The sequence below is a fragment of the Amycolatopsis sp. NBC_01480 genome (assembly GCF_036227205.1).
In the GTDB taxonomy this organism is placed as follows: Bacteria; Actinomycetota; Actinomycetes; order Mycobacteriales; family Pseudonocardiaceae; genus Amycolatopsis.
In genome coordinates, this window is record NZ_CP109442.1 from 4,076,246 (window position 1) to 4,132,940 (window position 56,695).

The window sequence follows — 56,695 nt, forward strand, 5'->3', positions numbered from 1 at the left end:
CGAGCCCATCTGCGCTGCTTGGCTAAGCATCTGCACGTCTTGGTACATCCTGTCGTAACCTTCGAGAAAGAAGTTACAAGCCTTGACGTAAGCCTGGAGCCCGGCCTCGTTCACGGCGAATGAGCCCTTTTCCGCAAGACTCTTCAGCTCCGCGCCGCCAGTGTTCACCTTCTGTGCGGCCGCCGTGTCTGTCGGGCCTGCCAGCAGGCCTGACAGGAAGTCTTGCCCAGCGTCTCCAGACGCGGACGGCTTACCTGAACCGGCAGAACCCGCCGCGCCGAAGTGCGCCCCCGTCATGCCCCTCACCCCTGCTTCATGCCGTTGCTCAATCCTCCGGTCAGGCTACCGAGTGTTTCCGACCGATGACAGCAAGTCGGAGCATTTCACTGTTGCGGAAAGTAGCCGAACAACTACCCGCCCGCCGGATTCGCGCCGACGGGGAAAGTGGCAAGATCGGCGGCCCTCCACGCCATGGAAGGTGGTGCCGTGATGGCACTCGGTATCGACATCTACCGGTCGTTCCAGACGGTGACCAGCTGGCCGGCCGTCCAAGGGGCCGGGGTCGAGTTCGTTTACGTGAAGCTGTCCGATGGCGGGGGCATGCCGGTCGGGGGCGCCGGGGACAACGAGGTGAACGGCGCCAAGTCCGTCGGGATCCCGGTCGGTGGCTATCACTTCGTGCAGGCGAGCCCGGCGCCGGAGACGCAGGCGGACATCCTGCTCGGCGAGGTCGCGCGGCTCGGCGCCAACGGCTGCGTCCCGATGCTGGACCTCGAGGACAACCCGGCGTCCTCCAGCCTGCCGAACATCCCGGACGACCAGAAGGCCGCGTTCGGCACGGCGTTCTGCAATCGCGTCGCCGCGCAGGGATACCGGCCCGGCGTGTACCTGAACAACGCGCTGGCGAAGCTCATCCGCCCCGACACCTGGGCGGTGCCGGACCTGGTCATCTGGATCGCCCGTTACGGCGCGCGGCCCGACGCGGCGGCCGGCCGCTACGACATCCACCAGTACAGCTCGAGCGGCTCCATCTCCGGCATCAGCGCCCAGGGGGTCGACCTCGACTGGAGTTACACCGACGCCTACCTCACCAGCCATCTCACGGAGGAAGACATGCCCGACCGCGAACTGCTGCCCACGGACGGCGCGCGCACCCGCTCCGTCACGCTGATCGTGCCGAAGACCGCGGCCGAGCTGGTCATCACCGTCGGCTGGGTGCGGATGTACGTGTCGAAAGTGGCGCTCTTCGGCCCGACGCCCGACACCGGGACCAACACGCTCCAGGCCCTCGACCACAGCGCGGACCCGTTTCCCGTCGACGCCGGCCGGCCCTGGCAGATTCCCCTGCAGGACGCCCGCAATCAAGGCGATCTCGTGTCGGCGGAGATCACCTACTCGATGGCCCCGGCGCCGGACGACAAGCCGGAAGTGGTGGCGACCGCCGGCTTCCGCTGAGCCCGCGCGAAAATCGCGCCGGCCGAATACGTATCACCACCACCGTTCGCGGACTCCGTCCGGTGAAAGGTGGTGCAGCCATGAGGACTTCCCAGAACGGGTACAGCGCTCCGATCGACCCCGTCAGCCGCGAGCTGCCCGGCGGCACCGTGCCGCTCCGCGCCGGTGCGACCGGTGATCTGCTGGCGTGGGTCGGCGAGCAGTTCCACAGCCGCGTCGAGGCCCTGGAGTGGCCGGGGTGCTGGGGCTACGCGTTCCGGGACGTGGTCGGCGGCCAGGACCTGTCCAACCACGCCAGCGGCACCGCGATCGACCTGAACGCGCCTCGGCACCCGCTCGGCACCGCGCCGTCCGCGAACTACAGCGCGGCCCAGATCGACGAGATCCACGCCCTGCTCGCCGAAGCCGCGGGCTGCGTGCGCTGGGGCGGCGACTACGTCGGCCGCAAGGACGGCATGCACTTCGAGATCGTCGCGTCCGAGGCCAGGTGCGCAGCCGCGCTCGGCGGCCTCGGGGCGCGGTTCACCCCACCCGAACAGGAGGACGACATGCCCGGACCACAGGACCACGAGTACCCGCCGAGCGGCGACCGGCAGTTCCACCACCGCACCATCGAGACGCGCAAGACCTCGCAGATCGTCGGCGACGTCTGGTTCGCGCTCAGCGCCGGCTATCAGGACCTGGCCGACCTGCACCTGTACTTCAACCACGAGCAGGCGCCGATCTCGCTGGCGAACGTCCCCAAGGACACCCGCAAGTGGTGGCCGGTGCCGGACGGCTGCGAGTCGATCAGCTGGGACTACGTCTGCGCCGGCCCGTCGTCGTCGAGCCTCGTCTACGGGCCGCGCTGACCGGCTCGGGGTAGTGCATCGGGGGCTTCCCCGATGCCACCGGACGGCCCGCCGTGTGACCATGGACGGCGTGCAGGACTCCCTCGACAACAACACCGCCGAGCAGGTGACTCAGCCGGCCGCGACCGGGCCGGACGGAAGCGGGCCGGACGCGCCCGCGCCGTCCGCCTCGGTCACGGCCGTGCTGCCCGCGGGCCTGCCTGAGCCCGCGACGCCGCCGAAGATGTACCGGCGCCGGTCCGGGCGGGCGGTGGCCGGTGTCGCCGGCGGGCTCGCGGACCACCTTGGCGTGCCGGTGGTGTGGGTCCGCACCGTGTTCGCCCTGCTGGCGGCGCTGAACGGCGCCGGGATGCTCGCGTACGGCCTGCTGTGGGTCTTCGTGCGGCAGCGCGCCGAAGAGGGCGAAACCCCGAAGACCAACGCGAAGGACCGTCAGCAGGCGTACGGCCTGATCGCCCTCGGCATCGGCCTCGCCATCGCGTTCAGCACGCTCACCGGTGCCATCCGCGGCTGGGTCGCCGTGCCGTTGGCCCTGGCGATGCTCGGGGCGGCGGTGGTCTGGCGGGAGGCGGACGAGTCGCAGCGCCGCCGCTGGCGGGCCGGCGCGCGGGACGGCGTCACCGGTGCGCTGGTCGGCGGGGGCGGCCGCCGCTCGGCGATCATCCGCATCCTGGCCGGCGTCGCGCTGGTGGCCACCGGCATCGGCGTCGTCGTGTTCCAGAGCGGCAGCTTCGACCAGGTCCAGTTCGCGCTGCTCGCGGTGCTGGCGACGCTGTTCGGCGTCGCGGTGCTGACGGTCCCGTTCTGGCTGCGCCTGGTCCGCGACCTCGGCGACGAGCGCCGCGCGCGCATCCGCACCGACGAGCGCGCCGAGATCGCCGCTCATCTGCACGACTCCGTGCTGCAGACGCTCGCGTTGATCCAGAAGCATTCCGACCAGCCGCGTGAGGTCGCGCGGCTGGCCCGCGGCCAGGAGCGCGAGCTGCGCGGCTGGCTGTACGGGCCCAACGGCTACGGCAAGCCCAGCGAGAAGAAGCCCGAGGAGCAGGACGAGGGCGGCCGTCAGCTGTCCGAGGCGCTCGCCGCCGCCTGCGGGGAGGTCGAGGACCAGTTCGCGATCTCCGTCGGCCAGGTCGTGGTCGGCGAAGCGGAGCTGAACGAGCCGCTCACGGCGCTGGTCCAGGCCGCGCGCGAGGCGATCGTCAACGCGGCCAAGCACGCCGGCGTCGACGAGGTCAGCGTGTACGCCGAGGTGGAGCCGACGTCGGTCACCGTGTTCGTCCGCGACCGCGGCAAGGGCTTCGACCCGGACGTCGTCCCGGCCGACCGCCACGGGCTCGCCGACTCGATCCGCGGCCGCATGGAGCGCCACGGCGGCACCTGCAAACTGCGGACCGCGCCGGGCGAGGGCACCGAGGTCCAGCTGGCCATGCCGGTCAAAACCGGCAAGGTGCCGGCGTGAGCTCGCTATGCTCGCCGCAGGAGCAGTCGGAGCGAGGGAGTGGTGTCGTGACGGAGAGCCAGCGAGAGCCGGTCAAGGTCTTCCTCGTGGACGACCACGCGCTCTTCCGCGCCGGGGTCCGCACCGAGCTCGACTCCATCACCGACGAGGTGCGGGTGGTCGGCGAGGCGGGGTCCGTGGCGGACGCCGTCACCGGCATCGTCCGCACCAAGCCGCAGGTGGTGCTGCTCGACGTCCACATGCCCGACGGCGGTGGCGCCGAAGTCCTGCGCCGCGTGCGTCCCGAGCTGCCGGACGTGGTGTTCCTCGCGCTTTCGGTGTCCGACGCGGCCGAAGACGTGATCGCCGTGATCCGCTCCGGCGCGCGCGGCTACGTCACCAAGACCATCTCCTCCAAGGAGCTGGTGCGCGCGGTGGTTCGCGTGGCCGACGGCGACGCGGTGTTTTCCCCGCGCCTGGCCGGTTTCGTGCTCGACGCGTTCGCCGACCGCCCCGGCTCCGCGCCGATCAACGACCCGGAGCTGGACCTGCTCACCCCGCGTGAGCGAGACGTCCTGCGCCTGCTCGCGCGCGGTTACGCGTACAAGGAGATCGCGTCGGAGCTGTTCATTTCGGTGAAGACGGTGGAGACGCACGTGTCGAGCGTCCTGCGCAAGACGCAGCTTTCGAACCGCTACGAGCTGTCCCGCTGGGCTTCGGACCGCCGTCTCGTGTGAGGGTTGCCGCGGTGTAGCGGATGACGCTTTCCCTGCGCTGAATGTAGCGAAAGCGTCATCCGCTACACCAAGTCGGCCCGCTCCGGTGCCACCGTTTCGGCGAGGGCACCGGCCATGGGTGCGGTCTTGCGCTTCAACCGCGTCAACGCGACGCCCGCGAGCACCACCACCATGCCCGCGATCACCCGCAGGCTCAGCTGCTCGTGCAGGAACACCGCGCCCAGCAGCACCGAGACGACCGGCAGCAGGTAGCCGACCACGGACGCGGCCACGGCGCCCTCACTGGCCAGCAGTTGGTAGTTGAGCGCGAACGCGATCCCGGTGGAGCCGACGCCCAGCACCGTGATCGCGATCAGCGGCAGCGGGCTCAGGTGCACCGGCGTCAACCCGCCGAACGGCAGCACCAGCAGCAGGAAACCGGTCGCCAGCAGCATTTGCCCGCCGGACAGCGCGTACGGCGAGGTACCCGTGCCGGACAGGTAGCGGCCCTCGTAGACGAACGCGAAGCCGTAGCTCGCCGCCGCCGCGAGGCAGCCCAGCGCGCCCCAGCTCAGCAGGCCCGAAGCCTGCCACGGGGCGAAGATCAGCAGGATCCCGCCGAGCCCCAGCACCAGGCCTGCCACGCGGGTGCCCGTCATCCGGTTCGGCACGCCCAGGAACGGCGCCACCACCAGCACCCACAGCGGCGTCGTCGAGTTCAGCACGCCGGTGATGCCGGAGTCCACAGTGGTCTCGCCGATCGCGAAAAGCAGGAACGGCAACGCATTGTGGAAGAACGCGGCCACGAGAAGGTGTCCCCAGGTGCGCTTGCCCGAGGGCATCCGGTGCCGGTAGAGCCGGCACAACGCCAGCAGCACCACGGTGCCGAGCACCAGCCGCGCCAGCACGAGCTGCACCGGCGAAAGCGCCGCCAGCCCGAGCTTGATCCAGAAGAAGCTCGAACCCCACATCAGCGCCAGCGCGGCGATCCTGAGCAGGGTCTTCGTCTCGCCCACCCACGTCCTCCTTACGATCAAGCGCCAGCTTTGCCTCGCTCAGGCGTAAGGACAAGCGAAATTAACTGCAGGGACACTTAAGCTCAGCTGTAGAGTCGGGGCATGCTCGACGTGCGGCGGATGCAGGTGCTGCGGGCGGTGGTGACCAGCGGGTCGATCACCGCCGCGGCCAGGAACCTCGGGTACACCCCGTCGGCGATCAGCCAGCAGCTCTCGACACTGGAACGCGAGGCGGGCACCGAACTGCTGGAACGCGTCGGCCGCGGCGTCCGGCCCACCCCGGCCGGCACGCTGCTGTGCGAACACGCCGAGACGCTCAGCGCGGAGCTGGCGCGCGCCGAAACCGCGCTCACCGAGCTGAAGGAGGGGCGCACCGGAAAGCTGGCGATCCGGTACTTCGCCACGGCCGGCGCCTCGGTGGTGCCGCACGCCGTGGCCGCCGTCCGCCGTGAGCACCCCGGGGTGTGGATCGACCTCAAGCTGGTGGAGCCCGAGGACCCGCTGCCCGAGGTCGAGTCGGGTCGCGCCGACGTGGCCATCGTCGTGTTCCCGCGGTCGAACCCGCCCGCCAAGGGGATCGAGCTCCTGCACCTGCTCGACGACCCGTACCGCGCGGTGCTGCCGCGCGCCCATCCGCTCGCGCGCAAGCGGATGGTGGCGTTGGCCGACCTGGCCGACGAGCCGTGGGTGGGCGTCGACCCGATCCCCGGCATGTGCCGGGAGATCCTCGACAGTGCTTGCGCGTCGGCGGGTTTCTCCCCGAACGTCGTGGTCGAGTCCGAGGATTACCAGACCGCGCAAGGGTTCATCGCCGCCGGACTGGGCGTCGGGCTGGTGCCGGAACTGGGCCTCGGCACACCGCACCCGGGAGTGGTCGTGCGCCGGATCCGCAACCCCGAGCCGTGCCGGCTGATCTACGCCGCCGTCACCGCACGCGCGGCGGGCAGCCCGGCCGTGCGGACGCTGATCGCGGCCATGCGCGAGGCGGCCGGGAAGACGCGGTAAAGGCTCAGACGAACAGCAGCTGCGAGACGCCGATGCCGATCAGCACGGCGCACAGGATCGCGGCCACGGTCATGATCAGCTTCCGCCGGGCCGCCGCCTTCTCCGCGGCAGCCTCGGCCGTCGCCGCCTGCTGCGCGGGTGAGGGGACGAACCGGGCTGTCGGCGACTGCGGCGGCATGGGCGCCTGCTGCGGCGAGATCTGCTGGGTCGGTTGCTGGGCCATCGGCTGCGGCGGCGCGGGCGCGTAGGGCACCTGCTGGACCGGCACCTGCATCAACGGCACCGGCGGCTGATGCTGCTGCGTCGGCATTTCGGAGTACGGCTGCTGCTGCGGACCGGACGGCAGGCCCTGCTGGTGAAGACCCGGCTGCAGCAGACCCGGCGGCTGCGACGCGCCAGGCTGGGCCCACGACGCCGGCATCGCGGGCGCGGTCGGCGGCACGAACGCAGTCTGCTCACCGCCCTCCGTGATGGCGCTGAGCGCACTCACCGAGTCGGCCATCGTCGGCCGGGTCGCCGGGTCCGTCCGCAGCATCTTGCGCAGCGCGCCGGTGAGCACACCCGCGTTCTGCGCCGGCCGCTCGGACGAGTTGCCGTCGTCGCCGAACGGCGGCACCCCCTCGACGGCCGTGTACAGCGTGGCGCCCAGCGAGAACACGTCCGCGGCCGGCGACGGCGCACCGCCACGCGTCACCTCGGGCGCGCGGTAGGCGGCGTGCGGCCCGCCCCCGGTGATGCCGATGTCGGTGAGCTTCACCCCGCCGTCGTCGGCGAGCAGCACGGTGCCCGGCTCCAGCGTCCGGTGGATGATGCCGGCCGCGTGCATCGCCGCCATCGCGTCGCCCAGCAGGATGCCCAGCGACGCGGCCTGCTCGGGCGTCAGCCGGCCGTGCTCGGCCAGGAACGTCGACATCCCGCGCGACGGGATGTACTCCATCACCAGCCACACGTCCTGGCCGTCGGGCAGCACGTCGAACACGGTGATCGCGCACGGGTGCTCGACCCGCGCCGCGTCCTTGCCCTCCTGCATCGCCATCGCGCGCGCCTGCTCCGCCCGGTCGGGCGGCAGGCCCACGGGCAGGTACATGCGCTTCATCGCGACCGTGCGGAACAGCCGGGTGTCGAACGCGAGCCACACGATGCCCGCGCGACCACGGCCGATCGGCTGGTCCAGCCGGTACCGGCCGCCGACGATGCTGCCTTCAGAACTCAAATCTTTTCCTGGATCATGGGTTGTTCGACGTCGGGGGCGGGGCGCTGCTCGTCTTCGTAGCTGTCGGCCCTGAAGACGACGATTCAGCGGTCGAGGGATCCGACGTCTTCGGCGGCTTCGTGGGGCTGTCCTGGGTCGGGGTGTCCCGCGGCTGGGACCGCCGTGAGCTGGCCCGTCCGGAGGACGACGCCCCTGAATCAGACGTCTGGTCGGAGCTGGTGGTTGCCTCGCTCGTCGACGGGAACGCGTCCGAGGTCGGCACCACCGCGGGGGAGGACTGCGGCGGGGCCTGCTGGTGGGAGGCGTCCGGCGGGTTGTTGGGGGTCAGCAGCCAGACGCCGAGCGCGACCAGCGCCACCACCACGACCCCGCCGATGATGGCCGGCTTCTTCCAGGCGCCGGGGCGTTCCTCGTCCTCGTCGGCCGGGCTCGTGTGGGCGCGCGGGGGCGGGGGCTCGTCGTCGTAGTCGTCGTACGGCTCGTCGTCGTAACCGGGCGTGCCGGGGCCGACCGGGACGGCGCGGGTGGCGGCCAGCCCGTTGCGGCTCGGGTCGCCGTAGAGCGGCGGCTCCTCGTGGTACTGGTCGTACCCGTCGTAGTCGTTCTCCGGGTAGCCGGTGCCCGCGGGGTACTCGTCCTCGGGGTAGTACTGCTGCGCCGGGCCGGGCTCGCCGAGCAGGGTGCCGGAGTGCCCGGCGGGCATCTCCTCCTCGCCCAGCATCCGGGTGGCGCCCGCCCCGGCCGCCCCCGCGATCGCCGCGGCGCCCAGCGTGCCCGCCATCGGCGTCATCACGGTCTCGTCCGCGGACCCGCCGAGCGGGGTCTCGCCGCGCGCGACGGCGGACAGCAGCTCCTCGCACTCCTCGGCGGTCGGCCGGTGCTGGACGTCGGGGTGCAGCAGCACCGCGAGCACGCTGGCCAGCGGGCCCGACTGGCGCGGCGGGTTGATCTGCCCGGCCGCGACCGCGTGGAGCAGGCTCAGCGTGTTCTCCGACAGCCCGAACGGCGGCTGGCCCTCGCACGCGGCGTACAGCGTGGAGCCGAGCGAGAAGACGTCGGACTCGGGGCCGGGGTCGCCGCCGATGGCCACTTCGGGCGCGAGATACGCGGGGGTGCCGGCGATCATCCCGGTCTTGGTGACCGTGACGTCGTCCTTGGCGCGGGAGATGCCGAAGTCGGTGATCTTCACCGTGCCGTTGTCGCCGAGCAGGATGTTGCCCGGCTTGATGTCACGGTGCACGATCCCGACCGCGTGCGCCTCGCGCAGCGCCGCCGCGATCTGCGCGCCGATCGCCGCGACCTCCAGCGGCGGCAGCGTGCCGTGCTCCTGCAGCACCTCGGCCAGGCTGGTGGACTTGAGGTACTCCATGATCAGGCAGGGCTGGCCGTTGTCGTCGGTGACGACGTCGAACACCGAGATCGCGTTGGGGTGGTGCAGGCGCGCGGCGATCCGGCCCTCGCGCATGGTGCGCTGCCTGGCGTCCTCGGCTGCGTGCTCGTCGAGGCCCGGCTGCAGCAGCAGCTGCTTGATGGCGACCGTGCGGCCGAGGACGTCGTCGTGCGCCTGCCAGACCGCCCCCATCGCGCCCGAGCCGATCTTGCTCATGACGCGGTAGCGGCCGGCGACCAGACGACCCTCGTCGCTCACGCGACCTCCCTTTGGGGCTCCGACTTCCCGGGGTGGGACCTGCCCACCCCGAAGGTGCGACAAACCCGCCGCAGCACCGGAGCGTAGGCACCTGTCGTGGGCCGTGTGCCGGTTTTTCCGAGACCGGCCCGTGACAAGGCTAGGCGTTCACTCTGTGCACACACACGCGGCACGTTCTGGTCGTCTTCCCGGCACGTGTTATGCGCAGGTCACGCGAAGGCGACGGCCGACAGTACCCGGGCCTCGGAAATGACGTCGGGCCCGGTGACGTCGAACAGCTGCGTGACCCGCACCAAAGTGCCGTCGGCCTGGTGCAGCACGGCGACCGCGAGCACGGAGCCGTCGTCCTGGACGCGCACGTCCTGCACGTCGATGGCGCTCATCGCGCTCCACGCGCGGACCAGGCTGCCCGCCTCGCCGCCGGCGAGCGCGGGGGTGAGCAGGGAGAGCGCGGTGTTCGGGCTCTGCTCGATCGACGAGTAGAACTTCTTCACGGCCGCGAGCTTGGTCCCGGCGGTGGCCGGCTCGGCGCTGGCGGACTCGCCAGAGCTTGTCGAAGACGGGCTGCCCGACGAGGTGGACGAACTGGGCCCGGTGCTCTCGCGGGTGATGCTGCCGGTGTCCGGCGTGGTGACGGTGGTGTCGCCGCCCGCCGCGGCCTGGGTGCTCCCGCGGTGGCCGGGGGTGGTGCCGCCCGAGCTGTGGTGCTCCTGGCCCGGCACGGCCGCGCCTCCGAGCGCGGCGGCGCCGCTGAACCCGACGGGAATGGACTCCTCGGCCGTCACCGGCGCGTTGGGGCGCGGGCCGCCGCTGAGCAGCGACGCGGTGACCACAGCGCCCGCGACGAGCGCTCCGGCGCCGACGAGGCCGACCAGCTTCGCGCGGCGCGCGAACCGGCTCTCGAGCTCTTCGACCGGCTCCTCCGCGCGGCTGACCGCGACCGGGCGCCGGGACCGCGGCGGAAGGTACTTCTGCGGCTCGCGGACGACCTGCTCGAGGTAGTCACGATCCTCGTCGCCGACGCCGTCGAGCAGGTCGGGCGGGATCACGTCCTCGACGCGTACGGCGTCTGGTTCACGCCGAGTGCGCTGCCGATCAAGCACGAAGTTCCTCGCTCTGGGGTTCCGGGGGACGGTGATGCGGCCGTTCGGCCGTACGCCGTTGGTCCGGACCGCCGATTCTTGGTCGGCTACCGGACCCGTTGTCGTCAGGTAACCCTGCGACGGGCGGCACCCGCCAGGCTCAGTCGCCGGAATGCCGTCGCCATACGACGAGCGGCAGCTTATGTCACCCAGCCGGACGATGGATAACCGCTCACCGCACCGCACGTGCATCGGAACGGGAACCTTGCACTTGCCCGAAACGCCGCGTCTGACCTGGGCGATCACGCGATCTCAGGCGCCGTCGTCGGTGATCTTCCCGTCGTCCCCGAAAGTGAGCGTGCGCTGCTCGGTGGACTTGCTGCCGTCGGTGTGGGTCACCTCGACGGTGTTCACCGTGACGTCGCGGTCCGGGTCGATGGTCACCTTCTTGACCTCGAAGTACGCGACGTCGGAGTACCGCTGGCGCAGGCCGCTGGCGCCCTGGTCGTGCAGGTCGCCGGAGGTGACGGCCGCGGCCTGGCTCGGGTCGGTGGTCACGGTGTTGAAGAACTTCTCCGAGTTGTCGCCCATTTTCTTGGTGGCCGCCGGGGTCTTGTAGTAGACCTGCGGCTCGGTCTCGCGGGGAGCCGGCGTGACCGGCGGCTTCCGCGGCGGGTGCGAGGGCGAGCCGGTGGTGACCGGGCCGGACGAGGAGCCGCCGGTCACCGGGTCGGCCGAGGTCGTGTCGTCGCTCGTGGCGCCGCTGTTGCCGGCCGCCTCGGGTTGCGTGCGCGGGTCGTCCGCGGCGGTGTCCTGGCGGCTGCTGGTGGCGCTGTCGTGCGTCTCGCCGGCCTTGCCGCCGTGGTGGCCGCCGGTGGGGGAGTCGGGGATGAACAGCGGGTTGCCGCCGTTCTGCCGCCCGGGCCAGCCCCCGCCCAGCGCCTCCGTGGTCGTGGTGGTGGTCGGCCCGCCGACCAGGAACGTCCCGGCGAACAGCAGCCCCACGACCACCGCGCCCGATGCGCCGGTGGCGAACCAGGCCGCCTTGCGCCAGGACTTCGGCGGGGTCACCGACGCCGGCACCGAGCCGAGGTCGAACGTCCCCAGCCCGTCGACGGCCGGGGCGGCGTACACCCGGACCTCGTCTTCTTCGCGCTGACGTGGTCGCACGGCCGGGGTCCGCAGCGTGACGCGCTGCCGCCGCGGGGGTTCGGCGGGGCTCTCTGCGGCCTCATCGGCCTCGTCGTCGAAGGGCAGGAGTTCTTCGTCGTCCTCGGCCCACTGGGACTTCGGCTCGTCGGTCTGGCGCTGCAGCGAAGCAGCGGTGGCGGCGACGCGCTCCCGCCGGCTTCGCGGAGTGGGCTCACCCGGCAGCCGGCCGGACGCCGGCGCCGACCCGAAGTCGACCCGCTCCCGCCGTGCCGGGGCCACGGCGTCGTCCGGCTCCGCGAGTCGCTGCGGCTGGGGCAGTTCGAACGCCCCGGACCGCTGCGGCGGCCGGAACGCCGCGTCGGCGTCTTCCGCGACGGCCGTGCCGGACTGGTGCTGCTGGGGGAAACCCTGCGCGGCCGGGGGCCGGAAGGCCTCGTCATCGCGGCGATGCGGGTGCTGCGACGGGAAAGTGCTGTCCCCGCGCGGGTTCTGCGGCCGGAAGGCCTCGTCACCCTGCGGCAGCACACCGGTAGCGCGCGAGACCGGCGGACGGAACGCCGCATCGGCCTGGGGCAGCACACCGGCGTCGCGGCGTGCGGCCACCGGACGGAAGGCATCGGCGACGGCTGCCCGGGTGGGGTTCTGGGGCTGGGGCAGCGGGGCGGCCAGGAAGTCAGGCCGGGCCTGCGGGAGCGTTCCGCGCGCGGCGGGGAACGCCGCCTGCTGCTCGGCGCGAGGAGGGGGGAAGGCCGCCTGCTGCTCGGCGCGCGGAGGGGGGAAGGCCCCGACGGCCGGCGGGTCGATCTTGTCCGGTCCGGGGCGGTGCCGGTGGTTCCCGGCGGCGCGACGCGGCACGACGGGCGTCCAGGCGTCCGGCCCGTGCGGCCGGTGGCGGCCCGGCATCGTGACCTCGGCCGCCGCCAGGCTGTCCGGGTGGCTCGGCCCGCCCATCGTGTTTCCCGTCATGCCCGTCCGACCCTTCCCCGGTGTGGCCGTGACGGAGTCCGCGCCTCGGTTAAGCCGAACGGAGCAGGGGCGCCGACGGAGTCACTTGCTTCCACACTTGCGGACTCCCGAGCATCTGCACGCGCATCCGGCAGAGGGCGCACGGCGCCGCAGCTGCCGCGCGTCCAGGGGCCGGATCCCGACCCAGACGCAAGGGTCCTCACGGGCCCAACAGTAAAAGACCCCATGGGCGAAAGTCTCGGGGCAAAGTGCAACTTGCACAGGTTTCACCCTGTCGGGCGCGGCCAAATGGGCGTGGCTCACGCTACGCAGTGCTATCAGCGCAGGTCGCGCTGGTCACCCTCCGCTGCGGTACTTCGTCTGGGTCGACTGAAGGGACTTCATGGCCACCGCACCACTACCCGCGGCAATGATGATGGCGAGGATGTCGAGGGTGGTTCCCCCACTCGTGAGGAGCCAGGCCAGCAGTGATGCCGCAGTGGTACCACCGGCGACCGCCCAGCGACTCCGGACGTACTGCGCGACCGGCGCCCCGCCGGCCCGCTTACCCGCCGCATTGTTCAGCAGCGCCAAGTAACCCACGTGGCCCAGTGCTGCCAGCACGCTCGCGATGGCGATGATGACGGCGATGACGTTAATCATGGGGCCAGTCTGCCCGTTTTCCCGGCCGCGTGAATCGGGGAAGTCCCCGATGCCACCCGAAATTCACCGGCCCAGCCGCCCGCGGCCCAGGTTCAGCAGCGCCATCGCCAGCTGACGGCCTTCCGGGCCGAGCTCGCGGTAGCGGGCCAGCACGTCCATCTCGCGGTTGTAGACGATCCTCGTGCCGCCGGCGGCCATCCGGGCGGCGCCGACCGTCTTCGACACCTCGACGCGGCGTTTGACCAGCCGCAGGATCTCGGCGTCGAGCCAGTCGATCTCCTTGCGGAGCGAGGCGATGTCCTCGCCCGCCGTGGTGTTCTCGGCGGGCTGTCCGTCGGCGTTCTGCGTATGCGCGTTCATCGGGACCTCTCTGAAGTCCGGACTCCCAGCGGGCCCCTGGGACGGCGAAAGCCCCGGGTCCGTGGACTCCGGGGCTGCGGGTGATGGCGGGTGGGGCACTACGCGATCACGGGAGCCGGAGTCCGGGTCCCGTAAAAAAATCGCTCGCTGTAGTGCCGCACCCGATCAGTATGGCACAGGCGCGCCGCGTCCCCGCCGGCTCGCGCCCCGGAACGCACGCACGCGCGCGTGCACGAGAACGCTGATGAAGAGCCAGAACATCGGCATCGCCGGCCAGAAGAATTCGGCCCCGGACACCGCCCAGCGCACGATCAGCAGCACCGCGAGCGCCACCACGATCCCGAGGTGGATCCGCAACGCCGGGCTTCGCAGCGCTTCGCGGGCGAACGGCCTTCGCTCGGGCTGCGGCCGCGGGAGGTCGGTGGTGAGCTCGCCGAGCTCGTCGGTGAAACGGGTCGCGTAGACCGTGCTCAGCCGGTCTTCGACCTCCTCCAGGGTGAGGCGTCCTTCAGCGCCGGCAGCCTGGATCGTCGCGGCGACGCGCTCTCGGTCGTCGTCGGAAGCCCTGAGGCGGGCGGGAATCTTGTCGTCCATACCGTTCGATGCTCCGCCGCGCGCGGCCTCCGCGCGTCGGTCGCCAGGCGGCACCGCGGCGTACGTTCAGAAGCGCAGCCCGCGGCTGTGGCTGTTGAATACCTGTCGTACCCCAGGGGTAGCGTGGACAGACGATGGACACCCTCTTCGATCTCCCCGCCGAAAAGCCCTCCACCGCCCGGAACGGGGCGGGCGACCTGCTCGAGGACCTCAATCCCGCGCAGCGCGAGGCCGTCAGCCACGCGGGCGGCCCGCTGCTCGTCGTCGCCGGCGCGGGCTCGGGCAAGACCCGGGTGCTGACCCGCCGGATCGCGTACCTGCTGGGGCAGCGGGGCGTGCACCCCGGCGAGATCATGGCGATCACGTTCACCAACAAGGCCGCGGCCGAGATGCGCGAGCGCGTCGCGGCGCTCGTGGGCCGCCGGGCCAACGCGATGTGGGTGTCCACCTTCCACTCCATGTGCGTGCGGATCCTGCGCCGCGAGGCGAAGACGCTGGACATGTCGTCGAGCTTCTCCATCTACGACTCCGACGACACCAAGCGGCTGATCACGCTCGTCGCGCGGGACCTGGACATCGACCCGAAGAAGTACGCCGCGCGCACGCTCGCGGTGAACATCTCGAACCTGAAGAACGAGCTGGTCGGCCCGGAGGACGCGGCGGCGAACGCGGCGAACGACCTCGAGCGCCGCGTGGCCGAGGTGTACGGCGAGTACCAGCGCCGGCTCGACCAGGCCAACGCGTTCGACTTCGACGACCTGATCATGCGCACGGTGTCGCTGCTGCAGGCGTTCCCGGACGTGGCCGAGTACTACCGGCGCCGGTTCCGCCACGTACTCGTCGACGAGTACCAGGACACGAACCACGCGCAGTACACCCTGGTGCGAGTGCTGGCGGGCACCGAGGCGAGCGACTCCGGCATCCCGCCGGCCGAGCTGTGCGTGGTCGGCGACGCGGACCAGTCCATCTACGCGTTCCGCGGCGCCACGATCCGCAACATCGAGGAGTTCGAGCGCGACTTCCCCAACGCGCACACCATCCTGCTGGAGCAGAACTACCGGTCCACGCAGACGATCCTGTCCGCGGCGAACGCGGTGATCGCGCGCAACCCGAACCGGCGCGCGAAGCGGCTGTGGACCGATTCCGGCGACGGCGAGAAGATCGTCGGCTACGTCTCGGACAACGACCACGACGAGGCGGCGTTCGTCGCGGGGGAGATCGACGCGCTGGCGGAGAAGGGCGAGGCGGACTACTCCGACATCGCCGTCTTCTACCGCACCAACAACCAGTCGCGGGTATTCGAGGAGATCTTCATCCGCCTCGGCCTGCCGTACAAGGTCGTCGGCGGCGTGCGGTTCTACGAGCGGCGCGAGGTCCGGGACATGCTGGCGTACCTGCGGGTGCTGGCGAACCCGGACGACACGGTCAGCCTGCGCCGCATCCTGAACGTCCCGAAGCGCGGCATCGGCGACCGCGCCGAGGCCGTCGTCGCGACACACGCGGAGCGCGAGCGGATCTCCTTCGCGGCCGCGTTGCGCGACGCCGTCGAAGGCAAGGTGGCGCTGCTGAACCCGCGCTCTGCCAAGGCGATCACCGGGTTTGTGTCGCTGCTCGACGACTTGGGCGAGGTCGCCGCCTCCGGCGCGGAGGTGCACGACCTGCTGGAGTCCGTGCTGGAGCGCACGGGCTACCGCGCGGAGCTCGAGGAGTCGGACGACCCGCAGGACGCTTCGCGGGTGGAGAACCTGACCGAGCTCGTCACCGTGGCCCGGGAGTTCACCGAGTTCACCGCCGAGGTCACCCAGGACGAGAACGCCGAGCTGGTGCTGGACGACGGCGTCCCGGCTCCCGGCTCGCTGCCCGCGTTCCTGGAGCGGGTGTCGCTGGTCGCGGACGCCGACTCGATCCCGGCCGCGGACGGCGGCGAGGAGGGCGACGGCGGCGCGGGCGTGGTCACGCTGATGACCGTGCACACCGCGAAGGGCCTGGAGTACCCGGTGGTGTTCTGCACCGGCTGGGAGGACGGCGTCTTCCCGCACATGCGCGCGCTCGGCGACCCGACGGAGCTGGCGGAGGAGCGGCGCCTCGCGTACGTCGCGATCACGCGCGCGCGGGAGAGGCTGTACGTCTCGCGCGCCCTGGTGCGGTCGGCGTGGGGGCAGCCGCAGATGAACCCGGCCTCCCGCTTCCTCGACGAGCTGCCGCCGGACCTGGTCGACTGGCGGCGCTTGGAGCCCTCGTCCCCGGGCTTCGGGAACTTCGGCTCGTCCTCGGGCTCGTCGTCCTCGGGCCCGCGCGCGGCGACCACCTGGGGCCGCCGGTCCCCGTCTTCGTCCTCGTCCACCTCGTCCACGTCGCCGTTCGGCAAGGCGTGGAAGGACACGGTGGCCCTGAAGCTGGACGTCGGCGACCGCGTGAGCCACGACAAGTACGGCCTCGGCACAGTGGTCTCGTGCGACGGCGTCGGCCCCCGCTCCACGGCGACCATCGACTTCGGCGCCTCGGGCAAGGTCCGGCTGATGCTGATCGGCAGCGTGCCGATGGTGAAGCTCTAGCGCTTTTTGCCCCTGGCGGCGGGTTTCTGCTCGTGGTGGCTCTGCCGGCGGCGTTTTTTGTCGGACCCCTCCACTAACCTCGAGTCAGTCGAACACAAGTTCGACTTGATGGGGTAGGCTGGTGCTCGCGCCGGCACCCCTGGGGAGGGGGAGACGAGGGGTGTGGACGCGATCTTGTTTGGTGTCCTGGCCGGTGGGGTACAGGAGTATTTGCAGGGAGTCGTGGGGACGGCTCAGGACCAGCGTCGGGGTGGCGCCGGTCCAGGGGAAGCACCGAGATTGGCCGCGGCTTGGCGCGCACTGCTCCGCCAACACGACCTGGCCGCCGACGGCCACTGCCAGACCTGCGGCCGGGGCCGATGGACGAGACGGTCGGTTCTGGCCCGCTCTTCTTTCACCAACTCGCCTTTGGGCCATTCGCCGTTTGGCCACTCGTCTCCGGACCACTCGTCGTCGGACCACTCAAGCCAGGTTTGTTCTGACTTGGACCGCCCGAACCCGGTCGGCTCGAGCTGGTGGCCACTGCGGCGACGGAGCGACCTGTGCACCGTCTGGCAAGTGGCTGTCGCGTACTTCATCCGACGGCTGCCGACCGGGGAGCGCTAACGAGGCCCCGAGCCCGGACAAGTGGCAGATCGTGGCTCTGCGGCCGTTTGAGCCGGTTTTCGCGCGGCCCGTGAAAAGCGAGCCGCCGCAACGACGATTGCTCAGCCCAAGCGACCCCCAGCGACGGCATCCGACACCGAGGGCCCCGCGACGCCAGCACAGCTCACGGACCTACGAGGCCGAACCGCGGTATCCGGCACCGAGCGCCCCGCGACGCCAGCACAGCCCATGGACACACGAGCACCCACGGCGCCAGATGCCTGAGGCAGGCGAGCCGTCGTCATGGCAGGCAGAGCGGCCGCAATGGTTGACCGGTGCTGTTCCTGTCGGATTTGCCTGTGCCGCAACCAGGACCGCCGGATTTGCCTGCGCCCCGGTCGGGGCTGCCTGTACAGCAACCGGGGCTGCCTGCGTGGCTGCCCTGCCTGCCGGATTCGCCTGCGCAGCAAGCGGATCTGCCCGCGCCGCAACCATGGCTGCCGGACCCACCTGCGGGTTGCCGGGCCTGCTTGCACGGCAGCCTGGCTTGCCGGACCTGCCCGTGCCCCCATCGGGTCCGCCTGCGCCGCAACTGCGGTTGCCGGATTGGCCTGCACCCTTGCCAGGTCTGCCTGTGCTGCGAAAGTGTCTGCCCGCGCTGCTGGCGGGCTTGCCGGGTCTGCTTGTGCCGCAACAGGGTCTGCCCGCGTCGCTGTCTGGCCTGCCGGGTCGGCCTGCGCCGCAGCATGGTCTGCCCGCGTCGCTGTCTGGCCTGCCGAATTGGCTTGTGCCGCAACGGAATCTGCCCGCGCCGCTGTCCGGCTTGCCGGATCGGCCTGCGTCCCTGGCAGGTCTGTCCGAGGCTCTGCCGGATTTGTTTGCGCCGCTGCGCCTGATTCCAGCGTGCCTGGCCCAGGCTCAGCTGGGTCCAGTCGCGGCGGGCGGTGGCCGGAGTCAGCGGCGGCTCAAACCGCCATGCTCGCCGGCTCGAACCGTGACGCCGGGCGGCTCAGACGGTGATGCCGCGGGCCGCGAGCCAGGGGCGCGGGTCGATCTTCTTGGTGCCGTTCTGCCAGACCTCGAAGTGCAGGTGCGGGCCGGTGCTTTCGCCGCGGTCGCCGATCTTCGCGATCTGCTCGCCGCACTTGACCTTCTGGCCCTCGTGGACCGAGAAGCTGTCCATGTGGCCGTAGACCTGGATGGTGCCGTCGTCCAGCTGGAGGCGGACCCAGAGGCCGAAGCCGCTGGCCGGGCCGGCCTGGATGACGGTGCCGTCGGAGGCGGCGTAGATCGGGGTGCCGATCGAGTTCGCGATGTCGATGCCGAGGTGGCTGGTGCCCCAGCGGGCGCCGAAGCCGGAGGTGAACGTGCCGTTGGCCGGCAGGCAGGTCTTCGGGCGGGACGCCTCGTCGGCGGCCTTGCGCGCGGCGTCGGCTTCAGCCTGCTCGCGGGCCTCGGTGACCTTCTGGTTGTCGGCCATCTTGGCGGCCTCGGCGGAGGCGTCCATGCCGTGGCCGGCGGGCAGCAGCTCGGGGGCGCCGCCGGAGCCGGCGCTGCCGAGGGTGAACGAGGCGCTCGCCTCCTGGGCGTTGGCGAGCGGGGTGACGGCGGCGTCGGACTCCGAGGTCACGGTCTTGAGGGTCTGGCCGGCGGCGGCTGCGGCGAACGCGCCTGCCGCGACAGCGGCGACCACGACCCGCCCACGCAGGGCGGAAGAAGGCGGGGCGATGCGGTGCGAACCCCGCACGCGGATGACCGCACCGTCCAGTGCGTCCTTCAGCGCCGGGGAAGGGGCTTGGCCGCCGGGGGAGCGGTGTGAAGCCAAGACAGGGCCTTCCATCGTCGGGGAGCCGGGTCTGCTGCGAAGGACTGCGGGCGGGGGGACCCGGTGAGCCAACCTCGGGGGTGGTTCGCTCGTCGTCCTGCTTTGTGACCTGACTGTAATGGGGACCGGGGGACAGTAACCAAGCGGCACCGCTGTCGGCAAGGCGTCGTCCGCGAGTCGGCCGAACGAGCGGCGCCGATCCCGCGGCTAGCTGTGGGGATTACTCAAAGTTAATCGAGAACTACTCCGAAAGGTGTGACTTCGGTTACAGGTCTTTCGGACGATCGACTCTCCGGGTAGGGCTCCGGCGCCCCCTCAAGGCTCCTGCCGTTGAAATAAACGATTGCGGCTCGCTGTTGAGGCGCAACCACCTCGTCGGGACGATTTTATGACTGTTTTGTCCACTTGACGCCCCTCGTGCGCCGCACGCCCGACTGCCCCGTTCGACGGCATCTCATTACGCCGCTCGCGCCATGAGTAGCTACGCCCGTCGCGACGTATTTCGGCGAGCGGCGACTCGTGCGCCCGAGAGTTGGCGACTCCGCTGTCCGTCGCCCTTGCTCCACCCGAAGGGTTGTCTTCTTGTCGACTTTTGCCCGGTTGCGTGGGCGGCGGTGTGGCTTGGCTGGCGGCAGCGCGCCCCCGCCGGGTCGGCTTGCTAGCGTCGCGTCCGATGAATTCGCCTGCAGGGCCCTCTGACGGGGACCCATCCGCGGACCGGCCTGATTCCGGTCAGGACAACTCCGGGCCGCCCAGTTCGCGGCGGCCCAGTCTTGCCGAGCGCAAGGCCGCCGCCCGTGAGCGCGCCCGCCGATCCTCCACCGGTGCGTCCCCCCGACCGGAGATGCCGAGCGAGTCCGCTCGATCGGAGACGAGCGGCGGAGTGTCGTCGCAGCCCCCGGCCGACAGTGCGGACGCGACGGCGCAAACTGAGCCCGAAGCCGGCCAAGCCCAAGGCTCATCCCGCGGGCAAGCCAAGGCACAAGGCCAGTCCGGCGACCAAGCCAAGAGGCAAGACCAGAACCAGCCCCAAGACCGCACCCGACCCCACCCCCAGCCGGAACTCGAGTTCGCGGAGCGGCAGCCGTCCGCGGCCCTCGCCACGGCCGTGTGGGTCACCGTGGCCGGAGCGGTCGCGCTGACGGTCGGCGCGCTGCTGCCCGTCTCGCCCGACGCCGGGCCCGGGTATTTCAGCTGGCCGCTCCTCGCGGTGCTCGCGCTGGTGCCCGCGGCGGTCGCCGTGTGGGCCGCGTACGCCGGGCGGCACGGGCTGGCCGCCGGTCTGATTGCGGGGCTCGCCGCGCTCGCGCCGGGGCGGCTGCTGCTCGATGTCCAGTTCTTCGTCAACGGCTCGCTCACCGTCCGCCCCGAGCTGTACCTGCCCGACCGCCTCCTGGACCGCAGCGGCGTGGCCGCCGGGTTCTGGCTGCTGGCCATCGGGCACCTGCTCACGATCGGCGCCGGGCTGCGGGCCGCGCGCGTGGCGCGGGACCTCAACGAGATCGCGGGCAGCGAGAGCGGGCAACGCCGGTGGCGATTGGTCGTGCCGCTGCTCGCCGTGGTCACGGCCGTCGGGCTGCTGATGTCGCCGGTGGTCTCCACCGATCCGTACCTGCTGGCGCGCTCGGCGTTCGAAGGGCCCGGCGCCGCGCTGGCCGGGTTCGTCCTGCTCGCCGGGGCGCTGCCGATCGCCGCGGTGGTCGGGTTTTCGTCGGCGTCCGACGGGGTGGCGCGCGGGACGCTCGGCGGGGCCGCCGCCGCGGTGTTCGCCGTCGCGCTGCCGGCCGTGGTGGCCGGGCTCGTGGTGCCGGACCTGCACGTCGCGTGGGGGCCGTGCATGGCCGTCGTCGCGACGCTGCTCGTCCTGCTGCTCACCCCGCTCGCCACGCCCCAGCAGACGGCGGCCGAAGGCACCGACCTCGCCGGCGAGGCCCGCGTTCCCGGCCTCACGCTCTGGCGCGCGGCCACCGCGCTGCTCGCCGTCCTCACCGCCGTCGCCGCGGTGATCGGCGCGCTCGCCCCGCAACTCGCGGGCCAGACGCAGACGAACAGTCCCGCGCGCTGGCTGCTCGTCGTCGCCGCCGTTCTCGTGCTGCTGCCCGCGCCGTTCCTCTTCGCCGCGAAAACGGCACGGGCGGCGCGCGGTTTCCTCGCCGTGCTCTGGGCCGGCGTCGTCCTCGCCGGGACGGCCGTGCTCAGCACCGCCATCACCGCATCCGAGGCGACCGGGCTGGGCGGGCTCGGCGGCACCATCAGCTACCACCTCGGCGCCGGCTCCGTTTTCACCGCGATCGCGCTCGGCTTGGCGGCCCTGACCGCGCTCGCCACGACGGTCGCCGGAGTCGTCGAACGGGACGACGAAGGCACGGAAGGCCCGCGCCCCAACGTTCTTCTCCCCGTCATCGCGGCCGCGGTACTCGCCGTCGCGACGTTCGGGACTCCCGTGTTCACGGCGCCGGACTACCCGTCGCCCGGGCTCTGGTCCGATTTCGACACTCCGTCGTGGGGCCTGCTCACCGCGGTCCTCGTGGTGCTGGGCGTGCTCGCGCTGGCCGTCCGCTCCCGGCCCGGCGCCGCGGCGGCCGCGCTCGGCGGGGCCGCGCTGGTGCTGGCCCTGCACGTCGCCGAACTCCCGCTCGTCGGCTCCTCGATCGACGGATCCCGCCCCGGCCTCGGGTTCTGGCTCGGTCTCGCGGCCGTCGTCGCGACGGTGGCCGCCGCCGTCACCGCCGCCGTGGGCGCGAAGGCGACCACAGAGGACACCGCGCCGGCCGGGAAGCCGTGACCCGCGAGCGGCCGCGTGTACTGCTCGTCGAACTCGCCGAGACGCCCACGGCCGCGCGCCTCGGCCGTCTCCTGCGCGACGCCGGCGTCGAGGTGATCCACGCCGGCGTGCTCGGGCCCGAGCAGATCCTCCGCACCGCCGAGCAAGAGGACCCGGACGCGCTCGGCGTCTTCGGCGACGCGGTGCCGGCCGGACTGGCCGACGGGCTCGGCGGCGTTCACCTCTTCGTGGTGCACCCCGAAAACCCGGTCGAACCGCTCGAAGCACTGGCCGAACGGCTCGCCGGTGGGCGGTCTCACACCCCCGGCACACCGTCTGACCGCGCACGGTGACCGACTTCACCAGGTGCGGAGTGTCTGGCGTCTGCGCAGGTCGCTAACCTCGACTGGTCCGACAGCGCGGTCCGGTAGCGGACCACCACAGTGGCGTGTCGTCAGGAGACTGGAGTAGTGGACCTCTACGAGTACCAGGCGAGGGATCTCTTCGCCGCCCACGGAGTACCGGTTCTGCCGGGCTCGGTGGCAACAACCCCCGAAGAAGCCAAAGCCGCCGCGGAGCAGATCGGCACCCAGGTCGTCGTCAAGGCGCAGGTGAAGGTCGGCGGCCGGGGCAAGGCCGGTGGCGTCAAGCTGGCCCAGACGCCGGACGAGGCGAAGGAGAAGGCGGAAGCCATTCTCGGCCTCGACATCAAGGGCCACATCACGCACCGCGTGCTGGTGGCCGCGGCCTCGGACATTGCCGAGGAGTACTACTTCTCCTTCCTGCTGGATCGGTCGAACCGCACCTTCCTGGCGATGGCGTCGTTCGAAGGCGGCATGGAGATCGAGCAGCTCGCGGTCGAGCGCCCCGAAGCACTCGCCCGGATCCCGGTCGACGCGATCGCCGGTGTCGACAAGAAGAAGGCTCTCGAGATCCTCACCGCGGGCAAGTTCCCGGAGAAGGTCATCGACGAGGCGGCCGACGTCGTCGTCAAGCTGTGGGAGACCTTCGTCGCGGAGGACGCGACGCTGGTCGAGGTCAACCCGCTGGTGCGCGACCCCCAGGACAAGATCATCGCCCTCGACGGCAAGGTCACCCTGGACGAGAACGCGGACTTCCGTCAGCCGGGCCACGAGGCCCTGGTCGACAAGCAGGCCGAGAACCCCTTGGAAGCCAAGGCGAAGGCCAAGAACCTCAACTACGTCAAGCTCGACGGCCAGGTCGGCATCATCGGCAACGGCGCGGGCCTGGTCATGTCCACTTTGGACGTGGTGGCGTACGCGGGCGAGAAGCACGGCGGCGTGAAGCCGGCCAACTTCCTCGACATCGGCGGCGGCGCGTCCGCCGAGGTGATGGCGGCCGGTCTGGACGTCATCCTCAACGACACCGACGTGAAGAGCGTGTTCGTCAACGTCTTCGGCGGCATCACCGCCTGCGACGCGGTGGCGAACGGCATCGTCGAGGCGCTGAAGATCCTGGGTGACGAGGCCAGCAAGCCGCTCGTCGTCCGGCTCGACGGCAACAACGTCGTCGAGGGCCGCCAGATCCTGGCCGACGCGAATCACCCGCTGGTCACCGTGGTGGACACTATGGACAACGCGGCCGACAAGGCCGCCGAGCTCGCCGCGGCAGGTGCGTGAGATGTCGATCTTCATCAACGAGAACAGCAAGGTCATCGTCCAGGGCCTCACCGGCTCCGAGGGCATGAAGCACGCCACCAAGATGCTGAAGTCCGGCACCGACATCGTGGGCGGCGTCAACGCCCGCAAGGCCGGCCAGACCGTCACCATCGAGGGCAAGGACCTGAAGGTCTTCGGCACGGTCGAAGAGGCCATCAAGGAGACCGGCGCCGACGTGTCGGTCATCTTCGTGCCGCCGAAGTTCGCCAAGGACGCGGTGCTCGAGGCCATCGACGCCGAGATCCCGCTGGCCGTGGTCATCACCGAGGGCATCCCGGTGCACGACTCGGCCTACTTCTGGGCCCACGCCGGCGCCAAGGGCAACAAGACCCGCATCATCGGGCCGAACTGCCCCGGCGTGATCACCCCGGGCAAGTCGAACGCCGGCATCATCCCGGCCGACATCTCCGGCCCCGGCGGGATCGGCCTGGTGTCGAAGTCCGGCACGCTGACCTACCAGATGATGTACGAGCTGCGTGACATCGGCTTCTCCACCGCCGTCGGCATCGGCGGCGACCCGATCATCGGCACCACGCACATCGACGCGCTCGAGGCGTTCCAGAACGACCCCGAGACGAAGGTCATCGTGATGATCGGCGAGATCGGCGGCGACGCCGAGGAGCGTGCGGCCGACTACATCAAGGCCAACGTGACCAAGCCGGTCGTCGGCTACGTCGCGGGCTTCACCGCGCCCGAGGGCAAGACGATGGGCCACGCCGGCGCCATCGTCTCCGGCTCCTCCGGCACGGCGGCCGCGAAGAAGGAGGCCCTCGAGGCCGCCGGCGTCAAGGTCGGCAAGACCCCGAGCGAGACCGCTGTGCTCGCGCGTGAGCTGTACAACAGCCTGGGCTGACCCGCGGGTCGGCCGCGGCTGACCTGCGATGACACCCTCCCGGAGGCCGGGCACCACGTCGGTGCCCGGCCTCCGGTGTTTCCGGCGGCAACCGATCGGGCGGCTCGCACGTCCAACGGCCCGAACCGGCGTGTGCGGTGAATGCGCTAGCGTTCGGGTGGCCCGGCCGTCTCGCCGGACCGGGTCGCCGCACGCCCCCCTCAATTGCCGGCCCCGACGACAGGAGAGCTTCCGATGACCTACCCCAGCGGCGGGCCCGGTTACCCCCAGCAAGGTGGCGGCCAGCAGCCCCTTCAGGGCCCGCCCCCGTCCGGCCCGTTCCCCCAGCAGGGCCCGCCCCCGTCGTCCGGCGGACCGGCGCTGCCGCAGAACCTGCCCACGCTGCTCGCCCTCGTGGTGGTCGTGCTCGGTGTCATCCAGTACTTCCTCGGCTTCTCCGACGAGGCCGGCGACGTCGGCCAGGAGACGGTCTTCCTGCTCGTCGGCGGTCTGCTCTCCGCGCTGCACGTGCTGCCGAAGGCGCCGAAGGTGCTGCCGTTCGCCGCGCTGTTCAGCGTGGTCGGCGCGCTCGGGGCGCTGGACACGGTGGTGGCCGAGACGAGCACGCCGGGCATCGTCACCGTGGTGCTGATCCTGGGCTTCGTGCAGATGCTGGTCTCCGTCGCCGGGCTGCTGCTCGAGTACGACGTGCTCAAGCTGCCGGCGCCGAAGCCCGCCACGCCGCAGTACCAGCAGACCCAGTACGGCCAGTCCGGTCCCGCCGGCCCGTTCGGCCAGCCGCAGCAGTACCAGCAGCCCGGCTCGACGCCGCCGGCTCCCGGCCAGCAGCCGGGCTCGACCCCTGGCCAGCAGCCGGGTTCGACGCCGCCGCCGGGACCGGGCCAGCAGGCCACGACGTACGCGCCTCAGCAGGGCCAGTTCTTCCAGCAGCCCCCGGCCGACCAGCCGAAGCCGGGCTCGGGCACGGGTACTCCGCCGGGCGGTTTCGGCCAGCAGGGCTGATTCTTCCGCTTCCACGAAGCGCCCCAATGCCACATTGGGTGCGTGGAACGCACCCAATGTGGCGTTCGGTGCGTTGAGCGCAACCAATGCCACATTGGGGCGTTTGCCGCTGTCAAAACACCCGCTGTGACTCTCCGTGTCACAGCGGGTGTTTTTGTTGTCCTGGCCAACCCGGTCGGGTGGGTTAGGTTCGCCACGCCCTCCGGCGGCGGCGTGCCTCACCCGGACGGACCAGCGCGGATGTCATGGTCAACTCATGCAGCTGCTCACCAGTTCCGGACGCCCGCCGGGCGACGAACCGGTGGCGGACGCTCCCGAACTCGCCGCGGAAGTGACTCCGGCGACGCGGGTGCGGGTGTTGTCCTCCGCCGCCCTCGGGCCGCTGATCACGGGATACGCCCTGGTCGCGACCTTGATCGCGCTCGTCACGCTGACCGCCGACCGGTTCTCCGCCACGGGTGCGCTGCTCACGGCCGGGCCGGGCTGGCTCGCCGCGTACCAGGTGCAGCTCGGCATCGGCGGCCACCCGCTGGGCGTGCTGCCGCTGCTGCCCACGGCCGGCGCGGTGCTGCTGGTCGCGCGGACGGCGTCCGGCGCCGTCCAGCGGCTGGGGCTGACCCGGCCGAGGCAGGCCGTTCCGTTGATCGCCGTGATCGCCGGGGCGCACGCGCTGTTCGGCCTGGTCATCGCGCTGCTCGCACTCGGCGCGCCGGTGCGGGTGAACCCGGCGCTCGCCTTCGCCATGCCCGGGGTGCTGGCCGCGCTCGCCGCCAGTGCCGGGGTGGTGCGCCGCTGTGGCCTGCCGCACGCCGTCGCCGAGCGACTCGACCCGCTGGCCGCGCGCGGCGCTCGGGCCGGCGCCCTCGGGCTGGCCGCGCTGGTGCTGGTGGGCGCGCTGGTGTTCACGCTCGCCACGGTGCTGTCGATGTCCACTGTGGACAACCTGTTCGAACCTTCGGTCGGCAGCAGTCTCGGGCTGCTGCTGCTTTCGGTGCTGTACCTGCCCAACGCCGTCGTGGCGGCCATGTCGTTCGTCACCGGGCCCGGATTCACCATCGGCTCGCTGGACGTCAGTCTGGTCGGCTACCGCGGCGGCGACGTGCCAGCCCTGCCGCTGCTCGGCGGGATCCCCGCGCACGCCGCCGTGTGGTGGCCCGCGCTGCTGGTGCTGCCGGCCGCCGTCGGCGCGCTGGTCGGCTGGTCGGTCCGCCGGGTGGACGACGACCCGGCCGCGCGCATCCGCGTGGTCGCCGTCGCGGGCGCCGTGGTCGGCTTCGGCTGCGTGGTGCTGGGGACGCTCGCGGGCGGACGGCTCGGCGACGGCCCGTTCGACCCGGTCAGCGTGCCGGTCGGGGTCGCCTCGATCGTGGCGTTCTGCTGGATCGTGATCCCGGGCGGGTTCGTGGCGTTCTTCGCCGGGGAGCACGCGCCGGCCGCGCCGCCCACCACTCTGGACGTCGAGCCGGACGAGGCCTTCGACGATGAGGCGGCCGCGGAATCCGAAGAAGCCGAGGAGTCCGACGGGGCCGAGGAGTCCGAAGAGGACACGTCTGAAGACGCTTCGGAAGACGCCGATCAGCCGGAGACCGAGCCGGACACCGCCGAGGCCGACGAGACCGACGAGCCCGATGACTTCGACGAGACCGCCGAATTCGACGCCGAAGCCGACGCGGAACTGGGCCTGGAGCAGCCGGAGGACGTGGTCCTCGACGAGCCGGAGCCCCGGCCCGAGCCGCCCGGCGCTGTGACCGGGTCCACCGAGGCCTCTGTCGACGAGAAGTCCCCGGAGGACGACCGTTAGGGTTGGGGTGACCTGCTGAAGCGCCGTGCGCCCGAGGCGTGCCGCCGTGCAAGGAGCCCGTTCTGGCCAGTCGCTTGGACCTGCCCACCCCGGTGAAGATCGTCGTGCTCGCGTCCGGTTCCGGCACGCTGCTGCAGGCGCTGCTCGACGCCGTCGCGCGCCCCGGCTTCCCCGCCTCCGTCGCCGCGGTCGGCGCCGACCGCACGGGTATTGAGGCACTGGCCAGGGCCGAGCGTGCGGACGTGCCGTCCTTCACCGTCCGCGTCGCCGACCACCCTGACCGCGCGGCCTGGGACGAGGCGCTGACCCAGGCCGTCGCCGTCTACCAGCCCGATCTGGTGGTGTCGGCGGGCTTCATGAAGATCCTCGGCCCGCGGTTCCTGTCCCGGTTCGAGAACCGGGTGGTCAACACGCATCCGGCGCTGCTGCCGTCGTTCCCGGGCATGCACGCGGTCGCGGACGCGCTGGCGGCCGGGGTCAAGGTCACCGGGTCGACCGTGCACTTCGTCGACGCGGGGGTGGACACCGGCCCGGTCATCGCCCAGGAGGCGGTGGTGGTGGAGGCCGAGGACACCGAAGACGTCCTGCACGAGCGGATCAAGGCCGTGGAACGCAGGCTGCTGGTTGAAACGATCGAGCGACTCGGCCGTGGTGGCTGCACCGTGGACGGACGAAAGGTGAGGTTTTCGTGAGCACTGAACAAGGACGACGCCCGGTCCGGCGCGCGCTGATCGGCGTTTCGGACAAGGCCGGCCTGCTCGAGCTCGCGACCGGTCTGCACGCGGCCGGCGTGGAGATCGTGTCGACCGGCGGCACCGCGAAGGTGATCGCGAACGCGGGGGTCCCGGTCACGCCGGTCGAGCAGGTCACGGGGTTCCCGGAATCGCTCGACGGCCGGGTGAAGACGCTGCACCCGCGCGTGCACGCCGGGCTGCTCGCCGACCAGGGCAACGACGACCATGTGGCGCAGCTGAAGAAGCTCGACATCGCGCCGTTCGACCTGCTCGTGGTGAACCTGTACCCGTTCGCGCAGACCGTCGCCTCGGGCGCGAGCCCCGAGGACTGCGTGGAGAACATCGACATCGGCGGCCCGGCGATGGTGCGCGCGGCCGCGAAGAACCACGGCAGCGTCGCGGTGGTCGTGGACCCGGCGCGTTACGACTGGGTGCTGGAGCGCGTCGCCGAAGGCGGCTTCGAGCTGGCTGACCGCAAGCGTCTCGCGGCGCAGGCGTACGCGCACACGGCGGCGTACGACACGGCTGTCGCTTCGTGGTTCGCGAACTCGTACGCGCCCGCGGACGACTCCGGCTTCCCGGACTTCACCGGCGCCACCTGGGAGCGCGCGGACGTGCTGCGCTACGGCGAGAACCCGCACCAGAAGGCCGCGCTGTACAAGAGCGCGCAGCCGGGGCTGGCGCACGCCGAGCAGCTGCACGGCAAGGCCATGTCGTACAACAACTACGTCGACACCGACGCCGCCCGGCGCGCCGCGTTCGACTTCGCCGAGCCCGCCGTCGCGATCATCAAGCACGCGAACCCGTGCGGCATCGCCGTGGGCGTGGACGTCGCCGAGGCGCACCGCAAGGCGCACGCGTGCGACCCGGTTTCGGCCTACGGCGGCGTGATCGCCACGAACCGGCCGGTGAGCGTGCTGGCCGCGGAGCAGATCGCCGAGGTGTTCACCGAGGTCGTGCTCGCGCCCGACTTCGAGCCCGAGGCGCTGGAGATCTTGCAGCGCAAGAAGAACGTGCGGCTGCTGAAGCTGCCGGTGATCGAGCACCCGGCGCCGGTGGAGTTCCGGCCGATCTCCGGCGGGGTGCTCGTGCAGACCGTCGACGCGATCGACGCCCCCGGCGACGACCCGGCCAACTGGCAGCTCGCGACCGGTGCCCCGGCCGACGAGCAGACGCTCGCGGACCTGGAGTTCGCCTGGCGCTCGCTGCGCGCGGTGAAGTCCAACGCGATCCTGCTGGCGCACGAGGGCGCCACCGTCGGCGTCGGCATGGGGCAGGTCAACCGCGTCGACTCCTCGCGGCTGGCGGTCACCCGCGCGGGTGACCGGGCGAAGGGCTCGGTGGGCGCGTCCGACGCGTTCTTCCCGTTCCCGGACGGGCTCGAGGTGCTGATCGAGGCCGGCGTGCGCGCCGTCGTCCAGCCCGGCGGGTCCATTCGCGACGCCGAGGTGATCGCGGCCGCGGAGGCCGCGGGGATCACGCTGTACCTCACGGGCACGCGTCACTTCGCGCACTGACCGCGGGTTTTCCCAGGGCCGGCCGGGTTTTCCCCGGCCGGCCCTGGTGCGTCATCCCTCGCGCAGGCGGCCGTAGACGACCACGTCGCGGTTGGCCCCGTCGCGCCAGACCGCTTGGCACAGCAGGCCTTCGCGGTGGAAGCCGGCCTTCTCCAGCACCCGCTGCTCGGCGACGTTGTCGTCGTCGGTGAACGCCTCCAGCCGGTGCGCGCGGGTGAAGCGGAACAGGTGGTCGACGAGCAGCCGGTGCGCCTTCGTCCCGGTGCCGTGGCCGCGCTGGTCGGGCAGCAGAGTCACGCCGATCTCGTGACAGCCGCCGGCCGGCCCGCCGCGGTCGGCGGCCCGCCAGCCGGCCATCCCGGCCACGGCGCCGTCCACCGTCACGGCGATGAAGCTCGACGTTCCGCCGAGCAGACCGTCCTCGGCGAAGCGACGGCGGCGAGCCTGCGGATCGGCGAAACCGTTCCACTGGAACGCCCCGAGCACCTCGGGGTCGGTGGCGAACCGGTCCAGGACCGGCAGGTCGTCTTCGGCGAAGGCGCGGAGCGCGACGTGTTTCACTTCAAGCCCACCAGTTTCGTCAGGAAGCGGTCGATCTGTTCGCGGGCCGGCGGCCAGTCCAGGTCCGGCTCGTTGATGCGCTGGGAAAGCATGCCGTTGACGGCGGTGCGGAAGTCGATCGTCACGGTCGCGACGTCGTCTTGCGGGGCCACGCCGGCGTCCATGCAGCGCTGGACGGCCGCGCGGGTGCGCCCGAGCAGGACTTCCTTGAACGGCATGCCGAGCCGCCGGTGCACCTTGCTTTCGTGGAGCACCTTGTAGAGGCCGGGATGCGCCTGCGCCCACTCGGCCTGTGCGAGCGTGCGGTGGCGCAGCTGAGCCGCCGGGTCGCCCTCGTGAGCCTGCTCAGCCTCGTCGCCGCCGCGCACCAGCTCCTCGTGACAGCGCTGCATGGCGGCGAGCACCAATGCGTCGCGGTCGGGGAAGTACAGGTACACCGACGTCGCCGCGATCGACACCTCGCGCGCGACGGCCCGCAGCGACAGGGCCTCGTCGTCGGCCAGCTCTTCGAGCATCCGGACGGCGGCCGTCACGATCTCTTCCCGCAGCAGCTCGCCTTGGCCGCGGGCGTTGGGGCGTCGTCGGGTGGTCTTCTCCATGGCGGCCCCAGTGTAGCTGGACAGTTATCGCGCTACAGGTGTAGCTTCATTTCACGCTACAGCTGTAGCGCTACGGATGTACTGAGGGGAAGTACTGCTATGACAACGATTGCCGAGAGCAATCTGGAGCGGCTGGCGGCGCTGGACCCGGCGTTCGCGCGGATGGTCGGGGCGACCACGCGGCACGTCCGGGTGCCGGAGCTGACCGAACGGGAGACGGTGTTCTTGTACGTGGTCGCGGACGTCTGCCAGCCGAGCCTCGGCCTGCCGTTCGAGGCGCACGTCCGCGCCGGCCTCGCCGCGGGAGTGTCCGTTGTGGACATTCACACGCTGCTGCGGTTCGTCTCCTACGACACGGGCTACCCGGCGGCGGCCGCGGGCCTCGAGCGGCTCGTCGAACTGGAGGAGGCGCTGGGCCTGCTTCGGCCGGAGGCGTCCCTGCCGGCCGAGGAGTTGCTGGTGCCCGGGCCGAGCCCGATGCCGCCGTCGGCGCAGGCGCGGCTGGCCGAGCTGGATCCGCACTTCGCGGAGTACTTCAGCCTGCAGTCGAGGATGCGGACGGACCCGGGTTTCGCGGGGCTGAGCGAGCGTGAACGCGCATTCGCGACGATGAGCGTCGACGTGCATTACCAGACCCTGGGGGAGACTTTCGCGATCCACGTCGGCCGGGCCCTGCGCGCGGGCGCTTCACCGGACGACGTGCGCGCCGTGCTGCGCTTCAACGCCCAGTTCGGGGCGACGCGGGTTTGGCAGGCGTGGCAGGCGTTGAACCCGCTGCTGGCCGGCTGAAAAGCTCGTGAGTGTTTATGACGGTTAGAACCGTCATAAACACTCACGAGTGCTGAGCTGCGAGGGGCTGGGAATAGTCCGGCAGTGGCCAGTCGCCGCCGCGGTCCTCCTTCGCGAACCGCGCGGCCAATTCGGGCAGCCGCAGGAACGTGGCCACCGCGCCCATCGCGCGAATGCTGGTGATTCCCAGGCGGCCCTTCGGGAATCCGAGGCGCAGCAGCTTCGGGTTGACCTCGTCCTGAACGTGCTCGATGAACGGCTTCAGCGTCGCTTGGTACTGCGCGAACGCGGCCGGGGGGTCATCCGGGTTCCGGTTGATCTCCCCGGCCAGGACGTAGGCGCCGACCAGCGCGGGGCGCGGCTGCATGCCGGCACCAATCCGCAGGGGACGGACCTTTCCCGCGCCTTCCACAAGGTCGCCTTCCTGGTCGCCGCGGGCCTGTCTGAGCGGGACGCGCAGATGGCGATGCTCACCACCGGTCACTTCACGGTCTTGAGCGTGCTGGAGGAGCAGGCCGGTATCGGCGACGGCGCGGGGCATCCCCCGCTGGATCCCGCGGCTGTGTTTGATGCTGGGCTGACGTTGATTGTCGATGGGGTGGCGCAACGTGTTGGGCCGGTTGCGTCTCGGCGGCGTTGACGTCGCTTCCTGGTTTCAGGCGGATTCTGCCCGGCACGAGGCGCCTTGATCGGGTGATGGATGTCCTGACTCGCGTCGTCTGCTTGACAGGGATTCCCGGTCTGAGGTCTACTGGAGCCATCGAACAGGTGTTCGATGCAGGGTGTTGGAGCCGCCTTCCCCGCGGTGAAACGGTGCCCCGCCCGTCCCATGGTCCTTCCGGCGTGGGGGCGGGTTGGTGTGCCGGTGTGCGTCATGGCGTCCGGCGTCATGGCGTGCCGCGGCGCGACGCACGTCGTGTCCGTGTTCGAGCTGCCGCTCTCGGGCGGCCGCTTCGAGTGGTCGCTGGTGAGTGATCGCTTCGAGTGGCCGTTTGCGAGTGGTCGCGTTGATCCGTACGGGGGAGGTGGATGTGGTGACGGCTGTGGTGGAACCGCCGGTCGCGCGGCTGGCGGCGTTGCCCGGGGTGAGCACGGCGAGCCGGGTGGCGGCCCAGGCCGCGCATGCCAGGACGACGGGAAGGGTGCTCCCGGTGTCCCCGGCGCTGGCCGGTCTGCTGCCCGCCTCGGGGCTCCGGCGCGGGAGCACCGTGGCGGTCCACAGTTCCACCTCGCTGCTCCTCGCCTTGCTCGCCGAGGCCACCGCCGCCGGGTCGTGGGCGGCGGTGGTCGGCGTGCCTTCACTGGGGGTGGCCGCGGCGGCCGAACACGGCGTCGCGGTCTCCCGGCTGGCGCTGGTCCCACGCCCGGGCGCCGAGTACCCGGCCGTGATGGCCGCCCTCCTGGACGGCGTCGACCTGGTCGTCACCGAGCCCCGCTCGGTCCAGCCGTCGATCGCCCGCCGCCTCTCGGCGCGCGCCCGCCACCGCGGCGCCGTCCTGGTCTCACTGGGCCCCTGGCCCGCGGCCGACGTCGAACTCCACTGCACCCGAGGCCCCTGGTCCGGCCTCTCCCGCGGCGCCGGCCACCTGGAATCCCGCCCGGTCGTGGTCCACGCCGCCGGCCGTGGCGCCGCCGCCCGCCCCCTGTCCACCGCCCTGACCCTCCCCGACCCGACCGGCCGGATCGCCCCGGCCCGGGTGGAACCGGCAGAGCCGATGGAGCTGCCGATGGGGATGCCACGCCAGCTGACCCGCGCGGAGGCCGCGGAGGAGACCTTGGCTGCTCCGCTGCACCTGATCCCCGAGGAGGCAGTGGGATGACCACTTCCTGCTTTGGTCTTCGCGGGTCCGTCTATCCGGCGGCAGTCGTTCCTGCTGCTGTTCCTGCCTCCGCCACCGTGGTTCCTGTTGCTGTCGTTCCCGCTGTCGCCACCGCCGCTGTGCCTTCCGCCGCCGCGGTTTCTGCCACCGGCACCGTTCCTGCCGCCGCCGTTCTTGCGACCGACACCGTTCCTACTGCCGCTTACTTTGCTGCCGCCGCTGCTGTTCCTGCTGCCGCTGTTCCCGTTCCCGCCGCCACCGCCGTTGCTGCCATCACCGCTGCCACTGTCGTCGCCGGGCTTCGCGGTACCCGGGTGACTGCTCACCACGTCGGCCCGCGCTCCGTCTGTCCCGGCACTGCCCGGACCGCGTCCGTCCACAGTGCACACTCCCGTGGGGCGGTCACCCCATGAGCGTCCTGCCCACCCGCCTGCTGGTCCTCTGGTGTCCGGACTGGCCGGCCGTCGCGGCGGTGGCGGCGGGTGGGGTGGCCGTCACTAGGCCTGCCGCGGTGTTTCTGGCGAACCGGGTCGTGGCGTGTACGGCAGTGGCGCGGGTCCGGGGGGTTCGCCGGGGGATGCGGCGGCGGGAGGCGGAGGCCCGGTGCCCCGAGCTGGCCGTGTTCGGGGCGGATGAGGGGCGGGACGCGCGGCTGTTCGAGGCCGTCGCGAGGGCGGTGGAGGAACTGGTCGTCGGGCTGGAGGTGGTGCGGCCCGGGCTGATCGCGGTGCCCGTGTCCGGGGCGGCGGGCTACTTCGGCGGCGAGATCCGGCTCGCCGAGAAGCTGCTGGACCAGGTCGCCGCCGCGGCCGGGGTCGAGTGTCAGGTCGGGGTCGCGGAGGGGCTGTTCGCGGCGACCATCGCGGCCCGGCACGGGGAGTTCGTCGAGCATGGGGAGGCGGCCGCGTTCCTCGCGCCGCTGCCGGTCGCCGAACTCGACCAGCCGGGCAGCGAACGCGCGGAACTCGTCGGCCTGCTCACCCGGCTCGGGCTGCACACGCTCGGTGCCTTCGCCGCGCTCACCGAACGCGACGTGCTGGCCCGCTTCGGATTCGAAGGCGTCCTGGCGCACCGGCTCGCCCGCGGCCTGTCGGAGCGGCCGCCGTTGCGGCGCCGTCCTCCGCCGGAGTTGTCGCTGACGGAATCGTTCGACCCGGTGCTGGAACGGGTCGACGTCGCCGCGTTCGTGGCCCAGAGCGCCGGCGCCCGGTTCCACGCGGGCCTCGCCGAGCGGGGGCTGGCCTGCACGCGGCTCGGCATCTACGCCACCACCGAATCCGGCGAGCAGCTCGGCCGCGTCTGGCGTTGCGCGGAACCCCTGACGCCGCAAGGGGTTTCCGACCGTGTGCGCTGGCAGTTCGAGGGCTGGCTGCGGGCCGCGCCCGGTGCCCGGCCCACCTCGGGAGTCGCCCGGCTGACGCTGGAACCGCAGGAGACGGTCGAGGGCCGGTCCCTGCAACTCGGCCTCTGGCGCGGTGGCAACCCGGCCGCGGGCCCCGACGAGGACGAGGAACTCACAGCGGAACGCGCCGGCCGAGCCTTCGTCCGGGTCCAGGGCCTGCTCGGGCCGGAGGGGGTCGTCACGCCGCTCCTCGACGGCGGACGAGACCCCGCGGGCCGCGTCCGCCTCGTGCCCTGGGGAGACGCCCGTGACCCGGTTTCGCCCCCGGACTCGCCGGTGCTCGCCCTACCAGCACCGTCCCGCGAAGGCTGGAGTCACGACAACGGCCCCACCGCCTGGGGCGAAGCCCTCGGCGCGACCTGGCCGGGACGGCTGCCGGCGCCCTCCCCGGCGACGGTGCTCGTCCGGCCACTGCCCGCCGAGGTCGTCGACGCCGAAGGACGGCTCGTGGGCCTCACCGCCCACCGTCGCCTGACCTCGCCCCCGAGCCGCCTCAGCATCCTCGGCGAGCCGTCGAGGGAGGTGCTCGACTGGTCCCGGGTCTGGCCGATGACCAGGGTGGCCAACCGCGCGCCTGGCCCCCCGCGCGCCCGGGTGCAGATGCTGATCGCCGGCGCGCCGGACGAGCCGCCCGAGGCCGTCCTGCTCCTGTGCGCGGGCCTGGAAAATCCACAGTGGACAGTAGAGGGAGTGTACGACTAGGTGAACGACGACTACGTGCGCCAGGTACTGGCCTGGCTGCGCTCCGCACTCCGCCCGGAGACCCTGGACTCGGCCTGGTCCGGCCACACCCGGCTGCCCGCGATCCCGCCCCAAGCCGAGATCCCGGACGGCGCCGATGCTCGCCCGCCCGCGATCCCGCCACGGGAGGCAGGCCTGAGTGATGCCGGTGCGCCCCTGCCCGCGACCTCGGCGCAGGAGGTAGGCCTAGGCGACGCCAGTGCGCGCCCGCTCGCGATCCCGCCGCAGCGGGCCAGGCTGGGCGGGGTAGGTGCACCCCTGCCTGAGACAGGTCTGGCCGATGCCGGTGCGCGCCTGCGCGCAATCCCGCTGCAGAGGGCAGCTCTCCGCGACACCGGCACACCTCTGCCCGCAATCCCGCCCCAGCGGCCAAGCGCAACCGGCCCCGCCGCCGACGTTCTAGTCCCCGCGCCCCGCCCCTCGTCGGAGAGATAGGCCAGACAGATGGGCTGGAACAATCCGCCGGTTCCGTGGAAGGACCTCGCCCGGGCCCTCTCCGGGGCCCTGCCGCCCGGGGACCACGGGGACAGTCCGGCCTGGGGGAGGCGTCGCGAGGGGTATCAGCGGCCTGAGCGGGTGGCGCCGCCGCGGAGTGATCTTGAGGTGGCCAAGGGGCGGGTGCCGTATGCCGAATTGCACTGCCACTCCAACTTCAGCTTCCTCGACGGCGCCAACCATCCCGAGGAGCTCGTCGAGGAGGCCTCGCGGCTCGGGCTCGACGCGATCGCGCTGACCGACCACGACGGGATGTACGGCGTCGTGCGGTTTGCCGAGGCGGCGAAGGAATTGGGCGTCGCGACGGTGTTCGGGACCGAGTTGAGCTTCGGGCTTTCCGGGCCGCAGAACGGGGACGCCGATCCCGAGGGCGCACACCTCCTGCTGCTGGCCCGCGGTGATCAGGGGTACCGCAGCCTGTGCCGCGCCATCACCGCCGGGCAGATGCGCGGGCACGACGGCCGCGCGGAGCCCGGGCTGCACGCCGAAAAAGGACGGCCGATCTACCGGCTGCGCGAGGTCGCCGAGGAGGTCGCCGGGCAGTGCGCCGTGCTCACCGGGTGCCGCAAGGGCGCGGTCCGCACGGCGCTGGTCACCCGTGGGCCCGCCGCGGCGGCCGAGCGGCTGCGGGAACTCGTGGAGCTTTTCGGCCGTGACAACGTGTACGTCGAGCTGACCGACCTCGGCCTGCCGCTCGACGACACGCACAACAACCTGCTCGCCAAGATGGCCGAGGACTTCGGCCTGCCCACCGTGGCGACCACCGCCGCCCACTACGCCTGGCCGGAGCGGGGCGCGCTCGCCGACGCGCTCGCGGCCATCCGCGCCCGGCGCGGCATCGAGGAGCTGGAGCCCTGGCTGCCGCCGGATTCCATGGCCTTCCTGCGTTCCGGCGCGGAAATGGCGGAGATCTTCGAGCGCCACCCCGGCGCCGTCCAGCGGTCCGCGCTGCTCGGCCGCGAGTGCGCCTTCGAGCTGCACCACCTCGAGCCGAAGCTGCCGCCGTTCGACCTGCCCGACGGGCGCACCGAGGCGGAACACCTGCGCGTGCTCACCATGAAGGGCGCGAAGGAGCACTTCGACGGCAAGGACCACGAAGAACGCGCGTACCAGCAGCTCGAGCACGAGCTGAAGATCATCGAGGAGCTGGAGTTCCCCGGCTACTTCCTGATCGTGCACGACATCGTCGAGTTCTGCCGCGAAGCGAACATCCTTTGCCAGGGCCGGGGATCCGCGGCGAACTCGGCCGTCTGCTACGCGCTCGGCATCACCAAGATCGACCCGGTGCTGTACAAGCTGCTCTTCGAACGGTTCCTCGCCCCGGACCGCGACGGCTACCCGGACATCGACCTCGACATCGAGTCCGACCGCCGTGAGGAGGCCATCCAGCACGTCTACACGAAGTACGGCCGGCTCAACACCGCGCAGGTCGCCAACGTGATCACCTACCGCGCCCGCTCGGCGATCCGCGACGCCGCCCGCGCGCTCGGCTACTCACCCGGCCAGCAGGACGCGTGGGGCAAGCAGATCGACCGCTGGGGTTCCTTGCGCAGCACCGAAAAGGACCACGACCACGACATCCCGGACGACGTGGTCCAGCTCGCGTTCGCGCTCGAGGACTTCCCGCGGCACCTGGGCATCCACTCCGGCGGCATGGTGATCTGCCAGGAGCCGGTGAGCCAGATCTGCCCGGTCGAGTGGGCCCGGATGCCCGGCCGCAGCGTGGTGCAGTGGGAGAAGGAGGACTGCGCCTCGGCCGGGCTGGTCAAGTTCGACCTGCTGGGCCTGGGCATGCTCTCGGCGCTGCACTACATGCTCGACCTGGTCTTCGAGCACAAGGGCGTGCGCGTCGACCTCGCCGACCTGGACCTGAAGGACCAGAAAATCTACGACATGCTCTGCCGCGCCGACGCGATCGGCGTGTTCCAGGTGGAGAGCCGCGCGCAGCTGGCCACGCTGCCCCGGCTGCAGCCGCGGGAGTTCTACGACCTCGCGGTGGAGGTCGCGCTCATCCGCCCCGGCCCGATCCAGGGCGGCTCGGTGCACCCGTACATCCGCCGTGCGCAGGGCCGCGAAGAGTGGGACTACGACCATCCACTGCTGGAAAACGCGCTGAGCAAGACCAAGGGCGTCCCGCTGTTCCAGGAGCAGATGATGCAGATCGCCCTGGACGTCGGGGGTTTCACCGCCGCGGAGGCCGACCAGCTGCGCCACGCGATGGGCTCCAAGCGGTCGGTGCGGAAGATGGAACGGCTGCGGCAGCGGTTCCTCGACGGCGCCGTGGCCAACGGCGTCGGGCTGGAGCTGGCGGAGCAGATCTTCCTGAAGCTCAAGGCGTTCGCGAACTTCGGCTTCCCGGAGAGCCACGCGCTGAGCTTCGCGCACATCGTGTTCTCCAGCGCGTACTTCAAGTACTACCACCCGGACGCCTTCTGCGCGGGCCTGCTGCGCGCGCAGCCGATGGGCTTCTACTCACCGCAATCGCTGGTGGCCGACGCCCGACGGCACGGGGTCACCGTGCTCGGCCCGGACATCAACCTCAGCCTGCCGCACGCCACGCTGGAACCCTTGCCGGACAACGGGGAGCTGCGGGCCGTGCGCAACGGGATCGGTACCGTCCGCTCGGTCGGCACCACGGTCGCCGAGCAGATCGTGGCCGAGCGCGAGCAGCACGGGCCGTACGCGAGCATGTCCGACCTCGCCCGCCGGGTGCGGCTCACCACGCCGCAGCTGGAGGCGCTCGCCACGGCGGGCGCGTTCGCCTGTTTCGGCCCCGACCGCCGCCAGGCGCTGTGGTCGGCGGGCGCGGCGGCCCAGGACCGGCCGGAGAAGCTGCCCGGCACGGGCACCGGGGTCGACGCGCCGACGCTGCCGGGCATGGACGAGCTGGACGTCGCCGCCGCGGACGTCTGGGCCACCGGCCTGTCCCCGGACAGCTTCCCGACGCAGTTCGTCCGCGACCGCCTCGACGCGCTCGGCGTGGTCACCGCGGACCGGCTGCTGGGGCTGGAAGACGGCGAACGCGTGCTCGTCGGCGGCGCCGTCACGCACCGCCAACGCCCGGCCACCGCCGGCGGCGTCACCTTCATCAACCTCGAGGACGAGACGGGCATGGTCAACGTCATCTGCACACTCGGCCTGTGGCAACGCTTCCACCGTGTCGCGCGCTCCAGCGCGGCGCTGCTGGTCCACGGTGTGCTCGAAAAGGCGGACGGGGTGGCGAGCGTCCGGGCCCTCAAACTCGAGCCGCTGCCCCTGCGCATCACGGCGAAGTCCCGTGACTTCCGCTGAGCGCAGGGCCGCCGCGGCGCTCAGATCGGCTGGGGCGGCGCCTGCAGACCGGAGAACACGGCGGCGATCAGGCGTCGTCCCTGGGCCAGGCCTTCGTTGTTGTCCGCCACCCGCCACAGGAAGCTCATCAGCATGATGATGTCCGCGGGCTCGTGCCCGGCGGCGATGGTCCCCTCGGCCACACAGGCGTCGACCAGCTTGGCCACCGCCGCGGTGGTCGGCGCCCAGGAAGCGCTGATCACGTCCTGAGCCGCGGCGCTGTGCAATGCGTCGCCGAGCCCGTGCTTGATGCGGATGTAGGCCGAAAGGGTCTCGAACCATTCGACGAACGCGGCCTTGGCCGACGAGTGGCTCGCCAGCACCTGGTCGGCGGTGGTGGTCAGCCGTTCGATGTCGTGCTGGTAGGCCGCGAGGATCAGGTCCTCCCGGGTGGGGAAGTGGCGGTACAGCGTCCCGGCGCCGACGCCCGCCCGCTTGGCGACCTCGCTCAACGGCACCAGCGGGTTGTCCGCGAACAGCTCGTGGGCGGCCTCGATGATCGCGACACGGTTGCGCGCGGCGGCCTTGCGCTGGGTGCCGTAGGTGCTCGGCGTCTGGTCGGTCATCACCCGATGATGCCCTCCCGTTGACTCGCGGACAATCCTCCGCTAGTTTCGGACTTGCGGAGAATCCTCCGCAAGTTCCCTTCGGCAGGAGGCGCACCCATGCGCTACGTGAAACTCGGCGCCACCGGTCTGGACGTCTCGCCCATCGCCATCGGCGCGATGACCTACGGCGAGCCCGCCCGCGGCCACCCCGTCTGGTCGCTGGGTGAAGAAGACGCCCGCCCGCTGATCAAGCACGCCCTGGACGCGGGCATCAACTTCTTCGACACCGCCAACATGTATTCGAACGGGTCCAGCGAGGAGATCCTCGGCCGCGCGCTGCGTGACTTCGCGGACCGGGACGACGTGGTGATCGCGACCAAGCTCCGGCATCCCATGCGCCCCGGTCCGAACGGGAAAGGCTTGTCGCGCAAGGCGATCATGACCGAGATCGACCACTCGCTGCGGCGCCTGGGCACCGACTACGTCGACCTCTACCAGGTGCACCGCAACGACCACGCGACCCCGCTGGAGGAGACCCTCGAGGCGCTGCACGACCTGGTCAAGGCCGGCAAGGTCCGCTACCTCGGCGCGTCGTCCATGCCCGCCTGGGAGTTCGCCAAGGCCCTGCACCTGCAGCAGCGCCACGGCTGGGCCCGGTTCGTGTCGATGCAGGACCACTACAACCTGCTGGCCCGCGAGGAAGAACGCGAGATGATCCCGCTCTGCCTGGACGAGGGTGTCGGCACCATCATCTGGAGCCCGCTCGCCCGCGGCCGGCTGGCCCGGGCCTGGGACGACGCCAAGTCCACCGCCCGCTCCGGCACCGACGGCGCGTACGCCGACGCGCTCTATTCGCCCGAGCAGGAGACGTCCAACCACGCCATCATCGACGCGGTCGGCCAGGTCTCGGCCGCCCACGGGGTAAGCCGCGCGTCCGTCGCTCTGGCTTGGCTGCGTCGTCAACCGGTCGTCACGGCGCCGCTGGTCGGCTCCGGTTCCATCGCGCAGATCGACGACGCGATCGCTTCGCTGGACGTCGAACTCACCGACGAGGACGTCCGCTCCCTCACCGCGCCCTACACCCCGCGCTACGACTGGCAGGGCGTCTCCGACGAGGAGACCATGAACGCGATCCGCGCCCGTATCCCGGGAATGGCGCTACCCGACCGCAAAACCGAGCGCGAGGCCACGACATGACCCGGGTGCTGGTCACCGGCCTCCTCGGCCGCCGCAGCCGGCACACGACCGAGAAGGCGCAGCGCATCCTCGGCTGGACGTCGCGGCCCGCCGGACGGACCGCCGTCGAATGCGCCGAAAGTCTCATCGGGCACGGGCCCGCCTGAGCGGCTGTGACATCCTGTCGGGGTGATCGAGACGGGTGAGGACTACCACGAGGCCGTGCTTTCCGGGCAGTGGTGGGAAAAACGCCAGTTCGTCGGCTGCGACTTCGCCGAGGCGGACCTGCGGGACCTGCGCACCCGGGGCTGTACGTTCGACGACTGCGACTTCACGAGGGCCGACCTCGCGGGCTCGCGGCACGACGCGTCGGCGTTCCGTTCGTGCAAGTTCGACCGGACGGTGCTGGCCGAGAGCCGGTGGTCGTCGTGCTCGCTGCTCGGATCGTCCTTTATGGACTGCCGGTTCCAGGGCATCGCGCTGACGGAGTGCGACCTTTCGCTCGCGTCGCTGGCCCGGGGACGGCTGCGCAAGCTCGACCTGTCCGGGCTGCGGCTGCGCGAGGCCAACCTGACCGAGGCCGACCTCACCGACACGGACCTGCGCGGCAGCGACCTGAGCGGCGCCCGGCTCCTCGCGGCCAAGCTGCCCGGCGCCGACCTCCGCGGCGCGGTGCTCGACGCGAACGCGTTGGTGCAGGCCGATTTACGCGGCGCGTACATCGACCCGGACACGGCCATCGCCTTCGCCGCCGCGCACGGACTCGTTGTCAAATAAGCAGTGAAGGCCCCCGGCGGAAACCGGGGGCCTTCACTGTGACGACGGTCAGTCGATGGGCGGTTCGCCCGGGTCCAGCTCGATCAGGTCACCCTCGGCGACCAGCTCCTCGATCGACGCCGGCAGCAGGTACGCCGACCCGCCGCCCGGCTGGTTGAACCACGGGATCGCGACCCCGGCGAGCGTCTCCAGCGGACGCTGCACCCGGTACACGTGGTACGGCCGGTGCACCCACTCCGGCACCAGCGAGCGCTCCTCGAACGGCGTCCCGGCGGCGTAGGTCAGGTTGCCGTTCGGGCCGCCGAAGCGGTCCAGCTCGCTGCCCGCGGGCAGCTCGCGCAGCTCCTTGCCGCGGAACAGCGTCAGCGGCGGCTCGCCCGAAAGCGGCGAGATCGGCCACTGCTGTCCCGAGCCGCCGCCACCGTTGACACCGCGGCCGCCCGCGCCGTTGGCGGCCCGGACCGGCTCGTCACGGCGCTGCGGCGGGGACATCGGCGGCGGCATCGGCGCCCCCATCGGCGGTTCCCGGCGCGGGGGAGCGACGGGCGGCGCGACCTGCGTCGGTGCCGCCACGGACTGCTGCGCCGGGACCGCCGGGACCGGCGGGGCCAGCGGAGCCGGCGGACGGGCCGGTGGCTCGTCGTCGCCGAGCAGTTCCTCCGCCGAGGTGAACGCGGTCTGCTCCTGCGGCGGCACGTCCTCGCGCGGCCGCACCGGGAACGAGCCCGTCGCGACGGCCGGCGAAAGCGTCGCCATCACCGGCGGCTTCGGGGCGTCGGCCACCGGGTCCTCGGCGGGCGGCGCGGGCGGAGGCTCTTCTTCGACCGGCGCGTGGCCGTCCGGGTGCATCAGCACCTTGCCGAGCATGAAGGCCGCCGCGTCCTCGGCGTCGCCGAAGACCGCCGGGTTGACCAGCTCACCGTCGTACCAGGCGACGCGCCAGCCCTCCTCGACCTGTTCGACGCTCCAGCCGCGGTCCGTCGCCTCGCCGAGCCGGTACGCCTCCTCGGGCACGTCGAGCTGGTCGAGCTTGTCCTGCAGACCGGCCAGCGCGGGCTCGGCGGGCCGGGCCCGGCGCGACCGTCGCGGCTGCGGGGCGGCCTGCGGCTGGACGGGCTGGGGCTGGACCGGCTGGGCGTCGGCCTGCGGCGCCTCGGCCTCGTCCGGCTCCTCGGACCGCATCGCGTGGCCACCACGCGCCGGCGCCTCGGGCACCGGCAGCACTCCGGGCACCGCCGGGATCCCGGGCACGGACGCCTCGGCGTCCATCAGCGAGGTCGGCGGGCCCGAGTCGAACTCCGGCTCCTCCTCGCGCAGCTGATGGCCGCCCTCGTCCTCACGCAGCTGGTGCCCGCCGTCGTCGGCGTACGGGCTGCCGTCGTTGCTGTACTGGTCCGCGTCCTGGCCGCTTTCCTCGACGTACGGGTCGGGGTGGACGCCTTCCTCGGCGTACGAGTCGGAGTGCTGGCCGACCTCGTTGCCGTACGGGTCGGTGTGCTGCTCGTCTTCGTAGTGCTCGTCGCGGCCCGCTTCGGACTCCGGGCCCGTGTACAGACCGTGCTGTTCGCTGAGCTGCTCTTCGTCCTGCGGGCCGGTGTACAGGCCGTTCTGGTCCGCGTGCTGCTCGTCCGGCTCGACGGGCGCGTACAGCTGCGTGTGCTGCTCGTCGTGCTGAGGCACGGGCGGGCCCGCACTCGGGTCGACGGGCGCGTACAGCGCGGTCTCTTCGGCAGGCCGCGGCTGCCCGGGCGGCGCCGCGTGCGGGTCGACCGGGGCGTAGAGCTGCGTGTGCTGCTCTTCGTGCTGCGGCGCGGCGTCCACCGGCGCGTAGAGCGCGGTCTCCTCCGCGGGATGCGGCGGCTGCCCCGGCGGGGCGGCGTTCGGGTTGACCGGGCTGTACAGCGCGGTCCGCTCGGCCGGCGGCGTCGCCGACGGGCCGTTCGGGGCCTGGCCGGGCTCGAACTCGGCGTGCTGCTGCTCGTCGGCGAAGTGGTCGTCGAACTCGTTCTCGTAGCCCTCGTCCTCGTGGTACTGCTCTTCGCCGTACGCCTGGTCGTCTTCGTGATGCGCGTCCGGGTAGTCGTCGAAGGCCTGCTCGAACGGCGGCTCACCACGCTGCTCCGGCTCCGCGGGCGGCGTGTGCACCGCGAGCGGGACGTCCACCGGCGCCGGTGCTTCCGACGGCGCCGAGCCACCGGCACCCGCCAGTGCGGCGGCACCCGCCGCGCCGATTCCCGCGGTCCCGAGGGCTGCGGCACCGAGCGCCGCGGCACCGAGGCCGGGCCCACCGGGACCAGCCTGGCCGGGACCACCGGGACCGGGCTGGCCGCCAGGACCGGCCTGTCCACCCGGACCACCTTGGCCGGGCCCGCCAGGCCCACCGGGACCGGTTTGACCGAGGCCACCCGGACCAGCCTGACCCGGACCACCAGGTCCAGCCTGACCCGGCCCACCGGGCCCGCCCTGAGCAGGACCGCCAGGACCGCCTTGACCGGGCCCACCAGGTCCACCGGGCGCACCCTGACCGGGCCCGCCAGGACCACCGGGCCCACCAGGTCCGCCCTGACCGGGACCGCCAGGACCACCAGGCCCACCCGGCGCCTGCCCCTGAGGAGGCGGTCCGGGCCGCTGCTGCGGCGGCTGCTGGTTGCCGCGGGTCAGGTATGCCGCGGCGCCCTGCAGGGCGAGGTCGTCGACCGGCGGGAGCTGGAAGCCGTTCGAGCGGATGTGCTCGACCAGGTCGTTCTCGGGCGAGACGCCGTAGCGCTGCAGGTAGAAGTTCACCGCCGCGGGCCAGATCCACTGCCCGTCGCTGTGGAACGCGACGGGCACGGTGGCCTCGGGCGCCGGCGCGAGCCGGTCGATGTCGTACCCGCGCTCCTGCACGACCAGCGGCGCGTGGTCGAGGTAGTCGAGCAGCCGGTCCTGCTCCGCCACCTCCAGATCGGGACGGTTGATCACGGGACGGCCGGCCGGGCCGATGGTGTCGAAGATGCGCGCGATGCGGAAGTGCGGGCCGGGCTGCTCGGGGCCGAGACCGGACATGCGCCGGATCAGCCACTCGGGCACGTTCTCCTCGGTGCGCGGGAACATGCGCAGCTCGTCCTGGTACGCCTGCGGCGGCGGGGCCAGGTTCCACGGCGGCTCGTCGCGGTTGTACTCGAGGTTGTAGCTGGAGGGGTGGTCGAGCTGGTAGCGCGCGTTGAACCAGGTGCCGCGCCCGTCGCGGTACATGCCACCGCGCAGCCGTCCGAAGAGGGTCGCGATGTCGTGGGTGGCGACCCACTCCTGACTGGCCCCGTCCTCGGTGAGGATCTGGCCGGTCAGCTCGTGGTACCTCCCGACAGCCCGGTACTCCGCGGTGACTTTGCGCCAGTCGCGCGGTGCGGCGCGCAGCAGGGCCAGTCCGATCTGCTTGACCAGTGTGTCCTGCTCCGTCGCGTTCAGCTGCGTCGTCGGTTGTGCCACGGTGACATTTTGACTGTTCGCGCGCACGAACGCACCCCGCATGCGGGTTTTGCCACTCGAGCGCAAGCCGGCATGCGGTCTGACCTCGGCCGACGCCTTATGCGGAAGATCACACGCACGTGCGAGCCGACCCGCGGAGCCGGTGGTGGGGGTAACCGGCAGTCTACGGGCAGTGGTCATCCGCGCCCGGCCGCGACGCGCGGGGTGATCGTGATCCGCCCCGGACGGCTCACCCGGCCGGGTTCCCCCGGGCGAACTGCGGTCTCCGGCGCCGCTTTGCCAGAATGGGCGTCGTGACGGCGAAGATTCTGGACGGCAAGGCCACGAAGGACGCCATTTTCGCGGAGCTGCGCCCGCGGGTGGCCGCGCTCGCCGAGCGGGGGGTGGTCCCCGGGCTGGGCACGGTGCTGGTCGGCGACGACCCCGGCTCGCACTCGTACGTGAAGATGAAGCACGCGGACAGCGCGAAGATCGGCGTCAACTCGATCCGCCGCGACCTGCCCGCCGACATCTCGCAGGAGAAGCTCGAGGCTGTCATCGACGACCTGAACGCCGACCCGGCCTGCCACGGCTACATCGTCCAGCTGCCGCTGCCCAAGCACCTCGACGCGAACCGGGTGCTCGAGCGCATCGACCCGGACAAGGACGCGGACGGCCTCGCGCCGATCAGCCTCGGCCGGCTCGTGCTCGGCGAGAAGGGCGCGCTGCCGTGCACGCCGTACGGGATCATCGAGCTGCTCAAGCGCCACGACGTGGAGCTGAACGGCGCGCGGGTCACCGTGGTCGGCCGCGGCATCACCGTCGGGCGCACGCTCGGCCTGCTGCTCACGCGCCGCAGCGAGAACTCCACCGTGACGCTCTGCCACACCGGCACGCGCGACCTCGCCGCGGAGGTCCGCCGCGCCGACATCGTGATCGCGGCCGCGGGCGTGCCCGGGATCATCACGCCGGACATGGTGCAGCCGGGCGCGGCGGTGCTGGACGTCGGCGTCTCGCACGTCGACGGCAAGCTCACCGGTGACGTCGACCCGGCCGTCGCCGAGGTCGCCGGCTGGCTGTCGCCGAACCCCGGCGGCGTCGGCCCGATGACCCGGGCGATGCTCGTCAGCAACGTCGTCGAGGCGGCGGAACGCACGGTCGCGGGCTGATGGCGATGGCGGGCGACCGGCGCCGGGACGGGAAGGCCTGGGCGGTCCACGTGCCGTTCGCGGTGGTGCTGCTGCTCCTCGCGGCGGCGGCGCTGCGCACCTTCCAGTACCACTGGCGCGAGGGCGCCATCCTGGTCGGCGTCGCGTTGTTCGTGGCCGGGTTCCTGCGCGCGGTGCTGCCCGCCGACAAGGTCGGCCTGCTGGCGATCCGCGGCAAGAAGGTCGACGTCGTCACCTGCGGCCTGCTCTGCGCCGCGGTCCTCTACATCGCGCTGACGATCACCGGCGGCCCGTTCGACTCGTGAGTGTTTATGACGGTTCTAACCGTCATAAACACTCACGAGCTGGTTACGAGGCCAGCGCCAGTTCCCGCTGCTCGGCCGCGCGGGCTTCCCGCCGGTCGAGCGTGCCGGAGAACAGGGCGATCGAAAGGCCCAGCACCGCGAGCGAAGCGCCGACCCAGTTCGGCGCGACCAGGCCGAGGCCGCCCGCGATCACCAGGCCGCCCAGCGAGGCGCCGATCGAGTTGGCGATGTTGAACGCCGACTGCACGGCCGCCGAGACGAGCGACGGGGTGCCGCCCGCCTTCTCCATGATCCGCGCCTGCATCATCGGGCCGATCATGAAGCCGGCCACGCCCACGAAGAAGATCGTGATGGCGGCGCCGACCTTGCCCTGCGCGGTGATCGTGAAGATGCCGAGCACCGCGGCCAGCGCGAGCAGCGCGGCGTACAGCCCGGGCATCAGCGCCCGGTCCGCGAGCCGGCCGCCCAGGTAGTTGCCCAGCGTCATGCCCACGCCGGCCAGCGAAAGCAGCAGGGTGACGTTCGACGGCGAGTAGCCGGCGACGTCGGTGAGCATCGGCGTGATGTAGGACAGGCAGGCGAACACGCCGCCGAGGCCGAACGTGACGATGGCCAGCGCCAGCCACACCTGCGGACGGCGGAACGCGCCCAGCTCGCCCCGCAGGGAGGTCTCGGCCGGACGGCCCTGGTGCGGCACCAGCTTCGCGATGGCGGCCGCGGCCACCAGCCCGATCACGGCGACCACGCCGAACGTCGCGCGCCAGCCGACCTGCTGGCCCAGCAGCGTGCCCAGCGGCACGCCGATCACGTTCGCCAGGGTCAGGCCCATGAACATCATGGACACGGCCTTGGCCCGCTGGCCCGGCTTGGCCATGCTCGACGCGACCACCGCGCCGGCGCCGAAGAACGCGCCGTGCGGCAGGCCGGCGAGGAAGCGGAACGCCACGCCGAACTCCTGGTTCGGCGACAGCGCGAACAAGCCGTTGCCCAGGGTGAACAGGCCCATCATGGCCAGCAGCATGGTTTTGCGCGGCAGCCGGACGGCCAGCGCGGTGAGCAGGGGGGCGCCGATCACGACGCCGAGCGCGTAGGCGGAGATGAAGTAACCGGCCGTGGGGATGTCGATGTGGAAGTCCGCGGCGGTCTGGGGCAGCACACCCATCATCACGAACTCGGTGGTACCGATGCCGAAGGCACCGATGGCGAGTGCGAGCAACGCGACGGGCACGGCTCTCCTTCCTTGAGAAATCGATTACTCAGCCCGGGCTGAACCCGTTCTGAAGCGCTTTAGTACGAGGGCAAAAAACAAGACAGCCTGTGCGGCCCCGACGCCGTCGAGCTGTCTCAACCCAGTTCAACCGACGCGGGGCCGGTTTGTCATCCCGGTATTCGGGTGAGCCTCTTCACGCCGGGCGCTTCGCTAGCGCCGCGCGGCCAGCACGCCGTCCAGCAGGCCCGGGAAGAGCGCGTCAAGATCGTTGCGGCGCAACGAGTTGTACCGCGTGGTGCCCTCCTGCCGGCCGGCGACGACGCCCGCCTGGCGCAGGATTCCGAGGTGGTGCGTGACTGTGGACTTCGTCACCGGCACCTCGAGCACGCCGCATGCGACCTCGGTGCCCGCCGCGGCGAGCTGGCGGACGATCCCCAGCCGGACGGGGTCGGCGAGGGCGCGCAGCACCGCCTCGACGGTCATCTCGTCGCGGGCGGGATGGACGAGCGGGGTCAGGTGCGCGGTGTCGGCCACGGCCCCATTGTACGACGCCCGTCGAAATTGTCGGTGGGTCGTAGTACGGTCGAGATCGAACTACGACGTTCATCGAACCAATCACCCTTGTTCGCCTTTGGGGGCACGTCCATGTCCACCGTCCCGTCCTCGGGCACGTCCCGGAACGCGGTGCTGGCGTTCGGCGCCTTCGGCGTCGGCACCAGCGGTTACATCGTCGCCGGGCTGCTGCCGTCGCTGACCGCGGAGCTGCACATCTCCGCGACGGCCGCCGCTCAGCTCGTCACGTCCTTCGCCATCGCGTACGCCATCGGCTCGCCGCTGTTCGCCGCGGCCACCGGCCGCTGGGAGCGCCGATCGCTGCTGGTCGCCGCGCTCGTCGTCACCGGCCTCGGCAACCTGTTCGCCGCTGTCGCGCCGGGTTACACCACGCTGATGATCGCGCGGGTGGTCACCGCCGTGGGCGCTGCGGTCTTCACGCCTGGCGCCACCGCGGTCGCCGCGGAGCTGTCCACTCCCGAGCGCCGCGGCCGCGCGGTCGCGACGGTGTTCGGCGGGCTGACCGTCGCGCTCATCTTCGGGGTGCCGCTCGGCAGCCTGATCTCGCAGCAGCTTGACTACGAAGCCGCGTTCCTGCTCGTCGGCGTGCTGTCGCTGGCCGGCGCGGTCGCCATCCGGCTCGTGCTGCCGAAGGTCGCCGCACCGCCGGCGGTGCGGCTGGCCGAGCGGTTCGCGGTCGCGCGGGACAAGCGCGTGGTCGCGCTGCTGGTGACCACCGTGCTCGCCTGCCTCGCCGCGTTCATGGTCTACACGCTGGTTTCGCAGCTGCTCGCCGCGACGGCCGGGGTCACCGGCGCGACCGTCACGATCCTGTTGTTCTGCTACGGCATCGGCGGCGCGGTCGGCAACTACGTCGGCGGCCGGGTGGCCGACCGGTGGGGCGCGCGCGTGCCGATCCTCGTGGTGCTGGCCGGGATCACCCTGGTGTTGGTGCTGCTGCCGTTGACCACCGCCACGGTGGTGGGCGCGGCCGTCACGCTGTTCTTCTGGGGCATGGGCACGTGGGCGTTCAGCCCGCCGGTGCAGCACCGGCTGATCGAGCTTTCGCCGGGTCACGCGGGCCTCGCGCTGTCGCTCAACGCCTCGGCGATCTACCTCGGCGTCGGGCTGTCCGGCGTCGTCGGCGGCGCGGTGCTGACTTCCGCGGGCCCGAAGGCGCTGCCGGAGATCGCCGCGGTGCTGACCGCCGTGGCGTTCGCCGTGATGCTGTTCTTCTGGGGCGCGCGGGCCCGCGCGGCGGCCCGTGAGGAGGTCGCCGTCGGCTGAGGCGCCTGTGAGAGGCTGCCCGGCGTGGCTGAGGTGCTGGATGTGGTGACCGGCCGCGGCGGTGAGCTGGTGCTGCGGCGGGACGGGTCGGCGTTCGAGGTGATCGCCAACGGGGTTTTCCTGATGGACACGCGAAACGGGGAGTCGGAGCGGCTCCTCGTCACCGGCGCGGCCGACCGGCTGGCGCCCGGCGCGACCATCCTGATCGGCGGCCTCGGCGTCGGCTTCTCGCTGCGCGCCGCGCTGGATCACCCGAACGTCGACTCGGTGGTCGTGGTGGAGCGCGAGGCCGCGGTGATCGAGTGGAACCGCGGCGGCCCGTTGCGCTCGGTGCACGACGACGCGCTCGCGGACCCGCGCGTGCGCGTCGTCGAGGTAGACCTGGTGGCGTGGCTGCGTGCCACCGAGGAGCGATTCGACGCGCTGTGCCTGGACATCGACAACGGTCCGGAGTGGACGGTCACCGAAGGCAACGCCGAGCTGTACGCGGAGTCCGGAGTGGGCGGTCTGGCACGGCTGCTGCGCCCGGGCGGCGTGCTGGCCGTGTGGAGCGCGGGCGCGGCGCCGTCGTTCACGGACCGGCTGCGCACCCGGTTCGCCGACGTGCGGACCGTCGAGGTCCCGGTGCCGCGGGGAGAGCCGGACGTGCTGTGGTTCGCGCGCTCCTGACCGCGGCCGTCGAGGAAAACGCCGCCTGGTGCGACGTGTACTGCCGGGTCCGCGGCGCCACGGGTGTCTTCGGCCCGCGTGCGTGGACGTCGCCCGCGCGCACTCCGGAGTTCTACCCGGACGCGGTGACGCTGACCCCGTCCGCCACCGCGGCGGACGTGCTGCCGCTGGTGGACGCGTCGGCGGGCTGCTCGATGAAGGACAGCTTCGCCACGCTCGAACTGCCGGGTTTCTTGGTGCTGTTCGAGGCTTCGTGGCTGCATTTTCCGGTTCCCGCCACTGTTTCAGGGTGGACGGCGTCGCCCTCGCCCGATCCGTCGTTCGTGTTCCTGACCGGGCCGGGCTCGTCCGCGATCGCCCACCGCGGCTCGTCGGCGGCAGGGCTTTCGAACTTCACCGGTGACGACTGGTCCGGCGCCGTCGCCGCCGTCTCGGCCGCGTTCCCCGGGCTGCCGGTGGTGGGCTACGAGCACGGCGACGCCTTGTCTGCCGCGCTCGCTTGGGGCGCCGAGCCGCTCGGCCCGTTACGTGTTTTGTTGGTGAGTTAGGGGAGCAGGACGACCTTGCCGTGGGGGTGGCCGGAAACGCTGAGTTCCACGGCGTCGCGCCATTCGGCCAGCGGGTAGGCGCGCGCGATCGGGATGCGGAACGCGCCTTCGGCCGCGAGGGCGGCGTACTGGGGCAGGAAGGTCGACGCCGGCACCGGTGCGGTGGCGTGGTCGAGGTTGACGCGCGCGCCCAGCCGTCGCGCCTCCTCGTGGTTGCTGATCGTCATGACCCGGCTCGGCTCCTCGACGACGGTGATCAGCTCGGCGATCGAGCCGGGCCGCGGCGGCGGGGCGTCGAAGACGAGGTCAACCGGCCCGCCGGCGAGTTCGCGTACTCGGTCGGCCAGACCGTCGCCGTAGGAGGTGACCTGGGCGCCCAGCTTCGTGAGCTCGTCGGCGAAGGTGGGGCCGGCCGTGGCGATGACCCGGGCGCCGCGGCGCAGGGCGATCTGGACGGCGGCGAACCCGACCATCGCGCCCGCCCCGTTGACCAGCAGCGTGTTCCCGGCTTCGAGGCCCAACGCGTCGAGCGTCCAGTTCGCGGTCTGCACGGCCATCGGCAGCACGGCCGCCTCGACCGGGTCCAGTCCCTCGGGCACCGGGTACCAGCTGGTGAGGATCGCGAACTTGGCGGCGCCCGCGCTCGGCTGGCCGATGAAGTCCGCCGTCCCGAAGACCCGGTCCCCGACGGCGACGTCCTCGACCCCGCCGCCTACGGCGTCGACCGTGCCCGCGACGTCGTAGCCGATGCCGCGCGGCAGGTTCCCGGCCATGAACCCGCGGCAGAGCTCCCAGTCGGCCGGGTTGAGCCCGGCGGCGGTCACCCGCACCCGGATCCGGCCTTCCGCGGGGTCGGCCACTTCGGCGCGCTCCTCACGCAGTACGGCCGAGGGCTCGCCGTACCCGTGGAACCGGACGGCGGTGGCGGTGATGGGGCTCATGGGTTCTCCCTTTGCGTAGTGACAGTTACTGACTCTACCACGTAGTGACAGTAACTGTCGTAACGCTTCCGGGGGCTGGTTGTGGCGCGAAGGCCGGCCGGCGCGTGGGATTCTGGGCCCATGACGCGTGAAGTGCACCTGAGCGGTGAGGCCGAGGCCGACAAGCTGCTGAGCGAGGACCCGGTGGCGCTGCTCGTCGGGATGCTGCTGGACCAGCAGATCCCGATGGAGGTCGCGTTCATCGGGCCGCGCAAGATCGCGGACCGGATGGACGGGTTCGACGTGCGGAAGATCGCCGAGGCAGATCCCGAGCAGTTCGTCGAGCTGTGCGTCACGCCGCCCGCGATCCACCGTTACGGCGGCTCGATGGGGCGCCGCGTGCAGGCCCTGTGCCAGTTCATCATGGAGAACTACGACGGCGACGCCGAGGCGATCTGGACGTCCGGCCGGCCCAAGCCGGACGGCCCGGAGGTGCTCAAGCGGCTCAAGGCCCTGCCCGGTTACGGCGAGCAGAAGGCCAAGATCTTCCTTGCGCTGCTGGGGAAGCAGTACGGCGTGCAGCCGAAGGGCTGGCGCGCCGCCGCCGGCGCGTACGGCGACCGCGGCTCACGTCGTTCGATCGCCGACGTGATCAACCCCAAGACCCTGGCGGAGGTCCGCGCGTTCAAGAAGGCCGCGAAGGCCGCCGCCAAGGAAGGCTGAACCGGGTTTTCAGCGCCGGGCGAAGCGGCCGGGCGTGGTGCCCAGGTAGCGCTTGAAGTGCCGCGTCAGGTGGGCCTGGTCGGTGAAGCCGGCAGCGGCCGCGACGTCCGCGGGCGGGGTGCCGTCCAGCAGCAGCCGCCGGGCGCGGTCGACGCGACGGCCGGTGACGTACCGGTGCGGTGGCAGCCCGAACCGTCGCCCGAAGGACCGCACGAGGTGCACCGGGTGCGCGCCGAGGGTGTCGGCGGCTTCGGCGAGGGTCAATGCTTCGGGCAGGCGATCGTCGAGCAGATCGCGCAGGTTTTCGGCCAGGCCTTTGGGCGCGTTGACGGGTTCTGGCGCGCCGAGGTGCGCGCGAAGGCGTTCGGCGACAAGGACAAGACGGCTCTCCGCCTCGAGCGGCTCGGGGTTCGCGAGCGTCTCGTGCAGCTGGTGGACGCGGGTGCGCAACAGCCCGTCCGCGAGGCTCGGCCGGTCGACGGCGGCGCCGATCAGGTCCTCGCCGAGCACGTCGGCGTCGAGGTAGAGCACGCGTTTCCGGAAGCCGTGGCTGGTGGCCGCGCGCCCGTCGTGGGCGACGTTCGGGGGCAGCAGCGTGACGGCGGCGCCGAGCGCGCCGTGGTGGTGACGGTCGAGGTCGTAACGGATGGCGCCGTCGTCGACGATCAGCAGCGTCCAGGTGTCGTGGGTGTGCACGGGGTAGGCGTGGTCGACGAAGCGGGCGTGGAACACCTCGGCGATGCCGGGCACCTGCGGGCGCCACGCCGAGACGGTCATGTTCAGAACGTACAAGACCGCCGCGCCCCCACCAGGCGACGCTGACCGCCATGACCCGATTCGACACGAAGATCGCCGTGCTGCTCCGGGACGACCTCGCCTCGTGGCAGCGCCTGAACGTCACCGCGTTCCTGGTGAGCGGAATCGCCCACGCGACGCCCGAACTCCTCGGCGAGCCCTACTCCGACGCCGACGGCACCGAGTACCTGCCGATGTTCGGCCAGCCGGTGCTGGTTTTCTCCGGCACCGCCGAAACCCTTACGACGGCCCATCGCCGGGCCCTGGACCGCGGCCTGCGCATCCCGATCTTCACCGAGGAGCTCTTCCAGACGGGCAACGACGCCGACAACCGGGCTGCCGTCCGCGCGGTGCCTCGGGAGAAGCTCGCGCTGGCGGGATTGGCTGTCCACGGGCCGAAAAACGCGGTGGACAAGATCCTCAAGGGCGCGGAACTCCACCGCTGAGTTGCGCCGAATGGCGCCTTCCCCGGTGACCCGCTGCGCTGCGAGGATCACTGCGGGTGCTCCTGCTGCGCTGACGGCCCGCAGCTGCCGCGGCTGCCCGCTGAACGCCGCGCTTGCGCGGCCTGCTGACGATGACGGTTGTGGCAGGCCGCCGCTGAGCGCCACGGTTGCTGCGCCCTGTCGCCGCGCACCACTGTCGCGGCGCCGGGCCACCGCGCGGTCTAGATCCCTCGCAGCCCAGACCCCCACCCAACCACGGGGGGTGCGCCCCGCTCCATTATATCGCCGCTGACCTGCGAAAACAGGGCTCGGTCGCGAGGTGGCCGTTCGCTGCGCGGGCACACCGCGTCGTGAGGTCGCGAATGGGACATTCGTGCAGCGGTTGAGAGAGGGACTCTCGCGCTGGGCTGCAGCGGTGTCTACGCCGACCTCACCATCAGCTGCCCGACGCGCCGACGACGGCACCGTCACCGACCTCGACGCCACCTTCAACCATCGCTGCGATGCGGCCGATGGTCCCGCCGCACACGGTGAGGTGCATTTCCACCGCTGAGCCGCCGCATGCACTGAGCGAGTCTGTCCGCCCGTGTCGCCGCTGAACTGTGGAAACGGGGTCGGCTGCGAGGCGGCCGCTCGCTGTGCGGGCGACGTGGCCGTTGGCGACGCGTCGGCGGCCGTGAGTGGACCGTTCGCGAAGTGATGCGATCGCGAAAGGTCCGCTCACCGCGTGGTCAGGTCGCGAACGGGACATTCGTGCAGGCAGTTGCGAGAGGGACTCTCCCGCCGCACCCCCGCGAAGCGCGCGTCCCGCCTAAACCACCGCATGCACTACAAACACCGACCGCGTCCGCCCGCCCGCAGTACTGGTCACCGTGTCGGCAGTCGCCTCGCGGAAGCCTGCCGACGTCGCCAGCGCCGCGGCCTCGCTCAGGTCGCCCGGCATCTGCAGGTCGGCCGCCACCACCGAAGCGAACGAGTCCGAGGTCTGGAACCGGTGGACCGAAGGCACGCTGAACGCCACCTGCCCACCCGGCCGCAGCACGCGCCGCCAGTCGGCCAGGGCTGCGGGGCCCAGGAAGTGCAGGGCGGAGGCACAGACGACGGCGTCGGCCGAGTCGTCCTCCAGCGGTAGCGGCACGCCGGGGGCGACCTGCCATGAGATCCGGCCGTCCGGGTCCAGCGAAGGGGCCTTCGCGGCGGCCAGCTCGATCATCGCCGGCGAGATGTCCACCGCGAGCACCGAACCGGGCGAAAGCCTCAGCGCCGCGAAGGCCGCCGCGCCCGTTCCGGTCGCCACGTCGACCAGCAGGGACGGTTCGGGAGCCAATCCGTTGACCAGGGTCTCGGCCACCAGCGGGTGGAAGGCGTCGTCGTCGTAACCGGGGGCCAGTGCGTCGAAGAGTTCACTCACCGGCCCACCTTATTGACGCTGACCAGCGGTTTTCAGCTCAACGGCCGCCGGCCCGCGAAGCCGAGATCGGTGCGGTGGTACCAGGACAGCTCGGGGTCGCCCTCGAGCCAGCACAGCAGCACGTCCACGCCGTCGAGCTCCGCGGGGAAGTCCACCAGCAGCGGTGCGAAACCCTTCAGCTCGGCGCCGGTGCGCTGGACCGTGGTCATCAGGTCGTCGAGACGGGCCTGCGCGGCCTTCCACTCGGGCAGGCCGCCGAGGTCGGTGTCCCGCCCGCCCGTCCGCAGCGACGCGGCCAGCTCCGCGGCGTCGGCGCGCACCCGCACCAGCTCGTCGAGCACGGGGCGCAGCCGGGCGAGTTCGGCGCGGGCGTCGGCCACGGTGAACAGTCCCATGCGCGAAATGTTCCCACCGGGACCGGTCATCGGCGGCGCCGCACCAGCGTCGCCGCCAGCCCCGTGCCGACCAGCAGGAACCCGGCCGCGATCAGGGCGCCGGAGAACAGCCAGACGCTCGCGCCCGACATCAGGTCGAACGGCAGGGCGCGCAACACCCGCAGGTCCCATTCCGGCATCGCCAGCCCCACCACGCCGGGCAGCACGCCCCACACCAGCCCGCCGAGCAGCGGACCCGTCGACGACCACGCGCCGAGCGCGGCCACGACCAGCAGCAGGATCGCGCCGCCGGCCACCATCGCAATGGCCGGTGCGTCGCGATGCGTGACGACCATGGCCATCTCGTTCTGCTGCGTGCGGAGGCCGCCGTAGCTCAGCAGCCCGAGCGCGACGGGGGTCAGGACCAGGCCGAGGATGCCGCTCAGCAGGCGCGGCACGGCCCGGCTGCGTGGTTCTGCGACGGCCGGCTGATAGGCGGTGTAAGGCTCGGAGTACGACATGGCGTGACCTCCCGGGTGACTGAGTGCCCGAGGGGATGGTCTCCGAGATCACCCGGTTCCGCGATCCGCTGAAGCGGGGTAAACCCGGTGATCGGTGGCATCGGCGCTTGTTGGAGACTTGACGCCTACCACTTCTGGAACCATCCAGCTCCGTCAAGCAGTACGCTTGTACCGCTACGACGAGTCGAAGAAGTATCGCGAAGATCCGCGGAAGGAGCACCGCTGCTCATGGCCAAGATCAAGGTCCAGGGCACCGTCGTCGAGCTTGACGGCGACGAGATGACCCGCATCATCTGGCAGTTCATCAAGGACAAGCTGATCCACCCGTACCTGGACGTCAACCTGGACTATTACGACCTGGGCATCGAGGAGCGGGACCGCACCGACGACCAGATCACGGTCGACGCGGCCAACGCCATCAAGCAGCACGGCGTCGGCGTCAAGTGCGCGACGATCACCCCGGACGAGGCCCGCGTCGAGGAGTTCGGCCTGAAGAAGATGTGGCGGAGCCCGAACGGGACCATCCGCAACATCCTCGGCGGCGTGGTCTTCCGCGAGCCGATCATCATGTCGAACGTCCCGCGGCTGGTGCCGGGCTGGACCAAGCCGATCATCATCGGCCGT

General features: G+C 71.7%; 51 protein-coding genes (2 of these 51 cut by a window edge). 29 read left to right on the forward strand and 22 right to left on the reverse strand.

Annotation, left to right across the window (positions count from 1 at the left end):
* Nucleotides 1–297 carry the 5' portion of a hypothetical protein gene (locus OG371_RS19610; RefSeq protein ID WP_329071218.1) on the reverse strand. The gene continues 207 nt to the left of window position 1, outside the view, so the window shows 297 of its 504 coding nt (coding positions 1–297); its start codon is at nt 295–297; its stop codon lies beyond the left edge, outside the window.
* A 192-nt stretch (nt 298–489) separates the two neighbouring features.
* Between OG371_RS19610 and OG371_RS19615 the strand changes: the two genes are divergently transcribed.
* The 4 genes from OG371_RS19615 to OG371_RS19630 all read left to right on the forward strand — a co-directional run bounded on the left by OG371_RS19615 (nt 490) and on the right by OG371_RS19630 (nt 4,484).
* Nucleotides 490–1,455 carry a glycoside hydrolase family 25 protein gene (locus OG371_RS19615; protein ID WP_329071220.1) on the forward strand — a complete coding sequence of 322 codons (966 nt, stop codon included), beginning with the start codon at nt 490–492 and terminating at the stop codon, nt 1,453–1,455.
* A gap of 80 nt (nt 1,456–1,535) precedes the next feature.
* Entirely contained in the window at nt 1,536–2,306 is a 771-nt protein-coding gene (locus tag OG371_RS19620) for a M15 family metallopeptidase (RefSeq protein WP_329071222.1), read from the forward strand.
* Nucleotides 2,307–2,367: 61 nt separating this feature from the next.
* A complete protein-coding gene (locus tag OG371_RS19625; protein WP_329071224.1) occupies nt 2,368–3,768 on the forward strand; it encodes a PspC domain-containing protein in 1,401 nt (466 codons plus the stop codon).
* 47 nt (nt 3,769–3,815) lie between these two features.
* Entirely contained in the window at nt 3,816–4,484 is a 669-nt protein-coding gene (locus OG371_RS19630; protein WP_329071226.1) for a response regulator transcription factor, read from the forward strand.
* 62 nt (nt 4,485–4,546) lie between these two features.
* Here OG371_RS19630 and OG371_RS19635 read toward each other — a convergent pair whose 3' ends face one another.
* Nucleotides 4,547–5,479, reverse strand: coding sequence for a DMT family transporter (locus OG371_RS19635; RefSeq protein ID WP_329071228.1), 933 nt, complete (start codon nt 5,477–5,479; stop codon nt 4,547–4,549).
* A 102-nt stretch (nt 5,480–5,581) separates the two neighbouring features.
* Here OG371_RS19635 and OG371_RS19640 point away from each other — a divergent pair, with 102 nt between their 5' ends.
* Nucleotides 5,582–6,484: a LysR family transcriptional regulator gene (locus OG371_RS19640; protein ID WP_329071230.1), complete on the forward strand. Its 903-nt coding sequence runs from the start codon at nt 5,582–5,584 to the stop codon at nt 6,482–6,484.
* A gap of 4 nt (nt 6,485–6,488) precedes the next feature.
* Here OG371_RS19640 and OG371_RS19645 read toward each other — a convergent pair whose 3' ends face one another.
* From OG371_RS19645 to OG371_RS19675, 7 genes are all read right to left on the reverse strand, one after another.
* Nucleotides 6,489–7,697 carry a serine/threonine-protein kinase gene (locus OG371_RS19645; protein ID WP_329071232.1) on the reverse strand — a complete coding sequence of 403 codons (1,209 nt, stop codon included), beginning with the start codon at nt 7,695–7,697 and terminating at the stop codon, nt 6,489–6,491.
* 13 nt (nt 7,698–7,710) lie between these two features.
* On the reverse strand, nt 7,711–9,345 hold the full coding sequence (locus tag OG371_RS19650) for a serine/threonine-protein kinase (RefSeq protein ID WP_329071234.1): 1,635 nt from the start codon (nt 9,343–9,345) through the stop codon (nt 7,711–7,713).
* Between the two features lie 209 nt (nt 9,346–9,554).
* Nucleotides 9,555–10,448, reverse strand: coding sequence for a hypothetical protein (locus tag OG371_RS19655; protein ID WP_329071236.1), 894 nt, complete (start codon nt 10,446–10,448; stop codon nt 9,555–9,557).
* A gap of 291 nt (nt 10,449–10,739) precedes the next feature.
* Complete coding sequence (locus OG371_RS19660; protein WP_329071238.1) at nt 10,740–12,545, reverse strand: hypothetical protein; 1,806 nt, start codon at nt 12,543–12,545, stop codon at nt 10,740–10,742.
* A gap of 336 nt (nt 12,546–12,881) precedes the next feature.
* Nucleotides 12,882–13,187 carry a hypothetical protein gene (locus OG371_RS19665; RefSeq protein ID WP_329071240.1) on the reverse strand — a complete coding sequence of 102 codons (306 nt, stop codon included), beginning with the start codon at nt 13,185–13,187 and terminating at the stop codon, nt 12,882–12,884.
* A 63-nt stretch (nt 13,188–13,250) separates the two neighbouring features.
* Nucleotides 13,251–13,547: a chorismate mutase gene (locus OG371_RS19670; protein WP_329071242.1), complete on the reverse strand. Its 297-nt coding sequence runs from the start codon at nt 13,545–13,547 to the stop codon at nt 13,251–13,253.
* A 165-nt stretch (nt 13,548–13,712) separates the two neighbouring features.
* Nucleotides 13,713–14,141, reverse strand: a complete 429-nt coding sequence (locus OG371_RS19675; RefSeq protein WP_329071244.1) for a DUF1707 SHOCT-like domain-containing protein — start codon at nt 14,139–14,141, stop codon at nt 13,713–13,715.
* Between the two features lie 134 nt (nt 14,142–14,275).
* On the opposite strand from OG371_RS19675, the gene pcrA reads away from it, so the two are divergent.
* On the forward strand, nt 14,276–16,696 hold the full coding sequence (pcrA, locus tag OG371_RS19680) for a DNA helicase PcrA (RefSeq protein WP_329071246.1): 2,421 nt from the start codon (nt 14,276–14,278) through the stop codon (nt 16,694–16,696).
* Between the two features lie 1,594 nt (nt 16,697–18,290).
* Here the strand turns inward: pcrA and OG371_RS19685 are convergent.
* A complete protein-coding gene (locus OG371_RS19685) occupies nt 18,291–18,974 on the reverse strand; it encodes a M23 family metallopeptidase (protein WP_329073181.1) in 684 nt (227 codons plus the stop codon).
* A 1,015-nt stretch (nt 18,975–19,989) separates the two neighbouring features.
* On the opposite strand from OG371_RS19685, the gene OG371_RS19690 reads away from it, so the two are divergent.
* The 8 genes from OG371_RS19690 (at nt 19,990) to purH (ending at nt 29,456) form a co-directional block, all read left to right on the forward strand.
* A complete protein-coding gene (locus tag OG371_RS19690) occupies nt 19,990–21,891 on the forward strand; it encodes a hypothetical protein (protein WP_329071248.1) in 1,902 nt (633 codons plus the stop codon).
* Nucleotides 21,888–22,223: a hypothetical protein gene (locus OG371_RS19695; protein ID WP_329071250.1), complete on the forward strand. Its 336-nt coding sequence runs from the start codon at nt 21,888–21,890 to the stop codon at nt 22,221–22,223. The genes OG371_RS19690 and OG371_RS19695 overlap by 4 nt, the downstream gene beginning before the upstream one ends.
* Nucleotides 22,224–22,340: 117 nt before the next feature.
* Nucleotides 22,341–23,510 (forward strand): ADP-forming succinate--CoA ligase subunit beta, encoded by a 1,170-nt coding sequence (gene sucC, locus OG371_RS19700; protein WP_329071252.1) that lies wholly within the window; start codon nt 22,341–22,343, stop codon nt 23,508–23,510.
* Between the two features lies 1 nt (nt 23,511).
* Nucleotides 23,512–24,402 carry a succinate--CoA ligase subunit alpha gene (sucD, locus tag OG371_RS19705; protein ID WP_328606302.1) on the forward strand — a complete coding sequence of 297 codons (891 nt, stop codon included), beginning with the start codon at nt 23,512–23,514 and terminating at the stop codon, nt 24,400–24,402.
* 234 nt (nt 24,403–24,636) lie between these two features.
* Nucleotides 24,637–25,404, forward strand: a complete 768-nt coding sequence (locus OG371_RS19710; RefSeq protein WP_329071256.1) for a DUF5336 domain-containing protein — start codon at nt 24,637–24,639, stop codon at nt 25,402–25,404.
* 256 nt (nt 25,405–25,660) lie between these two features.
* Nucleotides 25,661–27,205, forward strand: coding sequence for a cell division protein PerM (locus OG371_RS19715; protein ID WP_329071258.1), 1,545 nt, complete (start codon nt 25,661–25,663; stop codon nt 27,203–27,205).
* A 74-nt stretch (nt 27,206–27,279) separates the two neighbouring features.
* Nucleotides 27,280–27,897, forward strand: a complete 618-nt coding sequence (gene purN, locus OG371_RS19720; protein ID WP_329071260.1) for a phosphoribosylglycinamide formyltransferase — start codon at nt 27,280–27,282, stop codon at nt 27,895–27,897.
* The gene (gene purH / locus OG371_RS19725; protein ID WP_329071263.1) at nt 27,894–29,456 is read left to right on the forward strand and encodes a bifunctional phosphoribosylaminoimidazolecarboxamide formyltransferase/IMP cyclohydrolase; all 1,563 of its coding nucleotides are present in this window, start codon (nt 27,894–27,896) and stop codon (nt 29,454–29,456) included. The genes purN and purH overlap by 4 nt, the downstream gene beginning before the upstream one ends.
* 51 nt (nt 29,457–29,507) lie before the next feature.
* On the opposite strand, the gene OG371_RS19730 is transcribed toward purH, so the two are convergent.
* Nucleotides 29,508–30,017 carry a GNAT family N-acetyltransferase gene (locus OG371_RS19730; RefSeq protein ID WP_329071265.1) on the reverse strand — a complete coding sequence of 170 codons (510 nt, stop codon included), beginning with the start codon at nt 30,015–30,017 and terminating at the stop codon, nt 29,508–29,510.
* The gene (locus OG371_RS19735) at nt 30,014–30,616 is read right to left on the reverse strand and encodes a TetR/AcrR family transcriptional regulator (RefSeq protein WP_329071266.1); all 603 of its coding nucleotides are present in this window, start codon (nt 30,614–30,616) and stop codon (nt 30,014–30,016) included. Before OG371_RS19735 ends, OG371_RS19730 begins: the two co-directional genes overlap by 4 nt.
* Before the next feature lie 99 nt (nt 30,617–30,715).
* Here OG371_RS19735 and OG371_RS19740 point away from each other — a divergent pair, with 99 nt between their 5' ends.
* Nucleotides 30,716–31,405 (forward strand): carboxymuconolactone decarboxylase family protein, encoded by a 690-nt coding sequence (locus OG371_RS19740; protein ID WP_329071268.1) that lies wholly within the window; start codon nt 30,716–30,718, stop codon nt 31,403–31,405.
* Nucleotides 31,406–31,448: 43 nt separating this feature from the next.
* On the opposite strand, the gene OG371_RS19745 is transcribed toward OG371_RS19740, so the two are convergent.
* A complete protein-coding gene (locus tag OG371_RS19745) occupies nt 31,449–31,946 on the reverse strand; it encodes a hypothetical protein (protein WP_329071270.1) in 498 nt (165 codons plus the stop codon).
* 493 nt (nt 31,947–32,439) lie between these two features.
* Here OG371_RS19745 and OG371_RS19750 point away from each other — a divergent pair, with 493 nt between their 5' ends.
* The 3 genes from OG371_RS19750 (at nt 32,440) to OG371_RS19760 (ending at nt 39,154) form a co-directional block, all read left to right on the forward strand.
* A complete protein-coding gene (locus tag OG371_RS19750) occupies nt 32,440–33,225 on the forward strand; it encodes a hypothetical protein (protein ID WP_329071272.1) in 786 nt (261 codons plus the stop codon).
* A gap of 409 nt (nt 33,226–33,634) precedes the next feature.
* Nucleotides 33,635–35,329, forward strand: a complete 1,695-nt coding sequence (locus OG371_RS19755) for a DNA polymerase Y family protein (RefSeq protein WP_329071274.1) — start codon at nt 33,635–33,637, stop codon at nt 35,327–35,329.
* Between the two features lie 483 nt (nt 35,330–35,812).
* Nucleotides 35,813–39,154, forward strand: a complete 3,342-nt coding sequence (locus OG371_RS19760) for an error-prone DNA polymerase (RefSeq protein WP_329071276.1) — start codon at nt 35,813–35,815, stop codon at nt 39,152–39,154.
* Nucleotides 39,155–39,174: 20 nt separating this feature from the next.
* On the opposite strand, the gene OG371_RS19765 is transcribed toward OG371_RS19760, so the two are convergent.
* Nucleotides 39,175–39,759, reverse strand: a complete 585-nt coding sequence (locus OG371_RS19765; RefSeq protein WP_329071277.1) for a TetR/AcrR family transcriptional regulator — start codon at nt 39,757–39,759, stop codon at nt 39,175–39,177.
* 99 nt (nt 39,760–39,858) lie between these two features.
* Here OG371_RS19765 and OG371_RS19770 point away from each other — a divergent pair, with 99 nt between their 5' ends.
* The 3 genes from OG371_RS19770 to OG371_RS19780 are packed head-to-tail and all read left to right on the forward strand — an operon-like array spanning nt 39,859 to nt 41,694.
* Nucleotides 39,859–40,938: an aldo/keto reductase gene (locus OG371_RS19770; protein WP_329071279.1), complete on the forward strand. Its 1,080-nt coding sequence runs from the start codon at nt 39,859–39,861 to the stop codon at nt 40,936–40,938.
* A complete protein-coding gene (locus OG371_RS19775; RefSeq protein ID WP_329071281.1) occupies nt 40,935–41,084 on the forward strand; it encodes a hypothetical protein in 150 nt (49 codons plus the stop codon). The genes OG371_RS19770 and OG371_RS19775 overlap by 4 nt, the downstream gene beginning before the upstream one ends.
* Before the next feature lie 22 nt (nt 41,085–41,106).
* Nucleotides 41,107–41,694 (forward strand): pentapeptide repeat-containing protein, encoded by a 588-nt coding sequence (locus OG371_RS19780; RefSeq protein ID WP_329071283.1) that lies wholly within the window; start codon nt 41,107–41,109, stop codon nt 41,692–41,694.
* Nucleotides 41,695–41,742: 48 nt separating this feature from the next.
* Here the strand turns inward: OG371_RS19780 and OG371_RS19785 are convergent, their stop codons facing one another.
* A complete protein-coding gene (locus OG371_RS19785; RefSeq protein ID WP_329071285.1) occupies nt 41,743–45,162 on the reverse strand; it encodes a TNT domain-containing protein in 3,420 nt (1,139 codons plus the stop codon).
* Between the two features lie 293 nt (nt 45,163–45,455).
* Here OG371_RS19785 and OG371_RS19790 point away from each other — a divergent pair, with 293 nt between their 5' ends.
* Together OG371_RS19790 and OG371_RS19795 are read left to right on the forward strand one after the other, a co-directional pair.
* The gene (locus OG371_RS19790; RefSeq protein ID WP_329071287.1) at nt 45,456–46,310 is read left to right on the forward strand and encodes a bifunctional methylenetetrahydrofolate dehydrogenase/methenyltetrahydrofolate cyclohydrolase; all 855 of its coding nucleotides are present in this window, start codon (nt 45,456–45,458) and stop codon (nt 46,308–46,310) included.
* Nucleotides 46,310–46,615, forward strand: a complete 306-nt coding sequence (locus OG371_RS19795) for a DUF3017 domain-containing protein (RefSeq protein ID WP_329071289.1) — start codon at nt 46,310–46,312, stop codon at nt 46,613–46,615. The genes OG371_RS19790 and OG371_RS19795 overlap by 1 nt, the downstream gene beginning before the upstream one ends.
* Before the next feature lie 43 nt (nt 46,616–46,658).
* Here OG371_RS19795 and OG371_RS19800 read toward each other — a convergent pair whose 3' ends face one another.
* Both OG371_RS19800 and OG371_RS19805 read right to left on the reverse strand, forming a co-directional pair.
* Nucleotides 46,659–47,843, reverse strand: a complete 1,185-nt coding sequence (locus tag OG371_RS19800; protein WP_329071290.1) for an MFS transporter — start codon at nt 47,841–47,843, stop codon at nt 46,659–46,661.
* Between the two features lie 192 nt (nt 47,844–48,035).
* A complete protein-coding gene (locus OG371_RS19805) occupies nt 48,036–48,359 on the reverse strand; it encodes an ArsR/SmtB family transcription factor (RefSeq protein ID WP_329071292.1) in 324 nt (107 codons plus the stop codon).
* Between the two features lie 111 nt (nt 48,360–48,470).
* Here OG371_RS19805 and OG371_RS19810 point away from each other — a divergent pair, with 111 nt between their 5' ends.
* From OG371_RS19810 to OG371_RS19820, 3 genes are read left to right on the forward strand one after another with little or no spacing between them, the layout of a single operon-like run.
* Entirely contained in the window at nt 48,471–49,664 is a 1,194-nt protein-coding gene (locus OG371_RS19810; protein WP_329071294.1) for an MFS transporter, read from the forward strand.
* Nucleotides 49,665–49,688: 24 nt separating this feature from the next.
* Nucleotides 49,689–50,333 (forward strand): spermidine synthase, encoded by a 645-nt coding sequence (locus tag OG371_RS19815; RefSeq protein ID WP_329071295.1) that lies wholly within the window; start codon nt 49,689–49,691, stop codon nt 50,331–50,333.
* On the forward strand, nt 50,315–50,881 hold the full coding sequence (locus tag OG371_RS19820) for a hypothetical protein (protein ID WP_329071297.1): 567 nt from the start codon (nt 50,315–50,317) through the stop codon (nt 50,879–50,881). Before OG371_RS19815 ends, OG371_RS19820 begins: the two co-directional genes overlap by 19 nt.
* Here OG371_RS19820 and OG371_RS19825 read toward each other — a convergent pair.
* Nucleotides 50,878–51,822, reverse strand: coding sequence for an NADP-dependent oxidoreductase (locus OG371_RS19825; protein WP_329071300.1), 945 nt, complete (start codon nt 51,820–51,822; stop codon nt 50,878–50,880). The two genes, OG371_RS19820 and OG371_RS19825, sit on opposite strands and share 4 nt — an antisense overlap.
* A 120-nt stretch (nt 51,823–51,942) precedes the next feature.
* Between OG371_RS19825 and OG371_RS19830 the strand changes: the two genes are divergently transcribed.
* Complete coding sequence (locus OG371_RS19830; RefSeq protein ID WP_329071302.1) at nt 51,943–52,524, forward strand: HhH-GPD-type base excision DNA repair protein; 582 nt, start codon at nt 51,943–51,945, stop codon at nt 52,522–52,524.
* A gap of 9 nt (nt 52,525–52,533) precedes the next feature.
* On the opposite strand, the gene OG371_RS19835 is transcribed toward OG371_RS19830, so the two are convergent.
* Nucleotides 52,534–53,301 (reverse strand): AraC family transcriptional regulator, encoded by a 768-nt coding sequence (locus tag OG371_RS19835; protein WP_329071304.1) that lies wholly within the window; start codon nt 53,299–53,301, stop codon nt 52,534–52,536.
* 50 nt (nt 53,302–53,351) lie between these two features.
* Here OG371_RS19835 and OG371_RS19840 point away from each other — a divergent pair, with 50 nt between their 5' ends.
* On the forward strand, nt 53,352–53,765 hold the full coding sequence (locus tag OG371_RS19840; RefSeq protein WP_329071306.1) for a DUF2000 domain-containing protein: 414 nt from the start codon (nt 53,352–53,354) through the stop codon (nt 53,763–53,765).
* A gap of 811 nt (nt 53,766–54,576) precedes the next feature.
* On the opposite strand, the gene OG371_RS19845 is transcribed toward OG371_RS19840, so the two are convergent.
* The 3 genes from OG371_RS19845 to OG371_RS19855 are packed head-to-tail and all read right to left on the reverse strand — an operon-like array spanning nt 54,577 to nt 56,071.
* Nucleotides 54,577–55,176, reverse strand: a complete 600-nt coding sequence (locus tag OG371_RS19845) for a class I SAM-dependent methyltransferase (RefSeq protein WP_329071308.1) — start codon at nt 55,174–55,176, stop codon at nt 54,577–54,579.
* Between the two features lie 32 nt (nt 55,177–55,208).
* On the reverse strand, nt 55,209–55,571 hold the full coding sequence (locus OG371_RS19850) for a DUF2203 domain-containing protein (RefSeq protein ID WP_329071310.1): 363 nt from the start codon (nt 55,569–55,571) through the stop codon (nt 55,209–55,211).
* 26 nt (nt 55,572–55,597) lie between these two features.
* The gene (locus tag OG371_RS19855) at nt 55,598–56,071 is read right to left on the reverse strand and encodes a hypothetical protein (protein ID WP_329071312.1); all 474 of its coding nucleotides are present in this window, start codon (nt 56,069–56,071) and stop codon (nt 55,598–55,600) included.
* Nucleotides 56,072–56,299: 228 nt separating this feature from the next.
* Here OG371_RS19855 and OG371_RS19860 point away from each other — a divergent pair, with 228 nt between their 5' ends.
* Nucleotides 56,300–56,695: the 5' portion of an NADP-dependent isocitrate dehydrogenase gene (locus OG371_RS19860; RefSeq protein ID WP_329071314.1), read on the forward strand. It continues 828 nt past the right edge of the window; 396 of the gene's 1,224 nt are visible here — the first part of the coding sequence; it begins with the start codon at nt 56,300–56,302; its stop codon lies off the right edge, out of view.

What these genes read in the sequence shown, in the direction of transcription:
- OG371_RS19665 (WP_329071240.1), bottom strand. Translation starts at nt 13,187, where the DNA reads ATGATTAACGTCATCGCCGTCATCATCGCCATCGCGAGCGTGCTGGCA.
- OG371_RS19810 (WP_329071294.1), top strand. Translation starts at nt 48,471, where the DNA reads ATGTCCACCGTCCCGTCCTCGGGCACGTCCCGGAACGCGGTGCTGGCG.
- OG371_RS19735 (WP_329071266.1), bottom strand. Translation starts at nt 30,616, where the DNA reads ATGGAGAAGACCACCCGACGACGCCCCAACGCCCGCGGCCAAGGCGAG.
- OG371_RS19615 (WP_329071220.1), top strand. Translation starts at nt 490, where the DNA reads ATGGCACTCGGTATCGACATCTACCGGTCGTTCCAGACGGTGACCAGC.
- OG371_RS19830 (WP_329071302.1), top strand. Translation starts at nt 51,943, where the DNA reads ATGACGCGTGAAGTGCACCTGAGCGGTGAGGCCGAGGCCGACAAGCTG.
- OG371_RS19795 (WP_329071289.1), top strand. Translation starts at nt 46,310, where the DNA reads ATGGCGATGGCGGGCGACCGGCGCCGGGACGGGAAGGCCTGGGCGGTC.
- OG371_RS19840 (WP_329071306.1), top strand. Translation starts at nt 53,352, where the DNA reads ATGACCCGATTCGACACGAAGATCGCCGTGCTGCTCCGGGACGACCTC.
- OG371_RS19740 (WP_329071268.1), top strand. Translation starts at nt 30,716, where the DNA reads ATGACAACGATTGCCGAGAGCAATCTGGAGCGGCTGGCGGCGCTGGAC.
- OG371_RS19675 (WP_329071244.1), bottom strand. Translation starts at nt 14,141, where the DNA reads ATGGACGACAAGATTCCCGCCCGCCTCAGGGCTTCCGACGACGACCGA.
- sucD (WP_328606302.1), top strand. Translation starts at nt 23,512, where the DNA reads ATGTCGATCTTCATCAACGAGAACAGCAAGGTCATCGTCCAGGGCCTC.
- OG371_RS19755 (WP_329071274.1), top strand. Translation starts at nt 33,635, where the DNA reads ATGAGCGTCCTGCCCACCCGCCTGCTGGTCCTCTGGTGTCCGGACTGG.
- OG371_RS19770 (WP_329071279.1), top strand. Translation starts at nt 39,859, where the DNA reads ATGCGCTACGTGAAACTCGGCGCCACCGGTCTGGACGTCTCGCCCATC.
- OG371_RS19745 (WP_329071270.1), bottom strand. Translation starts at nt 31,946, where the DNA reads ATGCCCCGCGCCGTCGCCGATACCGGCCTGCTCCTCCAGCACGCTCAA.
- OG371_RS19625 (WP_329071224.1), top strand. Translation starts at nt 2,368, where the DNA reads ATGGACGGCGTGCAGGACTCCCTCGACAACAACACCGCCGAGCAGGTG.
- OG371_RS19710 (WP_329071256.1), top strand. Translation starts at nt 24,637, where the DNA reads ATGACCTACCCCAGCGGCGGGCCCGGTTACCCCCAGCAAGGTGGCGGC.
- pcrA (WP_329071246.1), top strand. Translation starts at nt 14,276, where the DNA reads ATGGACACCCTCTTCGATCTCCCCGCCGAAAAGCCCTCCACCGCCCGG.
- OG371_RS19715 (WP_329071258.1), top strand. Translation starts at nt 25,661, where the DNA reads ATGCAGCTGCTCACCAGTTCCGGACGCCCGCCGGGCGACGAACCGGTG.
- OG371_RS19775 (WP_329071281.1), top strand. Translation starts at nt 40,935, where the DNA reads ATGACCCGGGTGCTGGTCACCGGCCTCCTCGGCCGCCGCAGCCGGCAC.
- OG371_RS19835 (WP_329071304.1), bottom strand. Translation starts at nt 53,301, where the DNA reads ATGACCGTCTCGGCGTGGCGCCCGCAGGTGCCCGGCATCGCCGAGGTG.
- OG371_RS19620 (WP_329071222.1), top strand. Translation starts at nt 1,536, where the DNA reads ATGAGGACTTCCCAGAACGGGTACAGCGCTCCGATCGACCCCGTCAGC.
- OG371_RS19855 (WP_329071312.1), bottom strand. Translation starts at nt 56,071, where the DNA reads ATGTCGTACTCCGAGCCTTACACCGCCTATCAGCCGGCCGTCGCAGAA.
- OG371_RS19660 (WP_329071238.1), bottom strand. Translation starts at nt 12,545, where the DNA reads ATGACGGGAAACACGATGGGCGGGCCGAGCCACCCGGACAGCCTGGCG.
- OG371_RS19765 (WP_329071277.1), bottom strand. Translation starts at nt 39,759, where the DNA reads ATGACCGACCAGACGCCGAGCACCTACGGCACCCAGCGCAAGGCCGCC.
- OG371_RS19850 (WP_329071310.1), bottom strand. Translation starts at nt 55,571, where the DNA reads ATGGGACTGTTCACCGTGGCCGACGCCCGCGCCGAACTCGCCCGGCTG.
- OG371_RS19825 (WP_329071300.1), bottom strand. Translation starts at nt 51,822, where the DNA reads ATGAGCCCCATCACCGCCACCGCCGTCCGGTTCCACGGGTACGGCGAG.
- OG371_RS19760 (WP_329071276.1), top strand. Translation starts at nt 35,813, where the DNA reads ATGGGCTGGAACAATCCGCCGGTTCCGTGGAAGGACCTCGCCCGGGCC.
- OG371_RS19670 (WP_329071242.1), bottom strand. Translation starts at nt 13,547, where the DNA reads ATGAACGCGCATACGCAGAACGCCGACGGACAGCCCGCCGAGAACACC.
- OG371_RS19640 (WP_329071230.1), top strand. Translation starts at nt 5,582, where the DNA reads ATGCTCGACGTGCGGCGGATGCAGGTGCTGCGGGCGGTGGTGACCAGC.